This window comes from Hydrogenophaga bisanensis, assembly GCF_042665135.1.
Taxonomy (GTDB): domain Bacteria; phylum Pseudomonadota; class Gammaproteobacteria; order Burkholderiales; family Burkholderiaceae_C; genus Hydrogenophaga; species Hydrogenophaga bisanensis.
The window spans coordinates 132,501-188,850 of sequence record NZ_JBHTBX010000006.1 but is presented as its reverse complement, the minus strand read 5'-3'; the positions used below and the strand labels follow the sequence as shown (position 1 = coordinate 188,850).

Genomic DNA, 56,350 nt, shown 5'->3' with positions numbered 1-56,350 from the left:
ACGGCGCCACACTGGATGCCGAGGGCGCGGTGTGGTTTGCCGACGCGGTGGGCCATCGCGTGGTGCGCATGGCCCCCGGTGGTGAGATCCTGGAGACCATTTCGACCGGAGAGCAAGGGGCCTTTGCCTGCACGCTGGGTGGCCCCGACGGGCACACCCTGTTCATCTGCGTGGCGCCGGACTTCCACGAGCATGCACGCCAGGCAGCTCGCGAGGCCGCCATCTGGACCACCCGGGTGGGCGTCCCGGGCGCCGGCCGTCCCTGAACACAGCCGCCCGTCACGCGGGCGGCCCACTCAGCGCGCCAGCACCGGCGCCAGCACCTGGCCGGTGTGCGTGCCCAGGCGCACCACTTCTTCCGGCGTTGCGGCCGCCACGACGCGGCCACCGCCCGAGCCGCCTTCCGGTCCCAGGTCGATGATCCAGTCGGCCTCGGCCATCACGTCCAGGTCGTGCTCGATGACCACCACGCTGTGGCCGCCATCCACCAGCCGGTGCAGCACTCGGATCAGCTTTTCCACATCGGCCATGTGCAGGCCCACCGTGGGTTCGTCGAGCACATAGAGCGTGTGCGGCGCCTTCTGGCCGCGGCGGCCGACCTCGTCGCGCACCTTGGACAGTTCGGTCACCAGCTTGATGCGCTGCGCCTCGCCGCCGGACAGCGTGGGTGAGGGCTGTCCCAGCGTCAGGTAACCCAGCCCCACGTCCTTGAGCAGTTGCAGCGGGTGGCTGATGGCCGGCATGGACGCGAAGAACTCCACGGCCTCATCCACCGCCATCTGCAGCACCTCACCGATGTTCTTGCCCTTCCAGGTGACCGCCAGGGTCTCGGGGTTGAAACGCGCGCCATGGCAGACCTCGCAAGGCACCTTCACATCGGGCAGGAAGCTCATCTCGATGGTGCGCAGGCCCTGCCCTTCGCAAGCCGGGCAGCGGCCTTCGCCGGTGTTGAAGCTGAAGCGCCCGGGTCCGTAGCCGCGCGCCTTGGCCTCCAGCGTGTCGGCGAACAGCTTGCGCACCGTGTCCCAGAAGCCGATGTAGGTGGCCGGGCAACTGCGTGGCGTCTTGCCAATGGGTGTCTGGTCGACTTCAAGCACCCGGTCGACCACTTCGGAGCCCAGCAGCTTGCTGCAGCCGACCCAGGCCGGGCGCGCGCCCTCGTTGTCCCAGGCCTGGCGGCCGGCGAAGGTGCTGCGCATGGCCACGGCTTCGGCCACATTGGTCAGCAGCACGTCGCGAGCCAGGGTGGACTTGCCCGAACCGCTGACGCCGGTGACCACCACCAGGCGCTTGAGCGGCACGTCCACATCCACCTGTTGCAGGTTGTGCAGGGTGGCGCCGCGCAGTTCGAGTTGGTCGGTCTCGGCGGTCACCGCCCGGCGCGGCTGCAGCGGGTGCTTCATCGCGTGCAGCAGGTAACGCCCGGTCAGCGACTCCTCACTGTTCGACAGGTCGGCCACCGTGCCCTGCGCCACCACGCGGCCGCCGCGTTTGCCGGCGCTGGGGCCGATGTCGATGATGTGGTCGGCGCGGCGGATGGTGTCCTCGTCGTGCTCCACCACCACCAGGGTGTTGCCCATGTCGCCCAGCTTGTGCAGCGCGTCCAGCAGGATCTGGTTGTCGCGCGGGTGCAGGCCGATGGTCGGCTCGTCCAGCACGTAGCACACGCCCTGCAGGTGGCTGCCCAGTTGGGCGGCCAGCCGGATGCGCTGCGCTTCGCCGCCACTGAGCGTGGGCGCGCCACGGTCCAGCGTGAGGTAGCTCAGCCCCACTTCCTCCAGGAAGGCCAGACGGCTTTCGATCTCGGGCAGCAGGTCGCGCGCGATGTCGGCCTCACGTGAGCTCATGCCGCCGTCGGCCATCATGGCCCGGATCTTCTGGCGCACCTCACTCACCGACAGCCGCGCGATGTCGGTGATGCCCACGCCACCGAAGCGCACCGCCCGGGCCTGGGCGTTCAGGCGGGTGCCCTCGCAGCTCGGGCAGACCTCGTCGGCCAGGTCCTCGACCTCGGGCTCGGCAAAGCTCTGCTCGCGCCCGCGCTCCTTGTCGTCCCGCACCGAGTCGTCCAGCACCTTGCGCTGTTCGCGCGAAAGTTTGATGCCTGTGCCCACGCAGTCGGGACACCAGCCGTGCTTGCTGTTGTAGGAGAACAGGCGCGGGTCCAGTTCCGGGTAGCTGGTGCCGCAGGCGGGGCAGGCACGGGTGGTGGAAAACACCTCCAGCCGCCCCAGCCCGGCCGTCGAGCGGCCCTCGGCCATGGCGGAGGCCAGTCCATCCATTTCGGCCAGCAGGTGCACCGTCCCCTTGCCGATCTCCAGGGCCTTGGCCAACTGGGTGCGCAACCAGGCTTCGTTGGCCGGATCGACCACCCCATCGGCCACCGGCAGCTCAATGGTGTGTTCCTTGAAACGGTCGATGCGCGGGAATCCGGTGGTGGGCAGAAACTCGCCGTCCACCCGCAGATGCGTGTAGCCGCGCGGGCGCGCCCAGTCAGCCAGTTCGGTATACACGCCTTTGCGGTTGACCACCAGCGGTGCCAGCAGACCGATGTGCTGTCCGGCGTAACGCCGCAAGATGGCCGCCGCGATGCTGTCCGGGCTTTGCGGCATCACCGCCGCACCGTCGTGCACGCAATGCTGGATGCCCAGCTTGACATACAACAGGCGCAGGAAATGCCAGACCTCGGTGGTGGTGCCGACGGTCGACTTGCGACCGCCACGGCTCAGGCGCTGTTCGATGGCCACCGTGGGGGGAATGCCGTAAACCGCGTCCACCTCTGGGCGCCCCGCGGGCTGCACGATGCTGCGGGCGTAGGCGTTGAGGCTCTCCAGGTAGCGCCGCTGGCCTTCGTTGAACAGGATGTCGAACGCCAGGGTGGACTTGCCCGATCCGCTGACACCGGAAATCACGTTGAACTTGCCGCGCGGAATGTCCACACTCAAGCCCTTGAGGTTGTGTTCGCGGGCGTTGACGATGCGGATGCTGCCTTCCCCTTGGTCGACGGCCACATGCAGGTGGCCAGGCCCGCCCAGGTTCGCCAGCGAGGGAGGCTGGCCGGGTGACGATTTGGCGCGAGCGTATGAGGAGCCCGGCCTGGCCCCCTCGCTGGCAGCGAACGCAGCGCCCGCTTCCGACGCCGACAGCAGCTCTCCCATGGCCTCGGCATAGTCGCGCAGCGCCCTGGCGGTGTGGCTCGACGGATGCTGGCGCACCTCTTCCGGCGGCCCCTCGGCCACCACCAGTCCGCCGCCGCTCCCTCCTTCGGGTCCGAGGTCGATCAGCCAGTCGGCACTGCGGATCACGTCCAGGTTGTGCTCGATGATGATCAGCGAATGACCCGCCTCCAGCAACTTGCGCAAGGACCGCATCAGCTTGGCGATGTCGTCGAAGTGCAGGCCGGTGGTCGGTTCGTCAAACAGGAACAGGGTGCCTTTCCTGGCCAGCGACTGGCGACTGGAGGAGGCGCTCTTGGCGGCCTCGGCCAGGAAACCCGCCAGCTTCAGTCGCTGGGCCTCCCCGCCCGAGAGCGTCGGCACGGGCTGCCCCAGGCGCACGTACTCCAGCCCCACATCCACGATGGGCTGCAGGGCGCGGATCACCTCCCGATCGGCACGGAAGAGCTGCGCGGCTTCGCTCACCGTCAGCTCCAGCACATCGGCCACATTGAGCATGCGCCCGCCACGCTCGATGCGCACCTCCAGCACCTCGGGCCGGTAGCGCTTGCCGTCGCAGTCCGGGCAGCGCAGGTAAACGTCGCTGAGGAACTGCATTTCCACATGCTCGAAGCCCGAACCCCCACAGGTGGGGCAACGGCCATCGCCGCTGTTGAAGCTGAACTTGGCCTGTGTGTAGCTGCGCTGGCGCGACAGCGGTGCGTCGGCGAACAGGGCGCGGATGGCGTCCCAGGCGCCCACATAGCTGACCGGGTTGGAGCGCGCCGTCTTGCCGATGGGTGACTGGTCCACATAGACGACCTCGCTCAGGTGGTCGGCACCCAGCAGGCGGTCGTGCGCACCGGGCGATTCGGTGGCCTTGCCGAAATGGCGCAGCAACGCAGGCGCCAGCACATCCTGGATCAGGGTGGACTTGCCCGAGCCGGACACACCGGTCACCACCACCAGACGCTGCAGCGGAAACTCGACGCTGACGTCCCGCAGGTTGTGCTCGCGCGCGCCTTCCAGAATCAGGCGTGGCGTGCTGTCGGTCACCATGCGCTTGAAGCCCATGCCCACCTGCTTGCGCGCCCCCAGGTAGGCACCGGTCAGGGTGTCGGCACCTCGGATTGCCTCGGGTGTGCCGTCGAACACGATCTGGCCCCCGCGCTCGCCGGGGCCGGGGCCCATGTCGATCAGGCGGTCGGCCGCCAGCATCACGGCCGGGTCGTGCTCGACCACCACCAGGGTGTTGCCGGCGTCCCTCAGGCGCAGCATGGCGTCGTTGATGCGGGCCATGTCGCGCGGGTGCAGGCCGATGCTGGGCTCATCGAGCACGAACAGGGTGTTGACCAGCGAAGTGCCCAGCGCGGTCGTCAGGTTGATGCGCTGGACTTCACCGCCGCTGAGGGTGCGGCTCTGCCGGTCCAGCGTGAGGTAGCCAATGCCAACTTCGCAGAGGTAACGCAGTCTGGTGTTGATTTCCTCGAACAGCAGCTTGAGGGCCTGCTGCTCGCCAGAACCTTTGCTGCTTCCGTTGGGGATCGCAGCCGACGAAACACCCGGTGAGGAAGGGGGTGTACCGGGCAACGATTTCTGCTCGCAGTATGAGGCGCCCGGCGCACCCCCTTCCTCGACCGCGCTGACCAACGACGTCGCGAGCGCATCGAAAAAACGCCGCAAATCAGTCAACGGCATCAGCATCAGGTCGTGCAGGCACAGCCCGGGCAATGCCTGCAACTGTTCGCGCGACCACTTCACACCCTGTGGGAGGTAACGCTGCTCTGGGGGCAGCACCACGTCGGCCTGAGCCTTCGTGCCGATGCGCCAGAGCAGGCTGTCGCCTTTCAGGCGGGCGCCGCCGCAGCTGGGACACTCGGTGTAGCTGCGGTACTTGGACAGCAGCACCCGGATGTGCATCTTGTAGGCCTTGCTCTCCAGGTACTCGAAGAAGCGGGCTATGCCGTACCAGTGCTGGTTCCACTTGCCATTCCAGTTCGGCGACCCGAACTTCACCCAGTGCTGCTGCTCCGGTGTCAGCTTGCTCCAGGGCGTGTCGCGCGGAATGCCGGCCGCCTCGGCGTGCTTCATCAGATCGTCCTGGCATTCTTTCCAGGCCGGTGTCTGAAACACCTTGACGGCGCCGTTGCGCAAGGTGAGCTTGTCGTCCGGAATCACCAGGCCATAGTCGACGCCGATGACCCGGCCAAAGCCGCGACAGCTCTCGCAGGCCCCGACCGGCGAGTTGAAGGAGAACATCGAGGGCGTGGGCTCGGTGTAGCGGATGTCGCTCTCGGGGCAGTGCAATCCGGTGGAGAACTTCCAGATGTCAGCCTCGCCCTCGTCGCGCAACACATACACCATCAGCTTGCCGGATCCGCGCTTGAGCCCGGCCTCGATGGCCTCCATCACCCGCACTGGCTCTGCATTGCTCAGGCGAAACCGATCGGCCACCACATCCAGCAGCTTGACGGCCTCGATCACCGGCTTGGCCTTTTTGCCCTTGGCCGGCGCCTCATCCTTCACTTCCCGCTGCACGATCCGTTCGGCCTGCACACGCGTGTAGCCGCTGGCCGAAAGCCACTGCTCGATTTCCTCCGGCGTGGTCGAGGCCGGCAGCTCGACCGGGAAGGTGACGACCAGACGCGGATCGCCCTGAGCCAATTCGCGCCGCTGGAGCTCCTCGAAGATCGACTCGGGCGAGTCGTGTCGCACGGGCAAGGCGGTGTCGCGATCGAACAGCTGCGCACCCCGCGCAAACAGCAGCTTGAGGTGGTCGTTCAGCTCGGTCATGGTGCCCACCGTCGAACGTGACGAACGCACCGGATTGGTCTGGTCGATGGCAATGGCCGGCGGCACCCCCTCGACCCGGTCGACGGCCGGCTTGTCCATGCGGTCCAGGAACTGGCGCGCGTAGGCACTGAAGGTCTCGACATAGCGCCGCTGCCCTTCAGCGAACAGGGTGTCGAACACCAGGCTGGACTTGCCCGAGCCGCTGGGGCCGGTCACCACCGTCAGTTCCCCGGTGCGGATGTCCAGATCCAGGTTCTTGAGGTTGTGCTGGCGCGCCCCCCGGATCCGGATCACGCCGGTGCCTCCATCAGGGACAGGATCGGTGGACGAGCGGATCGGGGACGTGGTGGACGGATCGTGAGACATGCAGGACTCCAAGCCTGGGGGCCAATCATTCTAGGCAGGCCCGCAAGGCCAGGCACCTGACTACGTCATTCCCACAATGCATCCGCCGCGCTGACGCACTAGAGTGGTGCAATCTGTCCGGAGTCCGTTCATGCCGCACCTTTTCCCTTTGCTGCGCACCAGCCTGACCACCCTGATCCTGTCCTGTGCCGTGGTGCCCGCGTGGTCACAACTGCGCATCGGTCAGCCCTCGGGCTTCACCGGTTCGGTGGCCGCCGGTGTCAAAGAGAACACCGAGGGTGCCCAACTGTATTTCGACGCCGTCAATGCCAAAGGCGGCGTCAACGGCCAGAAGATCGAGCTGATTTCGGTCGACGACCGTTTTGACCCGAAGGTCACGGTGGAGGTCGCGCGCGACCTGATCGTCCAGAAGAAAGTGCTGGCCCTGTTCCTGAACAGGGGCACGCCGCATGCCCAGGCGTTGATGCCGCTGCTGGCCGAATACAAGGTGCCACTGGTCGCACCGTCCACCGGCGCCATGGTCCTGCACGCCCCCGTTCATCCCTGGGTGTTCAACGTCCGGGCCACCTATCAGCGTGAAGCCATCCGGGCGATTGAACACCTGGCGGCCATCGGGATGACCCGACTGGCGGTGCTGGAAACCGACGACTCCTTCGGCGCAGACGCAGCGGCCGGCGCGGCCAAGGGCTTCGCCGAGGCCAAGCTCAGCCCGGTGTTCCAGGCCAAATTCCCGCGAGAGAACCCCGTGTTCACCGATCTGGCGGGTCAGGTCAAAGCCAGTGGCGCCCAGGCCGTCCTGATCTTCGGATCGGCGGGCAACACCGCCAACGCGGTCAAGGCACTGCGCACCAGCGGATCCCGCGCCCAGGTGGTCACCCTGTCGAACAACGCTTCCGACGGCTTCATCAAGCTGCTGGGCGAACACGGCCGTGGCGTGATCGTCACCCAGGTGTTTCCCTACGAGCGGTCGGTGGCTTCGCCCCTGATCAAGGAGGCCATGGATCTGGCCAAGGCCCGTGGGCTCGACACGGTGTCGCCCGCCATGATGGAGGGTTTTGCGGCGGCCAAGGTCATGGTTGAGGGGCTGCGCCGCGCGGGCGGATCGCCCACACCCGAGAAGTTGCGGGATGCCCTGGAGAGCATCCGCAACTACGACATGGGCGGTCTGAAGGTCAGCTACGGGCCTGACAACCACACCGGCCTGGACTTCGCCGATCTGTCGATCGTCGACGCGTCGGGGCGCTTCCGCCGTTGACGGCGGACCGCCAGGCTGATCAGCCCTTGGCCACCAGCACCGGCACCGGTGCGTGGGTCAGCACCTTTTGGGCGACGCTGCCCAGAATCAGGGCCTTGACACCCTGGCGGCCGTGCGAGGCCATGACGATCAGGTCGCAGTCCTCGGCCTTGGCGGTTTCCAGGATGCCTTCATAGACCACATTGCGCTCGATCGTATCCCCGGAAAACTTCACACCTTCAGCGGCACAGGCCTTGCCGATGGCGTCCAGCGCCTGTCCGGCCGCGTTGCGGGCTTCGGACATGTAGGCCTGCAGGCCGGCGGCCGAGGCGTCGCCGATGCCGATGTAGGGGAACGGGTCGATCACGTAAACACCGATGACTTCGGCACCCTGGCTCTTGGCCAGTTGGGCGGCGGTGGTGGCGGCAGAGGTGGCCAACGCGGAACCGTCGGTGGGCACGAGGATCTTCTTGAACATGGGGTCTCCTGTCAGGTCGTTTCGTTGCGGGAAGCGTCAGTGATGGTGTCACTGACGCTTGCGTGCATCCTAACGGAGATCCATGGCCAAGCCCTTGCGGCGGATCAAGAGTGATGCGGGTGACCGGCCCTGACGGGCTCCACCGTCACGGCACAGTACTTGAGCTCCGCAATCTTGCCGAACGGATCGAGCGCCGGATTGGTCAACAGGTTGGCCGCCGCCTCGGCATAGGCAAAGGGAATGAAAGCGGTGTTGGCCGGCGTACCCTCATCCAGACGGACCGTGAGTGCCACCTGCCCACGCCGTGACCGCACGCGTGCCGCATCACCGCCCCCCAGCCCCAGGCGTTCAGCGGTCTGCGGATGCAGGCTGACCACCGGCGCTGGCTCGATGGCCCCCAGGACATCGGACCGTCGGGTCATGCTGCCGGTATGCCAATGCTCCAGTTGGCGACCGGTGATCAGCACCAGCGGGTAATCGGCATCGGGCTCTTCGGCGGGCGGCCGCAAGGCGGCCGGGACCAGCCGTGCGCGACCGGTGGGGGTCGGATAGCCGTCGGTGAACACCACCGGATGCCCCGGATCGGTTTCATCGGCCACCGGGTAGATGACGGCAGCTTCGCGCTGAAGGCGCGCCCAGGACAGACCGGCGATGCTGGGCATGAGCTGTCGCATTTCCTCGAACACCGCGCCAATGCCGCAGGCGGCACCAGCGGTGGCGCTGCCATCGGGGGCCACGTCATAGCGCCAGGGCAAGCCCAGGCGCCGCGCCAGCTGTTCGGTGATCCAGGCATCGGCCCGCGACTCACCGGGCGATGGCACCGCCTTGCGGCCCAGCTGCACGCAGCGATCGGTGTTGGTGACACTGCCGGTTTTCTCGGGCCAGGCGGTGGCGGGCAGGATCACATCCGCCAAGCTGGCCGTCTCGGTCAGGAAGATGTCCTGCACCACCAGATGGTCGAGCCGCGCCAATGCCTCGCGCGCATGGGTGGCGTCGGGGTCGCTCATGGCCGGGTTCTCGCCCTGGATCAGCATGGCGCGGATCTGTCCATCGTGAGCAGCGTTGATGATCTCCACCACCGTCAGCCCCGGCTCCTCACCCAGGCTGCCCGGCGGAAGGCCCCACAAGGCCTCGGCCTTGTGGCGGGCATCGGGCTCGCTGACACGGTGGTAGTCCGGCAGCACCATGGGGATCAGCCCCGCATCGCTGGCGCCCTGCACATTGTTCTGCCCGCGCAGCGGATGCAGCCCGGTGCCAGGCCGACCGATCTGGCCCGTCACCATGGCCAGCGCAATCAGGCTGCGGGCGTTGTCGGTGCCGTGGGTGTGCTGGCTCACGCCCATGCCCCAGAGGATCATGCTGGCACGGGACGTGGCGTAGGCACGCGCCACCTCGCGGATGGTGTCGGCATCGATGCCGCAGACCGGGGCCATCGCTTCCGGGCTGAAGTCCGCGACATGGGCTTTGAGCAACTCGAAGTCCGTCGTGTGGGCATCAATGTAGGCGGTGTTGGCCAGCCCTTCGGCGATGATGGTGTGCAGCATCGCATTGAGCAGCGCCACATCGGTGCCGGAGCGAAAGCCCAGGTAGCGCCAGGCGTGCCGGGCCAGTTCGGTGCGGCGCGGATCGGCCAGCACCAGCTTCGTGCCCTGACGGATGGCGTTCTTGATCCAGCTGGCACCCACCGGGTGGTTCTGCGCCGGGTTGGCCCCGATGACGATGACGATCTCGGCCTTCGCCACATCGCGCAGCGGGTTGCTCACCACCCCGGAACCCAGTCCCTCCATCAGCGCCGCCACGCTGGAGGCGTGGCACAGGCGCGTGCAATGGTCCACGTTGTGGGTGCCGAAGGCGCTGCGGATGAGCTTCTGGAACAGGTAGGCCTCTTCGTTCGTGCCCTTGGCCGAGCCGAAGCCGGCCACCGGGGATTGCTTGCCCCTGGCAGACGTGCTGGCCAGGATACGCCGGAAGCCGGCGGCCGCCGCGTCCAGGGCCTCGTCCCAGCTGGCTTCACGGAACTGCGCGCGCACCTGCTCCGGCGTCAGCCGGTGCACCACCGCCACCGGGTCCTTGGCCACGCCTTCGCGCCGGATCAGTGGCATGGTCAGCCGGTCCGGACTGTGGGCGTAGTCGAAACCGAAGCGCCCCTTGACGCACAGCCGCTCCTCGTTGGCGGGCCCGGCCTTGCCCTCCACATGCTCGATGCGCCCGTCGCTCACGTGGTAGGTCAACTGGCACCCGACGCCGCAGTACGGGCAAACGGAATCGACCTGTTGCTGCGATGGACGGGCATAGGCGCCGTTGGCCGGGGCGATGGCGCCGGTGGGGCAGGCCTGCACGCACTCGCCGCAGGCCACGCACGTGCTCTGACCCATCTGATCGGCCTGGTCGAACACGATCTGCGCATGACCGCCACGGAAGGCCAGACCCAGCACGTCGTTGCCCTGCACGTCGCGGCAGGCGCGTATGCAGCGGGTGCACTGGATGCAGGCGTCCAGGTTCACGGCCATCGCCACATGGGACAGATCCCGTGCCGCTGCGGGCCTGGCCGGGTAACGTCCTGGCTGCGCGCCGGCCTTCGCGGCCCAATGCGCCAGCTCGCTGTCGTACTTGAGAACCGTGGTATCCGACGCATCGCTGAGCAGCAGCTCCAGCACGGTCTTGCGGGCCGAGGTCGCCCGCTGGCTTTCGGTCTTCACCACCATGCCCGCCTGCGGGGCGCGGCAACACGAGGGCGCCAGCACGCGTTCACCCTCGATTTCGACCACACAGGCCCGGCAATTGCCGGGACTGCCCAGGCGGTCGCTGTGGCACAGGTGGGGAAGTTCGATACCCACGCGGCGGGCCACTTGAAGCAGGGTCTCGCCGGGCCGCGCTTCCTGAGGCTGGCCATCCAGAGTGAAGGCAATGGGCGTCATGTCCCGCGGGAGGTCATCGGTCTTCATCGGGCGTCCTCCCCGTTGACTTCGTGGGCAAAGAAACGGAGCACCGAGTCCACCGGGTTGGGCGCCGCCTGGCCCAGGCCGCAGATGGAGGCATCGCGCATCACTTGAGACAACTCGCCCAGCAGGTCCGCGTCCCACACCGGTGCCTGCAGCAGCTGCACCGCCTTGGTGGTGCCGGCTCGGCAGGGTGTGCACTGGCCACAGGACTCGTGCTCAAAAAACCGCATCAGGTTGAGCGCGGCATCGCGCGCGCGGTCGTGCTGGCTGAGCACCACCACCGCCATCGACCCGATGAAGCAGCCGTGTTCGGCCAGGGTGTCGAAATCCAGCGGCACGTCGGCCAGACGCGCGGGCAGGATGCCACCCGACGCACCACCGGGCAAGTAGGCGTACAGCTCATGACCCGGCGGCATGCCACCAGCAAACTCGTCGACCAGCTCGCGCAGCGTGATGCCGGCGGGCGCCAGGCGCACGCCGGGCCGGTTCACACGGCCGGAGACCGAAAAGCGTCGCAGACCGCTGCGACCGCGCCGCCCCTGCGCCGCCAGCCAGGCGCCACCCTTGTCTAGGATGACCGGCACCCACCACAGCGACTCCAGGTTGTGCGCCAGCGTGGGCTGCCCGAAGACCCCGTGCAGCGCCACGATGGGAGGCTTGAGGCGCGGCATGCCACGCTTGCCTTCGAGCGATTCGATCAGGGCCGACTCTTCACCGCAGATGTAGGCGCCCGCGCCGCGTCGCAGTTCGATGGCGGGCGCCTGATAGCCAGGGAAGGCCTGCCCGAACCCGGTCAGCGCGGACTGCAGCAGCTCCAGCGCCAGGGTCAGGTGCACGCGTGCGTCGTGGTACTCGTCGCGCAGATAGAGCCAGATCCGGTCCGCGCCGACCACCTGCGCCGCAATCAGCGCACCTTCCAGCATCTGCATCGCTCCCGCCTGCGGGTCGGTGAGCACGGCCCAGTCCTTGAAGGTGCCGACCTCGCCTTCGTCAATGTTGACCACGAGGTGTCGTGGGCCCGCATGTGCGCGCACGGTTTCCCACTTGCGCCAGGCCGGGAAACCCGCCCCACCCAGCCCCCGCAGCACGGAGGCCTTGAGCTCGGCCAGTACGGCGTCGGCCGTCAGTGCGCCCGACAGCAAGCGCCGCAACTGCGGCAGATCGGACAGCTGAGGCGCCGGCAGTGCACGTGGGCCGGTCTGGCCGCTGTCCACCAGCGCCCGCACCGCGTCCGCCGTGGCTTCAGGCAACTGCCGCTGACCGACACAGGCGGCCGGCGCACCATGGCACAGACCGATGCACGGTGCGGCTTCGACCCGCGCGCTGGTGCCCATCTGGCGCTGCAGGTCCGCCAGCAGCGACTCGGCACCGGCCATGGCGCAGGACAGGCTGGTGCACACGCGCACCACCGTGGCCGGCACCTCGGCCTCGTCTTCGACCACATGAAAGTGGTGATAGAAGCTGGCCACCTCGAAGACCTCGACCTGGCTCAGGCGCAGGTGTTCCGCCAATGCGGCCAGGTGGCCTTTTCGCAGAGCGCCTTCGGCGTCCTGCAAGCGATGCAGATGCTCGATCAGCAGGTCACGGCGGGGGGCAAGGCCCGCACACAGGGCCTGCACGCGCTCGCGTACCGACGGCTGCACCTGCCGCCCCTTGGGCGTGGCGCGCGGACCGCGTCTGGCCGGCTCGGCTCGCAGGGGAATCACCCGGGTCGTCGTGGCGCCCATGTTGTCTCCGGTGTCATGAATCAGCGGAGGAGCGTAGCACCCGCCCCACCGTCAAATATGTGATTGAATGCATATTTGACCCCTTCAACGGCTTTACGTCCATGTGGCACATCGAGCTCTCCGCGCAATGGCGTATCGGTCCGGACCGAGAGCAGTTGCAGGACGCCAGCACACTGCTGGCGCTGCTGGCCGCGGTGCAGGCCGGCGGCAGCCTGGCGCAAGCCGCGCGCGAGCTCGGCCTGTCCTACCGGCATGCCTGGGGGCTGGTCGGACAGGCGGAGGCCTCGCTGGGACAAGCCCTGATGCTGCGCGGCCGGGGCCAAGGTTCCCACCTGACCGAAACCGGAAAGCGGCTGGTCTGGGCCGACGCGCGGGTGACAGCCCGGCTGCAACCGCTGCTGGCATCGCTGGCATCCGAGGTCGAGGGCGATCTGGGACGCAGTCAGCGCAAGGATCGGGCCGTGCCGCGCCTGCATGCCAGCCATGGCTTTGCCGTCGCCCGCCTGCACGAGCACCTGAGCACGCGGCAGGTGGCGGTGGAATTGCGCTACCGCAACAGCCTGGAGGCGGTGGCCGCCCTGGCGCAGGGCGACTGCGAACTGGCCGGCTTTCATGTGCCACTGGGTGAATTCGAGAAAGCGGCCGCGCAGCGGTTCCGACCCTGGCTGCATGAGGGATCGCATCGCCTGGTGCAACTGGCCGTGCGCACCCAGGGCCTGTTTCTGGCACCGGGCAACCCCTTGAAGATGGCCGGCATACACGACCTTCGCCGCCGGGGCATTCGCTTCGTCAATCGCCCCGAAGGTTCAGGCACCCGGGTGCTGACCGATCTGCTGCTGCAGCGCCACGGCATCCATGCGCGGGAGGTGGCTGGCTACGACAACACCGAACTGACCCACGCGGCCGTGGCCGCCTACGTGGCCAGCGGCATGGCCGATGCCGGCATTGGGGTGCAGACAGCGGCCGAGCGTTTCGGACTGGGTTTCATCCCGCTGCTGCGCGAGCGGTACTTCTTTGCGATCCCGTCCGACGGCGAGCACAGGCGCATGCTGCAACCCATCCTGACGGCCCTGCAATCGGCGAGCTTCCGGTCGCAGGTGGCATCGCTGCCAGGCTACGAGGCCGCAGACACGGGCCGGGTGCTGAGCATTGCCGAGGCTTTCGGGGACTGAATCGGGTCAGCGACGCGCGACCGCCGCCGGCAAAGCCGCCGGCGCGTGCCAGCCGTCGCCGTCGAACCAGGCTTCTCCGTCCAGAAACGCACGGAGCATCGGCAAGGCGTCCTGGCCCCAGAAGTGGCGCCCACTGACGGTGCAGGTGGGCACACCGAAGACCCCTTGCGCCAGGGCCTCGTCGGTGTTGCGGCGCAGTTGCTGCTTGACCATCTCGGCGTCGGCTCCCGGCCAGTCGCTCCCGCGCTCGGCCATCTGAGCTTGCAGCAAGCGCTCCAGTTCAGCCAGCCGCCCGGGGGCCACCGGGTCACCGCCGCCCTGCCAGACATGACGGAACACCAGGCCCGTGACATGGCGGTTGGTTTCGCCAGCCGACAGGTCGGCGGCCGCGGCCAGCGCCAGACGCAGCAGTGGCAGCGGATTGAAGGGATGCGCCGCGGGCAGATCGAGCGCCACACCCTGCCGGTGCGCCAGCCACGCGACCTGACGGTAGGTCCATTCACGCTTGCCGGGAATCTCAGCGGGACCGAGTTGCCCGTGGGCCTTGAGCAATGCGGCAAACAGCACGGGCCGGTAACGCACCCGCACGCTCAGGCCCATCAGCGCGGTGGGCAATGCCTCGAACGCCAGGTAGGCGTACGGCGAAATCGGGTCGTACCAGAAGGTGATGTCGTGGACGACCGGCGGCGTCACCATGGCCCGCTCCCCTGGCGTTGCTCGATGCGCGACCAGGCTGCCTTACGAGCCGCACTGTCCATCGCTCCCCATCGGGCGATCTCGTCGATGGTGCGGAAGCACCCTTCGCAGAGCCCGGTGGCGGCATTCATGCGGCAGACCGACACACACGGCGAGGGATAGTCCTGGCCGCGATGGCGCTGCCGCGCGTCATGCAGGTTGATTGGCGGACGAGGGTGCGCAGGTTCGGGCGAGCGGAACAGCGAGAAGGCCATGGTGATGTCCGATCAGGTGGCGGCGGGCACCGTCACGTCGCACACCGGTGCGCCGGTGAGCTCGCGCAGTTCGGCGGGCGACAGGCGGAACACCGCGTGCGGATGACCGGCGGCGGCCCAGACGACGTCGAACCGGAAGAGTTGCTCGTCGATGAGCGTGACCGGCGGCTGGATATGCCCCACTGGCGAGACGCCACCAATGGAGAAACCGGTGGCCGACTTGACGAAGTCGGCATCGGCACGGCCCAGCTTGCCGCCGTCGGCGCACACCAGCGCCTGGACCTTCTTCTCGTCGACCCGCAGGTCGCCGGACGTGACCACCAGCACCGCGGCGTTGTCGCTCTTGCGGCGGAAAATGATGCTCTTGGCAATCTGCCCCAGGGCCACACCCAGCACATCGGCCGCCTGCTGGGCGGTGCGTGCCGCGTCATCGAGCATGACCGGGTCGTGGGGATGCCCCATGGCCTCCAGGGTTTCGACGACGCGGCGGACAGCGGCCGGCACGTCCTGGACAGTGAGATCGATCGGATTCATGACCAGAATCTTAGTGCCGGGAATGCAGCCCCGGCCCCTTGGGGGTCAAGTGGCGGCGCGCTTGACCATGAAGAGGCTGGCCCCCATGGCCATCAGTACCCCGCCAAAGACCCGGTTCTGCGCGCGGCGCGCCCTGGCCGTGGCCAGCCAGCGCTGGGCCCGCGAGGCAAGAAAGGCATAGCCGTGCATGACCACCAGATCCACCCCGATGGAGGTGGCCAGCAGGATCAGCAACTGTAGCCACAAGGGACGGTTCGGGTCGATGAACTGGGGCAGCACCGCCACCATGAACACGATCCCCTTGGGGTTGGTGACGTTGGTGAAGAAGCCCAGCGTCACCCGCTGACGAACCGAAGGCAGACCGGGCACACCCGAGGCCTGCGCATGCTGGCCTCCGGCCGCCTGCACCGGAGCGCGCCATTGCTGGAAACCCAGCCAGATCAGGTAGGCCGCGCCGAGCACCTTGACCACGGTGAAGGCCGTGGCCGATGCGAGCAGCAATGCCCCCACGCCCACGCCCGCCACCAGCAGCACCACCGACAGGCCCAGTTGCAGGCCGACAATGGTGGCGCTGGCGTTGCGCACACCATAGGCCAGGCCGTGGCTCATCGACAGCACGGCGCCGGAGCCGGGCGAAATGGCGATCACCCAGGACGCGGCAAAAAACGCCAGCCAGACGTTGAGATCCATCTCAGCCCACCCGCTTGGCCATCAATGCCCGCGCCACACGCGAGCCGCTGGGCCGCCCCAGCTGCTCACTGATGTACGCACCAGCGTCCACCAGCTTGTCCAGATCGATGCCGGTGGCGATGCCCAGCCCGTGCATCAGGTAGACCACATCCTCGGTGGCCACGTTGCCCGTCGCGCCTTTGGCATATGGGCAGCCGCCGAGGCCGGCGACCGACGACTGGAAGTTCCATACGCCCATTTGCAGCGCGGCATAGGTGTTGGACAGCGCCTGGCCATAGGTGTCGTGGAAATGGCCGCTGATGTGATCGATGTCGAAGTGCGCCAGCGTGGCCTCGATGGCGGCCTGTACCTTCTTCGGCGTGCCGACGCCGATGGTGTCGGCCACGTCGACACGCTGCACACCGATGCCTTTCATCAGGCCCGCGAGGTAGCCCACGCGCTCGGGCGCAATCTCGCCTTCATAAGGGCAGCCCACGGTGCAGCTCATGGCACCGCGCACCGCGATGCCGGCCGCCAGCGCCGCCTGCACCACCGGCGCAAAGCGCTCGATGCTCTCGGCGATCGAGCAGTTGATGTTCTTCTGGCTGAAGGCCTCGCTGGCCGCGCCAAACACCACGATCTCGTCGGGCCGGTCGGCCACCGCCGCTTCATAGCCCTTGAGGTTGGGCGTGAGCACCGAATAGCGCACGCCCGGCGCACGCGTGACACCCTGCATCACCTCGTGGTTGTCCGCCATCTGCGGCACCCACTTGGGACTGACGTAGCTGGTGACCTCGATTTCCTTGAGGCCGGCCGCCTGCAGGCGGTGCACCAGCTCGATCTTGACGGTGGCGGGCACCGGCTGCTTTTCGTTCTGCAGGCCGTCACGGGGGCCGACGTCGATGAGGCGGACTTTCGATGGCATGTTCATGGCTGACTTTCAATAGCCCCGAAAGCGGTCGACCAGGCCGGCGATGGGCTGGCCGGCTTCGAGCGCGCGGATCTTGCCCGCGATCTGGGCAATGCTTTCGTCGCGCAGGGTGCGCGCCGAGGTGTGGGGGGTCAATGTGAGTTTCGGGTGGCGCCAGAAGGGATGTTCCGGTGGCAGGGGCTCGGTGCGGAAGACGTCCAGCGTGGCACCGGCCAGATGGCCACTGTCGAGCAAGGCCAGCAGGTCCTCTTCAACCAGGTGCGCGCCGCGCGCGACGTTGACCAGATAGCCCCCGGGCAGGAGCCGGCCCAGCGTCTCGCGGTTGAGGATGTCGCGGGTGTCGGGCGTGAGCGGCAGCAGGTTCACCAGCACCCGGCAGGATGACAGAAAGGTCTGCAGGCCGACATCGCCATGATGCGTGCGCACCCCTTCCAGCACCTTGGGGGTGCGGCTCCAACCGTGCACCGGAAATTCGAACACCGACAGCGCCTGCGCCACCCGCGCGCCCAGCACACCCAGGCCCATGACGCCGACTGGAAAATCGGCCCGGCTGCGCGGCTTGCGGAAGGACCAACGGCCTTCGCGCATGTCGGCCTCGTAGGCATCGAACTCTCGGAAATGGCGGATGACTGCGTGGCTCACGTATTCGGCCATCTGCACCGACATGCCCGCATCGTCCAGGCGCACCACCTGGGCACCGGCCGGCAGCCGCAGCTTGAGCAGGGCATCGACGCCCGCGCCGATGTTGAACAGCGCCTTCAGGCCAGGCTGTTCGTCCAGAAATTGCTGAGGCGGGGCCCAGACCACGGCATAGTCCGCCGGCGCCGCGCCCGGCTGCCAGACCTCGATGGTGGCCCTGGGCAGGGCCTGGCCGAGCCCCTGGAGCCAGGGTTCGGCCTTGGTGTCGGTGCAACAGAAAGCGATTCGCATGACCCGAGCTTACCCGGCAGCGGAAAAACCTGCTGTCAAGCGCTTTGCAGCTTCAGCAGTTCCGCACCCTCGGTCACCTGGTCGCCCGGCGCGAAGAGCAGTTCCGCCACGGTCCCGTCGGCCGGAGCAGCGATGGTGTGCTCCATCTTCATGGCTTCCATCACCGCCAGCGGCTGGCCTTTCTTGACCGCATCGCCGGCCTTGACCGCGAAACTCACCACCTTGCCGGGCATGGGGGCGGTCAAACGACCACCTTCGGCCGCGGTCTCTCCCGCGTGGGCCAGGGCATCGAGCTCGGTGATCACGGCTGCCCCCAGGTCGCAGAACAGGTGCACTGTCTCGCCAAACTGCCAGGTCTGCACCGTCTGACGACGCCCGTGGAACTGCAGGTCGATGCGCGTACCACTCTCGGCCGGCAGCGCGGTGAAGGACAGAGGGCCCGCCACCTCGCCGACGGACAGATGCAGTGCGCCGTCATGCAGGTAGGCCAGTTGCGCGGTCAGGGCCTCCCCCTGGTACTCGAAGTCGAATCGGCGCTTGGTCAGTCCAAACGGGCGCCAACCGTCCGTGCGCGAGAACGGGTCGGGGGTTTCGCCCGCCTTCTCGTGAACCAGGGTCTGCGCCACGGCGGCAGCAACCGCCAGCTCGCGGCCGACACGGTCCTGCTGGAACAGCACGGCCGCTTCACGTGGGATCAGCGCCGTGTCCAGCCTGGCCTGGGCAAAAGATTCGCTGACCACCACATGGCGCAGGAACTGCACGTTGGTGGCCAGGCCCACGATGTGTGTCTGGGTCAGCGCGGCGTCCAGGCGGGCCAGCGCCTCGGCACGTGTTGCCCCGTGCACGATCAACTTGGCCACCATCGAGTCGTAGAAGGGGCTGATGGCATCGCCCTCCCGAACGCCATCGTCAAAGCGCACGGTACTGCGCTCAAAGCTGGCGTGCCCGGGCTTGCGGTAGACCGCCAGACGACCGGTGGCCGGCAGGAACTGGTTGTCCGGGTTCTCGGCACAGATGCGGGCCTCGATGGCATGACCGTGGAACTTCAGTTCATCCTGCTTCAGGGGCAGCGGCTCGCCGGAAGCGACGCGCAATTGCCACTCCACCAGGTCCAGCCCCGTGATGGCCTCCGTCACCGGATGCTCTACCTGCAGGCGGGTGTTCATCTCCATGAAATAGAAGCGCATCTGCTCCGGATGGTCGTAACCACCCGGCTGCTCGACGATGAACTCCACCGTGCCGGCACCCACATAGTTCACCGCCTTGGCCGCGGCCACCGCCGCCAGGCCCATCTGCTGGCGCAGCTCGGGCGTCATGCCTGGCGCGGGCGCCTCCTCGAGCACCTTCTGGTGGCGCCGCTGCACCGAGCAGTCGCGCTCGAACAGGTAGACGCAGTTGCCGTGGGTGTCGCCGAAGACCTGGATCTCGATGTGGCGCGGGCGCTGCACGTACTTTTCGATCAGTACCGCATCGCTGCCGAAGCTGTTGCGCGCCTCGCGCTGGCAGCTGGCCAGGGCCGCAGCGAAGTCTTCGGCCTTCTCGACCGCGCGCATGCCCTTGCCGCCGCCGCCAGCGCTGGCCTTGATCAGCACCGGGTAACCGATGCGGTCGGCCTCGTGCTTGAGCATGGCCGGATCCTGGTCTTCACCGTGGTAACCGGGGACGAGCGGCACACCGGCCTGCTCCATCAGGCGCTTGGACTCTGCCTTCAGCCCCATGGCCTGGATGCTGGCGGCCGAGGGGCCGATGAACACCAGACCGTTGGCGGCGCAGGCGTCGGCAAACGCCTCGTTCTCGCTGAGGAAGCCGTAGCCGGGGTGAATCGCCTGCGCGCCGGTGGCCTTGGCCGCGGCAATGATGCGCTCCCACTGCAGGTAGCTGTCCTTGGGCGCGCTGCCACCGATGTGAACCGACTCGTCGCAGGCGGCCACGTGCTTGGCGCTGGCGTCGGCATCGGAGTACACGGCCACGGTGCGCACACCGAGGCGGCGGGCGGTGGCCGCGACACGGCAGGCAATTTCACCGCGGTTGGCGATCAAAATCTTATTGAACATACAGCAGTCCTATACAGAGGCAGCACCGGGAGACAACAGGGCACGCAGGCGACGCAGCGCCGCGCGCAGGAACTTGAACAGCAGCCAGGTGACGATCCACATCAACACCACGGCGATGATCAGCAGGACACCAAAGATCAGCGGGTGATTCGTCGCCAGCCACAGGGCACCGACCACCAGGCCATCTTCCAGCAGGCTGGCTGCCACGTTGGACAGTGGCTCGGGTGAGGTGTTGATGGCGGCGCGGGTGGTGGTCTTGGCGGCCTGGCTGCTGGCTGCCAAGGTCCCGCCCATCAGCGCCGCCACCAGCGCCAGGGTGGCGTGGTCGGCCCCGAACACGCCGGCCGCCAGTGCGGCACCAGCCGGCACCCGGATCACGCTGTTGACGATGTCCCAGAGCGAGTCCAGACCCGGAATTTTGTCGGCAAAGAACTCGATGAACAGCAACGCGCCGCTGGCGGCCAGCACCATGGGATGCTGCAGCACCTGCAGACCGGCTGGCAGCACCATCCACCCGGCAGCCCCCATAGCGCCCACCAGAAACACCACGGCATACAGGCGAAAGCCGCTGACCCAGCCCAAAGCCGCCGCCAGCGCCAGCAGACTGGGCATGTCGAGCAACTGCAAGGCCTGGTCCACAGCGTCTTTCCAGATCAGGCCAGCCAGGACGGCTTGCGCTTCTGCAGGAAGGAGGCCACGCCTTCACGGCCCTCATCACTGGCGCGGATGTCGGCGATGCCTTCGACCGTGGCCTCGATCAAGGCGGCATCGATCTCCCGCTGGGCCACGTCCTGAACCAGCTTCTTGCAGGCGCGCACGGCAGCAGGGCTGGCGCTCACCAGCGCCTGGGCAAGCTCGTTCACCTTGGCCTCCAGCGCATCGGCGTCCACCAGCTCGTGCACGAAACCGATGCGGTGCGCCTCCTGGGCCGAGAAGCGCTCGGCGGTCAGGAAATATCGGTGCGCGGCGCGCGCGCCCATGGCGCGGATCACGTAGGGGCTGATGGTGGCCGGAATCAGGCCCAGCTTCACCTCGCTCAGGCAGTAGGTGGCGGTGCGCACGCTCACGGCCATATCGCAGGCCGCGACCAGGCCCATGCCGCCCGCGAACACGTCGCCCTGCACGGCGGCGATGGTGGGCTTGGGGCATTCGTAGATGGCCTTGAGCATGGCCGCGAGCTGACCAGCGTCGGCGATGTTCTCTTCGCGCGTGTAGTCGGCCATGCGACGCATCCAGTTCAGGTCGGCGCCGGCGCAGAAGGCGGGGCCTTCGGCGGCCAGCACCACGGCGCGCACATCGCTGTTCGCGCCGACCGACTCGAACGCGGTCTTGAGCTGCTGGATCACCTCGTCGTTGAAGGCATTGCGCACCTCTGGACGGGTGAGCTTGATGCGGGCAATGCGGTCGTTGACCGCCAAGGTCAGGGCTTGGGTCATGCCTTGGATTCCTCTTGCAGCAGATAGACCAGATCCAGCTCCGGGCAGGGCTGGCCAAGCGCGGTGAGCGCGGCCGTGACTTGGCCGCGGTGGTGCGTGCCATGGTTGAACACATGCGCCAGCGTGGCCGCGAAAGGGAGCGACATCGCCTGCCCGCGCATGTTGGTGTAGTTCAGTGCGCCGTTGAAACGCTCGGCCGGCCAGGACTCGATCAGCGGCAGCCAGTTGGCCGCACCGCCCTTGAGGGCCTGGCCCAGCCGGTCGCGGTCGGGCTCGACCTCAGCGTTCAGCTCCACCTTGGGCGACACGCCCCGGGCAAAGCGCGGGTACCAGAGCATGTGTTCGCCCACCAGCAGGTGGTTGAGCGTGCCGTGGATGCTCTTGAAGAACAGGCCCAGGTCCTTGCGGTAGTCGGACTCGGACACTTCAGCCAGCGCCTCGACCAGGCGGCGCGTAGCCCAGACGTTGTAGCGGGCCAGCTGAAGGAAATGGGCGCGGGCGTCCATGGCGCTCACATGCGGAACAGGCCGAACTTGGTCTCGGGGATCGGCGCGTTCAGCGAAGCCGACAGGCCGAGCGCCAACACCCGGCGCGTGTCGGCGGGGTCGATCACACCGTCGTCCCACAGGCGCGCGGTGGCGAAGTAGGGGTGGCCTTGAACTTCGTACTGCTCCTTGATCGGCGCCTTGAAGGCAGCCTCTTCCTCGGCACTCCAGCTGCCACCCTTGGCCTCGATGCCGTCGCGCTTGACGGTGGCCAGCACGCTGGCGGCCTGCTCGCCGCCCATGACCGAGATGCGCGCGTTCGGCCACATCCACAGGAAGCGCGGGCTGTAGGCGCGGCCGCACATGCCGTAGTTGCCGGCGCCGAAGCTGCCGCCGATGATGACCGTGAACTTCGGCACCTGGGCAGTGGCCACGGCCGTCACCATCTTGGCGCCGTTGCGGGCAATGCCCTCGTTCTCGTACTTGCGACCGACCATGAAGCCGGTGATGTTCTGCAGGAAAACCAGCGGCGTCTTGCGCTGGCAGCACAGCTCGATGAAGTGCGCGCCTTTGAGCGCCGATTCGCTGAACAAAATGCCGTTGTTGGCGATGATGCCCACCGGCATGCCCTCGATGCGCGCGAATCCGCAGACCAGGGTGGTGCCGAAGCGCGACTTGAACTCGTCGAACTCGGAGCCGTCGACGATGCGGGCAATGATCTCGCGCACGTCGAAGGGCTTGCGCGTGTCCGTCGGGATCACACCGTACAGCTCCTCGGCCGGGTACAGCGGCGCCACGGGATCAATCGTCGCAATCGGCGGCATCTTGCGGGCATTCAGGTTCTTCACCGCCTGGCGCGCCAGCGCGATGGCATGCAGGTCGTTCTGCGCCAGGTGATCGGCCACGCCAGACAGGCGCGTGTGCACGTCGCCACCACCCAGGTCTTCGGCACTCACCACCTCCCCGGTGGCGGCCTTCACCAGTGGCGGGCCGCCCAGGAAAATGGTGCCCTGGTTCTTGACGATGATGGTCTCGTCGCTCATGGCCGGCACGTAGGCGCCGCCGGCCGTGCAAGAGCCCATGACCACCGCGATCTGCGCGATGCCCTGCGCGCTCATGTTGGCCTGGTTGAAGAAGATGCGGCCGAAGTGGTCGCGGTCGGGGAAGACCTCGTCCTGGTTCGGCAGGTTGGCGCCGCCCGAGTCCACCAGGTAGATGCAGGGCAGGTGGTTCTGCTGCGCCACTTCCTGCGCGCGCAGGTGCTTCTTGACGGTCAGCGGGTAATAGGTGCCGCCCTTCACCGTGGCGTCGTTGCAGACGATCATGCAGTCCACGCCACTGACGCGACCGATACCGGCGATCACGCCAGCGCAGGGTGCATCGCCGTTGTACATGGCGTGCGCCGCCATGGGGCTGAGCTCCAGGAAGGGCGTGCCCGGGTCCAGCAGCATCTGCACGCGGTCGCGCGGCAGCAGCTTGCCGCGAGCCGTGTGTTTGGCACGGGCGGCTTCGCCGCCACCCTGGGCAGCCTTGTCGATCTGGGCTTTCAGATCCTCCACCAGTGCCCGCATGGCAGCGGCATTGGCCTGAAAGTCGGCGGAGCGGGCGTTGAGCTTGGTTTCCAGCGTCGGCATGGGTCTTGTCCCTCAGGATGATCGGTCCATTGTGGAGGATAGGTCAGCCAGAAGGTAGCGGGATGCCACCATGGTTGCAAATTACGCCATCATTGGCGACACTTGGCTCATGCCCGCCCGCGCTGACCATCGCTCGACCACGCCACCAGCAGGTTCACTCCTGCACGGGGTCGCGCTCACGCCCGTTGCTTTCGTACAGGCCGTGATGCGGGCGTTCGAGCACCGAGGCCTGGCCGGGGACGATGCGCTGAAGGCGGCACAAATTGCGCCATCGGACTTGAACAATCCCGCTCACCGCGTCACCGCGGCCCAGTTCGAAGCCCTCTCGGCCGCGGCCATGCAGCAACTGGACGACGAAGCCCTGGGCTGGTTCTCCAGACCCTTGCCCTGGGGCAGCTATGGCATGCTGGCCCGCGCCTCCCTGTCGGCACCGACGCTGGGCGTGGCGCTCAAACGCTGGTGCCGGCACCACGGGCTGTTGACCCGCGACATCAGTCTGTCTCTCCAGACCGCCGGCGACGACGCGCGCATCATCCTGACCGAGCATCGCCCGCCTGGTGGCGACGGCACCCTGCGCGAGTTCTGTCACGTGTCCGTGCTGCGCAACGTCCATGGTCTGGCCTGCTGGCTGGTGGATTCACGCATCCCCTTGCGGGGGGCCAGTTTCACGTTCGATGCACCCGCCCACACCGATGCCTATGCGGTGCTGTTCGACGGACCGGCCCGCTTCGGCGCCGAGCAGACCGGCATCCACTTCGATGCCCGCTACCTGGGACTGCCCATCAAGCGCGATGAGGCCGCCATGACCCAGATGCTGCAACGCGCCCTGCCCATCCAGGTGCGACCCTACCGCCGCGACCGCCTGCTGGTGCAACGGGTGCGTCAGTTGCTATCCACCCGACCGCAGGACACCCGCAACGCCGACGACGTGGCGGCCCTGCTCAACACCTCCGCCCGCAGCCTGCACCGTCAGCTCCGGGATGAAGGTGCCAGCCTGCAAGCGCTCAAGGACGAGGTGCGCCGCGAGCGCGCCATGAACCTGCTTCAGCGAAGCGGCAAGCCGGTCAAGCAGGTGGCCGAAGCCGCGGGCTTCCAGAACGAGAAAAGCTTCATCCGGGCCTTCAAAGGCTGGACAGGCATGACGCCAGGGGAGTGGCGCGGGCAGGCCTGAGGCCACCCGCCGGCCACCATCAAGGCATTCCGAGCGCCGCCGCCAGCTCATCCATGTGCTGGAACACCCGCTCCACCGCCAATCCTTCGAACGCGCGCCCATGGCCCGCCGGGCAGTAGCCCCAGACCGTGGCGCCGGCCGCCAGGCCGGCCTGAACGCCGGTGGCGGTGTCCTCGATGACCAGGCAGCGCCCGGGATGAATGCCCACGTGCGCGGCGGCCGCCAGGTACACATCGGGGTGTGGCTTGGACCGCGGCAGGTCGTGGCCGCTGAAGATACGGTCCTCGAAATACGGTCGCATGCCCGCCATCTCGATCTGCATCACCACCTTGGCCTTGTCGGCCCCCGACGCGCAGGCAATCCGGCCCGACGTGTGGTGATGGGCCGCCCTCACCGCCCCCAGCGCGCCGTCCATGGCACGCAACTCGGCGCGCAGGCGCTCGTCGCGACGGGCGTAGAAAGCCCGCATCCAGTCTTCCGTGAGCGGGCGACCGGTCTCGGCCTCGATCCGCGCACGTTCATCGCGCACAGCCTTGCCAATGAAGATGCGCTCGCATTCGGCCTGATCCAGCGCCCAACCCGCCTCGTTGAGCATCTGTCGCAGCACCCCGTTGGTGATGGGTTCGCTGTCGACCAGCACGCCGTCGCAATCGAACAGCACCGCATCGAAACGCAAGCTCATCGGATGTCTCCGTCCACATAAAACCATCGCCCGTCTTCGCGAACAAACCGGCTTCGCTCATGCAGGCGCTGCCCGCGACCGGCCACGCGCGAGCGCGCCACGAACTCCACCTCGGCGTGATTGGCATCGACCGGACGGTGATCCCGCACCTCCAGACCCAGCCACTTGATGTCCGGCTCCAGGGTCAGGTCGGCGGGTCGGGTGGATGGGTGCCAACTGGACCGCAGGTATTCCAGCCGGCCCAGGACAAAAGCGCTGTAGCGCGAGCGCATGAGTTGCTCGGCATCAGGGGCGGGCACGTCGTGGTCCAGGTAGCGGCCACAGCACTGGTCAAAGGCCACCGGGCGCCCACGGGGGTCGGTTCGGCCACAGGGGCAGTCAGAAGGCATGGTGTCAGGTCTCGTCGGCGCGTACGGCGGTGCGTCAAGGAAAGGCGTATCGTACCGGGGTCATCCCTTTCCGGAGCGCTCCATGACCGACCTGTCCGCCTACCCCATCACCCGAAAGTGGCCCGCGCAGCATCCCGATCGCCTGCAGCTCTACAGCCTGCCGACACCCAACGGGGTCAAGGTGTCGATCATGCTGGAAGAGTGCGGACTGCCCTACGAGGTGCACCGGGTGAGCTTCGAGACCAACGACCAGTTCACGCCCGAGTTCCTGTCACTGAATCCCAACAACAAGATCCCTGCCATCCTGGACCCGAACGGCCCGGACGGGCAGCCGCTGGCGCTGTGGGAGTCGGGCGCCATCCTGATCTACCTGGCCGAAAAGACCGGGCAGTTCCTGCCGGCCGAGCCGTCTCGCCGCTACGAGACCCTGCAATGGCTGATGTTCCAGATGGGTGGCATCGGCCCCATGTTCGGCCAGGTGGGCTTCTTCACCATCTTCGCGGGCAAGGACTTCGAGGACAAGCGTCCGCGCGACCGATACACCGCGGAAGCCCGGCGCCTGCTGGGCGTGCTGAACCAGCGCCTGCAGGGCCGTCAGTGGATCATGGGCGACGACTACACCATCGCCGACATCGCCATCTGGCCCTGGGTGCGCAACCTGGTCGAACGCTACAAGGCGGGCGATCTGGTCGGTTACGCCGAGTTCACCCAAGTGCACCGCGCGCTGGCCAACTTCGTCGCCCGCCCCGCCGTGCAAAAAGGCCTGACCATCCCGGCCGCGCCGAACTGAGCAAGCCCAACGCGCGAAGTACCATCAGCCCAGGGCACCCGTGGAACCGGCTCCGCCGGGCCACAGGGTGCGTCCCCCCTCGCAGCGCCGCAGGCGCGCCACGGAGGGGGGAAGCCGCGCCAGCGGCGCAGGGGGGTGTCAGTCACTTCCTCCAGAAGTGCCCCGTGAACAGCACCAGGAAGGACAGCAGCTCCAGCCGCCCGAGCACCATCGCAAAGCTCAGAATATTCAGTTGCAGGTCACCCAGCACACCGAAGTTGCTGGCAGGCCCCACCATACCCAGGCCCGGGCCGATGTTGTTGAGCGTGGCCACCACGGCCGAGAACGAGGTCACCAGGTCCACGCCAGTGAACAGCATGAGCATGGTCAGGCCCATGGTGGCGGCCCCGTAGATCAGCATGAAGCCCAGCACCGCGGTCATCACCTGCATCGGCACCACCTGCCCGCCCAGGGTCACCGGGTTGACCACCCGGGGGTGAATGATGCGTACCAGCTCACGCCGCGCCTGCTTGATCAGCAGGATCATGCGGACCATCTTGATGCCACCACCGGTGGATCCGGCGCAGGAGGCAAAGGTGCCCAGGAAAATCAGCAGCACCGGCGCAAACACCGGCCACAAGGCGTAGTCGGTGGTCGCGTAGCCGGTCGTGGTGGCCAGCGAGATGACATGGAAGGCGCTCACGCGCAAGGCTTCCGGGAACTGTTCGTACACGCCGTGCACCGCCAGCAGTGCAGCCACCAGCAGGATCGACATGGCCAGCACCGTGATGTAAGTGCGGATCTCCCGGTCATGGGTCAGCGGCACCAGGGTCCGGCTGCGCAGCACGATGAAATAGCGCACGAAACTGATCCCGGACAGCGCCATGAAGACCATGGCCACGTACTCGACCCGCACCGAATCGAAATGCCCCAGACTGGCGTCGTAGGAAGAAAAGCCCCCCAGCCCCATGGTCGTGCACATGTGCATGAAGGCATCGGCCCAGCTCATCCCCGCCCACCGGTAGGCCAGCAGGCACAGGCCCGAGAACAGGAAGTACACTCCCCACAGTCCCCGAGCCGTCTCGGCGATGCGGGGCGTGAACTTGGTGTCCTTCATGGGCCCGGGTGTCTCGGCCTTGTACAGCTGCATGCCACCCAGGCCCAGCAGCGGCAGCACCGCCACCACCAGCAGCATGATGCCAAGCCCCCCGATCAGCTGCAGGAAGCAGCGCCAGACGTTGACCGAAACCGGCAGATGATCCAGCCCCGACAGCGCCGTGGCCCCGGTGGCGGTCAGGGCGCTCATGGCCTCGAAGTAGGCCTTGCTCCAGCTGATGTCGGGCACCGTGAACATCAGGGGCACGGCGGAATACGCCGGCAGCAGCATCCACACCATGTTGACCAGCAGGAAACCGTCCTTGGCCTGCAGTTCGCGCCGGTAGCGGCGCGTGGCCATCGCAATCAGCCAGCCGCTGCCAGCCGCCAGGGCAAAGGCGCCTTCCCAGACGTAGCGGTACTCTTCATGGTCTTCGCTCCAGGCCCAGGCCAGGGGCACCAGAAAGGCAAAGGCAAACGCGAACAGCACGCGTGAAAACACGTTGAGGGCCGGCAGGACGCTGGTCATGAATGTTCAGCCGAAGAAGGTGGCACTGACCTGGAACAGGCGCTCGACTTCACGCACCGACCGTTTGTTGGGAATGAAGATGATGATGTGGTCGTCGGCCTTGATGACCGTGTCGTGGTGCGGCATGAGCACCTCGGAATCCCGTCCCTCTCCGCGCACGATAGCGCCGATGCGGGCCCCCTTGGGCAGCTTGACCTGTTCGACCGTGCGCCCCACCAGGCGGGAAGTTTTCTCGTCGCCACGGGCCACGCCCTCCAGCGCCTCGGCCGCACCCCGGCGCAGGCTGTGCACCGCCACCACATCGCCGCGACGCAGGTGCGCCAGCAGTTCGCCGATCACCGTCTGCGCGGGCGAGATGGCAATGTCGATGGTGCTGCCCTGCATCATGTCGGCATAGGCACGCCGGTTGATGAGCGACATCACCCGCTTGGCGCCCAGCCGCTTGGCCAGCATGGACGACATGATGTTGTCCTCGTCGTCGCTGGTCAGCGCAAGGAACAGGTCCATTTCACCGACGTTCTCTTCTTCCAGCAGGTCCTCGTCGGCCGCATCGCCCTGCAACACCAGAATGTGCGACGGCAGCTGGCTGGCCAGGTACTCGCATCGCTTGGGATGGCTTTCGATGATCTTGACGTCGCACTGTCCGATCAGGCTGCGCGCCAGGCGCAACCCGACCTTGCCGCCACCGGCAATCATCAGGCGCTGCACCGGCTGATCGGTGTTGTGGATGGCACCCAGCACATGCCGGATCATGCGCGTATCGGCCAGCACGAACACCTCGTCGCCCGGCAGGATGCGGGTCGACGGGGTGGCCTCCATCTCGGTATCCAGCCGGTACAGCGCCACCACCCGCATCTCCGCATGGGGAAAGCGCTCGCGCAACTCGCCGATCGTGTGACCGACCACCAGGCCGCCCGCGGCCGCCCGCACGGCAATCAGCGACACCCGGCCATCGGCAAACTCCAGCACCTGCAAGGCCTCGGGGTAACTGATGAGCTGATGGATGTGCCGCATCACCGACTCTTCCGGACAGATCACATGATCCACCGCGAAGCCGCTCTTGCCCAGCAGTTCATCACCCTCCTGGAACTCGGGCGAGCGAAGCCGGGCAATGGTGGTGGGCACATTGAACACATCGTGCGCCACCTTGCAGACCACCAGGTTGGACTCGTCGGCGGCGGCACAGGCGATCACCATGTCGGCATCGCGCGCGCCGGCCTCCTGGAGCACCGAAGGCTGGATGCCATTGCCCACCACGCCGCGCAGGTCGAGCTTTTCTTCCAGCAGGCGCAGGCGGGCCGGGTCCTGGTCGATGACCGTGATGTCGTTCTGCTCCGAGACGAGGCTTTCGGCCACGCTCTCACCGACCCGGCCGGCCCCGAGGATGATGACTTTCATGACCGAATGTTACCGCTCGGCGCCGCTGGCGCGGCGCCCAAACCCTGCGGCACAGGGAACGGGTATTCAGAGCGCCCGCTGAATGATGATTTTCTGCACGTCGCTCGTGCCTTCGTAGATCTGGCAGACGCGCACATCGCGCCAGATCCGCTCCAGCGGGAAATCGCTGACATAGCCATAGCCGCCCAGGGTCTGGATGGCAGCAGAACAGACCTGTTCGGCCACCTCGCTGGCAAACAGCTTGGCCATGGCGGCTTCCTTCAGACAGGGCTGACCAGCGTCGCGCAGCGCTGCAGCGTGCCAGATCAGCTGGCGGGCGGCTTCGAGCTTCGTCGCGCAGTCCGCCAGGCGAAAGCCCACGGCCTGGTGGTTGAAGATGGCAGTGCCGAAGCTCTGGCGATCCTTGGCGTAGGCAATCGCCACGTCCAGCGCGCTGCGCGCCATGCCCACACTCTGCGCCGCGATGCCGATGCGCCCGCCTTCCAGGGCCGACAAGGCAATCTTGTAGCCCTCGCCTTCCTGGCCGATCAGGTTCTCGGCCGGGATGCGGCAGTTGTCGAAGTTGATCTGCGCGGTGTCGCTGCTGTGCTGGCCGACCTTGTCCTCCAGCCGCGCGACCACATAACCCGGGTTGTCGGTGGGCACCAGAAAGGCGCTCATGCCCTTCTTGCCGGCGCCCTTGTCGGTCACGGCAATCACCACCGCCGCCTGCCCGTTTTTTCCGCTGGTGATGAACTGCTTGACGCCATTGATGACGTACTCGTCCCCCTCGCGCACCGCCGTGGTCCGCAGGCCGGACGCGTCCGAGCCCACATGCGGCTCGGTCAGGCAGAAGGCGCCCAGGATGTCGCCGCGCGCCGCCGGCACCAGCCATTGCTGCTGCTGCGCCGGCGTTCCGTACTTCATCAGGATGGCGTTGTAGGGGCAGTTGGTCACGCTGATGGCGGTGCTGGTGCCGCCGTCACCGGCCGCGATCTCTTCGAGCACCAGGGCCAGCGTCACATAGTCCAGCCCCGCACCGCCCAGTTCCTCGGGCACACAGATGCCATAGGCACCCAGCTCGGCCAGCCCGCGGTGGGCCTCCTTCGGGAAGCTGTGCTCCTTGTCCCAGCGGGCCGCATGCGGCCACAGCTGTTCCTGGGCAAAGGCGCGCACGGCGTCACGGATCATCACTTGGTCTTCGGTCAGCAACATATCTGGTCTCTTTGAATGAAATCGATCGGGATCACCACGACGCGGCGCGCCGGCCGTCGTGGTGAATCAGGCAGCCGTTGTCGTCGGCCCCCAGGCTGGCGAGCACACGCCGTAGTCCGTACACGCTGTCTTCGACAGTGACAGGTGCCGACTCACCCCCCATGTCGGTCTGGACCCAGCCCGGGTCCAGCACCACCAGCCTGGCCTTGGGGTAGTCAAAGCGGGCGCTGCGCACCGCCATGTTCAGCGCCGCCTTGCTCACGCGGTAGAGCCAGCTGTTGCTTCCCGGCACCGGGCCGATCTGGCTCATGGACGAGGACAGCGCGCCGAACACGCCGCCGGTCGCTTCCACCATGGGCATGACCTGGGGCAGCACCTGCATCAGGCCCAGCACATTGGTGTGCATCACATGGTCAAAGGCGGACTGGGTCGGCGGTGTGGTCGCATGACCGCGGTCGATGACGCCGGCCACGTAGAGCGCGACGTCGATCTCCTCGCCATCGAGCTGCCAAGCCAGTCCGCTCACGCTCGCCGGCTGCGCCACATCGATGCGCAGCGGCTCGGCGCCCAGTTCGCGCAGGCGTGTCATGCCCTCATCATCGCGCGCCGTGGCGATCACCCGATCGCCCGCGGCGCGGTACTGGCGCACCAGCTCCAGGCCGATGCCGCGCGAGGCGCCGATGACAAGGACCGTGGCCATCAGAGCAGCTCGATGGCCATGGCGGTGGCTTCTCCGCCACCAATGCACAGCGTGGCGACACCCTTCTTGCCACCACGGGTCTGCAGGGCATGCAGCAGGGTGACCAGAATGCGCGCACCCGACGCACCGATCGGGTGGCCCAGCGCACAGGCGCCACCGTTGACGTTGACCTTCTCGTGCGGCACCTTCAGGTCGGCCATCAGCGCCATGGGCACCACGGCAAAGGCTTCGTTGACCTCCCACAGATCCACATCACCGACCGACCAGCCGGTCTTCTGCAGCAGCTTCTGGGTGGCGAACACGGGCGCGGTGGTGAACCAGTTCGGCTCTTGCGCATGGGTGGCATGGCCGACAATGCGCGCCAGCGGCTTCAGGCCCTGGGCCTGCGCGACCGACTGGCGCATCAGGACCAGCGCAGCAGCACCGTCGTTGATCGACGAGGAGGAGGCGGCGGTGATGGTGCCGTCCTTCTTGAAGGCCGGCTTGAGGGCCGGAATCTTGTCCAGCTTGACCTTGCCCGGGCCTTCGTCCACCGACACCAGGCGCTCGCCGCTGCGGTCCTTGACGGTCACGGGCACGATTTCCTTCGCGAAGGCACCGCTCTCGGTGGCGGCCTTGGCACGGTTGACCGACGCGATGGCGAATGCGTCCTGCTGTTCGCGGGTGAAGGCGTACTTGGCGGCGCAATCCTCGCCAAAGGTACCCATGCTGCGGCCCGGCTCATAAGCGTCTTCCAGACCGTCGAGCATCATGTGGTCGTAGACCTTGTCGTGGCCCATGCGATAGCCACCACGGCCCTTGAGCAGCAGGTAGGGCGCATTGGTCATGCTCTCCATGCCGCCAGCCACCATCACGCTGGCGCTGCCGGCCAGCAGCATGTCGTGGGCCAGCATGGTGGCCTTCATGCCCGATCCGCACATCTTGGACATCGTCACCGCACCGGCCGACAGCGGCAGACCCGCCTTCAGCGCCGCCTGACGGGCGGGTGCCTGACCCTGGCCGGCCATCAGGCAGTTGCCGAACAGCACTTCGTCCACCTGCTCGGGCTTGACGCCTGCGCGCTCGATGGCGGCCTTGATGGCCACGCCACCGAGGTCGTGCGCGGACAGACTGGCAAAGTCGCTCTGGAAGGCGCCCATGGGGGTGCGTGCAGCGCCCACGATGACAACGGGATCATTGGTCTGGCTCATGTCAGGTCTCCTGTGGATGAGGTTGGAAAGGGTCTGGGGAAAGTGGTTCAGTAGTCCAGCAAGGCCTTGTCGGCCTGAGCCTGGAAGCGGCGGTCACGCTCGTAGGGAAAGACGTCGTACACATGGCCGGCGGCGATGCGCTGTTGGTGCGCCTGCCAGAAAACCGGATCCAGCAGGTCGGCGTGGTGCGCCATGAAATCCTCGCGCACCATCGGGTTGCCGAGCAGGAAAGGGGCAAAAGTTTCGGGGAACACATCCCTCGGGCCCACCGCATACCAGATCTCGCCCGACATCTCGTCCTCCTCGCAACGAGGCGCCGGCACCCGGCGAAACTGGCAGTCGGTCACGTACTCGATCTCGTCGTAGTCATAGAACACCACCTTGCCGTGGCGGGTGATGCCGAAGTTCTTCCACAGCATGTCACCGGGGAAGATGTTGGCCGCCACCAGGTCCTTGATCGCGTTGCCGTATTCGATGACCGCCTTGGTGATCTGCTCTCGCGCGCGCGTGCGCACGGCGTCATCGGCACCCGGCATCTGCAGGGTGTCAAAGGCCTCCTGCAGGTAGATGTTCAGCGGGATCATGCGCCGCTCGATGTAGCAGTGCTTGAGGATCACCTCTGTGGTGCCGTCACCGTCGCGGTCGCTGATCTCCAGCTGGCTGGGGGCGTATTTCTGGATCTCGGCGATCAGCTCGTCGGTGAAGCGGTCGCGCGGAAAGCCCACCTCCGAGAACTCCAGCGTGTCGGCCATGCGGCCCACCCGGTCATGCTGCTTGACCAGCAGGTACTTGCCGCGAATCTGCTCGCGCGTGGTGTCCTTGGGCGCCGGGTAGAAGTCCTTGATGACCTTGAACACGAAGGGAAAGCTCGGCAGGTCGAACACCAGCATCACCATGCCCTTGATGCCGGGCGCGATCCGGAACTTGTCGGTGCTGTGGCGCATGTGCGCCAGAAAATCCCGATAAAAGAGCGTCTTGCCCTGTTTGGCCAGCCCCAGCGCGTTGTAGAACTCGGCACGCGGCTTGCGCGGCATCAGGCTGCGCAGAAACTGCACGTACGCACTGGGCACCTCCATGTCGACCATGAAGTAGGCCCGCGCAAAGCTGAACAGCATCAGCAGATCGTCTTCGCCGAACAGGGCAGCGTCGATGACCAGACGACCTTTTTCATTGTGCAGGATGGGCAACGCAAACGGCACTTCCTGAAAGCCGTTGATGATCTTGCCTACCACATAGGCACCCTTGTTGCGGTAGAACAGCCCCGAGAGCGCCTGGATCTGGAAGTTGGCGCGCAGGCGGTGGTGATCGAAGTGCCGCTTCATGGCCTCCTGCACCAGTCCGGCGTCGCGGCCGAGGTCCTCGTACGGCACACGCAGGTCAAAGTCCTCGATCATGCGCCGGACCTCGGCCTGGAAGGTCTGCGGGTTCGGGTAGTAGCAGCGGTAGGTGGGCAGCGCACCGGGCTCATCGTTCTCGATGTACTCGGTCGACACCGCCGGGCGCACAAAGATAAAGTCGTTCTGGAAGTAGGCGCGCTTGAGGATCTTGGTGGTGACCGAGTTGAAGAAGGTCTCGGCCAGTTCGGGCTGGTGGTGGTTCACCAGCAGCCCGATGTAATGCAGCTTGACCTGTTCCCACACGTCCATGGGCTGACGGTCGGCGGCAAATTCCTTGACCAGCCGGCGCACGCACTCCTGCACCCGCAGGTCATAGAACTCGATGCGCTCACGCTGCGCCCTTTGCTGAGCCGACCAGTCCCGCGTCTCGAACCGGTGCTTGGCCCGGGCCGACTCGGCCCGGAACAGTCGGTAGTGCCGGTTGAATCCGTCCATCATCGCCTTGGCGATGTCATAGGCCACAGAAGAGTCCAGGCGCGCGGGAAACATGGGCTCAAGCGGCGATCACTCGCCCCTGGGATAGCGTTTGAGGGCGGAGCGGAACACCGGCATGACCTCTTCCGGTCGGCTCATGCTCACGCCCAGGTCCTTGACCAGACCGTCCTTGAGGCCGTAGCACCAGCCGTGCACCGACACGTTCTGCCCTCGCGCCCAGGCGTCCTGCAGCACATTGGTCAGCGCGACATTGCCCACCTGCTCGATGACGTTCATCTCGCAGAGCACATCCTCCTGCACCGCGGCGGGCAGGTGGTCCAGGCGCTTGCGGTGGCGCATCTTGACGTCGTGCACGTGGCGCAGCCAGTTGTCCGCCAGGCCCACACGCATGCCCTTGAGCGTGGCCAGCACGCCGCCGCAGCCATAGTGGCCGACCACCAGGATGTGCTCCACCTTGAGGTATTCGACCGCAAACTGGATCACCGACAGCGCGTTCAGATCCGAATGCACCACCACGTTGGCCACGTTGCGATGAACAAAGACCTCGCCTGGCTCCAGGCCGGTGATCTGGTTGGCCGGCACCCGGCTGTCAGAGCAGCCGATCCACAGGTATTTGGGGCTCTGCTGCTGGGCCAGTTCGCTGAAATAGCCCGGGCGCAGCCGCTCGGTCTCGGTGGCCCAGCGGCGGTTGTTGTCGATGAGGGTTTGAATGGAAGAACTCATGGGGTGATGGTACCCATGCGCCAGACAGACCCTCGAATCATGGCCGGGCTCAGCAGGTCTCTGCAAACAACTCGCGACCGATCAGCATGCGGCGGATTTCGCTGGTGCCAGCGCCGATCTCGTACAGCTTGGCGTCGCGCCAGAGGCGGCCCAGCGGGTACTCGTTGATATAGCCATTGCCGCCGTAGATCTGCACGCCCTCACCGGCCATCCAGGTCGCCTTCTCGGCGGTCCAGAGGATGACCGAGGCGCAGTCCTTGCGCACCTGGCGCACGTGCTCGGTACCCAGCAGGTCCAGGTTCTTGGCCACGGTGTAGGCGAAGCTGCGCGCGGCCTGCAGCACGGTGTACATGTCGGCGACCTTGCCCTGGATCAGCTGGAACTCGCCGATGCTCTGGCCGAACTGCTTGCGGTCGTGGATGTAGGGGATCACGTTGTCCATGACCGCCTGCATGATGCCCAGCGGCCCGCCGGTCAGCACCGCGCGCTCGTAGTCCAGGCCCGACATCAGCACCTTGGCGCCGTTGTTGAGGCCGCCCAGGATGTTCTCGGCCGGCACCTCGACGTCCTGGAACACCAGTTCGCCGGTGTGACTGCCACGCATGCCCAGCTTGTCGAGCTTCTGCGCGATGGAGAAGCCCTTCATGCCCTTCTCGATCAGGAAAGCGGTCACGCCACGCGCGCCCATCTCGGGTTCGGTCTTGGCGTAGACCACCAGGGTGTCGGCGTCGGGGCCGTTGGTGATCCACATTTTGCTACCGTTGAGCAGGTAGTAGCCACCCTTGTCCTCAGCCTTGAGTTTCATGCTGATGACGTCCGAACCTGCGCCAGGCTCGCTCATGGCCAGCGCGCCCACATGCTCGCCGCTGATCAGCTTGGGCAAGTACTTCTGTTTCTGCGCCTCGGTGCCGTTGCGGTTGATCTGGTTCACGCACAGGTTGGAGTGCGCGCCGTAGGACAGGCCCACCGAGGCGCTGGCGCGGCTGATCTCCTCCATGGCCACCATGTGGGCCAGGTAGCCCATGTTGGCGCCGCCGTATTGTTCGGGCACGGTGATGCCCAGCACGCCCAGCTCACCCATCTTGCGCCAGCAGTCCATCGGGAACTGGTCGGTTCGGTCGATCTCGGCGGCCCGCGGGGCGATCTCGGCCTGCGCAAATTCGCGCACCGCGTCACGCAGGGCGTCGATGTCTTCACCAAGCTGGAAATTGAGGCCGGGCAGGTTGGTCATGAAAGTGTCTCCGTCGATGGAAAGGGTTGGGATTCGGTCAATGGCTCAGTAGGTCTTGGGCACGGGCACGATGGTCTGCTGCATCACCGCACAGTCGGACCGCTTGCCATCTGGCGCCACATGCACCACCTGGGCGGTGGTGACGATGATCCGCCTGCCGGCCTTGATCACCTGGCCGGTGGCCTGCAGCTCGCCGTTCTGGAACGCGGCCAGGAAGTTGATCTTGTACTCCACGGTCGTGACCTCCATGCCTTCCGGGGCCACGGTCAGTGCCGCATAGCCCCCGGCAATGTCGGCGAGGGCGCCCATGGCGCCGCCATGAAAGCCCCCCTGCTGCTGCGTGACGCGGTCGGAGTACGGCAAGGCCAGGGTCACCTGACCCGGGGCCACGGCCAGCAACCGCACACCCAGGGCCTGCATCATGCCCTGACGATCGAGGCTGGTCTGCACCCGCTCGCGCAGGCTGTCGTGGTCGGCTGAGGTGCTCATGTTTTGATTTACGTTTACGTAAACGTCAATTATGAACGATCCTGCCCGACTCCCACAAGCCGGGGAGAACCCGCAAGCCGCGCGCTATGCTTGGCAGGTCATGCCCTACGCCCTGCAAGCCCCGGTTCACAGCGAACTGGTCATCAAGAAAAGCCGCTTCATCGGCTGCGTCGAATCCGTGCCCGACCGGGTGGCGGCCCTGGCCCGCGTGGCTCAGTTGCGCGCCGGGCATCCGACCGCCACGCACGTCTGCTGGGCGCTGATGGCTGGCGGCCAGTCGGCGGCCAACGACGACGGCGAACCCGGCGGCACCGCTGGCCGTCCCATGCTGGAAGTGCTTCGCCACCAGGACCTGGAGGGTGTGCTGGCCACGGTGGTGCGCTACTACGGCGGCACACCGCTGGGTGCGGGCGGTCTGGTGCGCGCGTACACCGATGCGGTGGCACAGGCCCTGCTGCAGGCCGAAAAGGTGCCGGTCATCCGGACCACCACCCTGCGCTGTGTCATTCCCTATGCGCTGGAAGGCTGGCTGCGGCGGGAACTGGAAGCCCACGGTGCCCAGCTGCTTGAGGCTACCCACGGCGAAGGCGTGGATATCCGCCTGCAACTGCCCCAGTCACAGGCCGCCGACTTGACCGCTCGACTGAACGACGCAGGTCAGGGCAAGGTGCAGTGGATCCGGCAGGATCCGGGCGCCGACTGATGGACGCAAAGGCCCTCAGGCCTTGACCGGCTTCTCGCCGGCCGGGGTCGTCTTTTCCACCTTGGCCAGCAGCGCCTTGGCCTCGCGCTCGTGCACCTTGACCTCGTCCAGGTTGGCCATCAGATCGGCCAGCTGGTCCTCCAGCTGCTGCTTGTGCTGCGCCAGCACCGCCAGAAACTTGCGCAGCTGAGGCCCGGTGTCGCGCGGGCTGTCGTACATGTCGATGATGTCCTTGGCCTCGGTGAGTGACAGCCCCAGGCGCTTGGCGCGCAGCGTCAGCTTCAGGCGGGTGCGGTCCCGCGCGCTGTAGACCCGGTTGCGTCCGCCCGGCCCGCTGCGAGTGGGCTGCAGCAGACCCATGTCTTCGTAGAAGCGGATGGCGCGGGTGGTCAGGTCGAACTCGCGCGCCAGATCGCTGATCGTGTAGGTCGGGTTGGTGGCCATGGGGTGTCGGCTGGCGGACAGCAAGGACAGGAAGCGCTCCGTAGAATGCCCTGGATATGACGTTTACGTCAACGTCAGTTTACCGGAAACACCCCGCATGACCCCACCCACCCGCGACGAGCTCGAAGCCCGCCTGTTCTACCCCTTGGGCGACCGCCTGCCCGAGCCTGGCCGCTGCGTCGAGGTCGCGCCCGGTGTGAAGTGGATCCGCATGGCCCTGCCCTTTGCGCTGGACCACATCAACCTCTGGCTGTTGCGCGACCAGCTGGACGGGCGTGAAGGCTGGACAGTGGTCGACACCTGCATCGCCCACGACCAGTCCCGCGCCCAGTGGGAACAGATCTTCGGGCAGGAACTGCAGGGCCTGCCCATCCTGCGCGTGCTGGTCACGCACATGCACCCGGACCACATCGGCCTGGCGAAATGGCTGTGCGAGCGGTGGAGCACCCCCGATCAGCCCTGCCACCTCTGGTGCAGCGCCACCGACTACAACTCGGCCCGCATCGGCTCGCAAAGCACCACCGGTTTCGGCGGCGAGGGCGCCGCCGCATTCTTCCGCTCGCACGGACTGACCGATCCGGACGCGCTCGAAAAGATCCGCGGCCGCGCCAGCTACTACCCCAGCCTGGTGCCTGGTGTGCCACGCCAGTTCCGCCGCCTGATGGACCATCAGACGCTGGCGATCGGGGGCCACCTCTGGCGCTGCATCGCCGGCTACGGCCACGCACCGGAGCACATGGCCTTCTGGTGCGAGTCACTGGGTGTGCTCATCAGCGGCGACATGGTGCTGCCCCGCATCTCCACCAACGTCAGCGTGTACGACGTCGAGCCCGAAAGCGATCCGCTGGACCTGTTCCTGCAGTCGCTGCGCCGCTATGAGCCCCTGCCCGCGGACACCCTGGTGCTGCCCTCGCACGGCAAGCCCTTCCGGGGACTGCATGAACGGCTGGCGCAGCTGCACGACCACCACGCCGATCGCCTGGCCGAGGTACTGCAGGCCTGCACCGACAAGGCGTGCAGCGCCACCGACGTCATCCCGGTGCTCTTTCAGCGTCCGCTGGACCTTCACCAGAGCACTTTCGCCATGGGCGAGGCGGTGGCCCACCTCCATCGGCTGTGGTTCGGCGGGGAGTTGCGTCGCGAGCGGGATGCCGATGGCATCTGGCGCTTCCGGGCCACCTGAGCCGGACCTCGGCTTTCAGTCCCCCAGCGGTACCGCCGCTCGCTTGAGCGCCCGCCGGCGCTCGGCGTGGTCCGGCATCACACCCGCCACCACGGCCCAGAAACGCGGGCTGTGATCCATGTGCAGCAAATGACTGAGTTCATGGACCACCACGTAGTCGATGAGGTCGATCGGCAGATGGATCAGCCGCCAGTTCAACCGGATGCTGCCGTCGGCACTGGCACTGCCCCAGCGGGTACCGGCGCTCGACAGGCGCAGACGGGTGTACCGCACGCCCAGTTGCGGCGCAAAGTGGTCCAGCCGTTGCACAAACAGGGTCTGAGCCTGCCGCATCAGCCAGGCCTGCGCCGCGTCCCGGATGCGCGGCTCCCCGGCACCGTGAGCCAGTCCCAACCGCAGCACCGCCATGTCCTCACCGGGCAATCGCTCCAGCGCACCGCCGGCCGCCGCAAACGCGTGTGTCGGATCCAGCCGCACGCAAACCCTGTCCCCAAGAAAATCGAACAAGGCTCCGTCCTGCCAGACGATGCGTGCCTGATCCAGCGCCTGGCTGCGTTGGCGGGTCTCGCGCAGCTTCTCCAGCACCCAGGCCGACTTGTCCCTGAGCAGGGCCTCTACCTCGCCGACCGGTGTCCATCGCGGGGCACTCACCGTCAGGCCTTCAGCGCGCACCGACAGTCCGATGGTGCGGCGCTTGCCGCGCTTGAACTCGTAGGCCACCTCGCAGGCACCCAGCCGCAGTTGCCGGTTGGCGCGGGGATGGTGCCAGACGGCTGGCTCCAGCACATCGGCCAGCGGAACGGCGGGCACAGCCTCAGACGGCGGCTCGACAGGCCGCACCGTCGCGGCCGGCGGCATCGGAACCGGATCCGGTCCCGCCAGAAAATCAAGCGCAAGCTGGACGAAGCGCTGCACGGACGCCTCCTGCCAAACGTCAGCGATAGGCTTGGGGATCCAGGCGACGCATCTCGGCCTCGATCCAGGCCTCCACTTCCCGCATGAGCTCATCCGGGTCGCGACCCTGGCTGGGAATGGGCTTGCCGATGGAAAACTCCACCGTGCCTGGCCGCTTGATCAGGGCCTTGCGGGGCCAGCACTTGGCCGAGGTCACCGCAATCGGAATGACCGGCGCTCCCGTGGCCACCGCCAGTCGCGTGCCTCCCACCTTGTAGGTGCCTTGCTGGCCGCGGGCGATGCGCGTGCCCTCCGGAAACATGATGACCCAGGTGCCCTGGTCCAGCAGACGCTGCCCCTGACTGACCACTTTGTTGAAGGCTTCCTTGCGCTTGCTGCGGTCGATGTGGATCATGTCCATCCGGCTCATCGCCCAACCGAAGAATGGCACGTACAGCAGCTCCTTCTTGAACACGTAGGCCAACGGATGCGGCATCAGTGTCGGCATGCAGAAGGTTTCCCAGGTCGACTGGTGCTTGACCAGCAGGATCGCCGGGTCCTTGCTGCCCACCGGGAGGTTCTCATAGCCGATGATCTGGTTGCGGATGCCCAGCATGATCTCGCCGCTGCGCACCGCCAGCCGCAGCCAGCCCACGCACATCCAGTAGATCTGCGTACTGCTCAGAAAGGGTGAGGCAATCACCACGGCCAACCCCCAGGGGATGACCGTGACCGCCATGAACATCAGGTGAAGAATCGAGCGCAGAGCATTCATGCGTGGGTTCCCTGGGGGCCTGGCGCCGCGGCAGGGCGCTCCTGGTGGGTCAGCAGCCAGTCGGCGAAAGCCGCCAGGTCCGTGTGAAGACGGGTGCCTGCCGGCAACTCGGGCAGCAGGGCCGCCAGGTCGGCATCGGCCCCCAGACCCACGCGATCGCGCAGGTGCTCGGACTTGCCGGTCAGCAGCAGGTGGGGCTGACAGCCCGCAGAGGCCGCCGCCTGCACGTGACGGACGGCATTGCCCGCCGCCTGCACCCCCGACAGGACCACGCCAAAGCGCTCGCCGATCTGCTCGAACAACCCCGGCGCCGGCTTTCGGCAGTGGCAACCATCCTCGGGCGAGTGCGGGCAGAAAAACACCGCCTCGATTCGCCCGCCCACTGCCGCCAGCGCCCGGTTCATCTTGGCGTGGATGGCATTGAGGGCCGCCATGTCGAACAAGCCCCGGCCGATGCCCGACTGGTTGGTGGCCAGCACCACGCGCCAGCCTTCCTGGTTCAGGCGGGCCACGGCCTCCAGGGCCCCGGGCAAAGGCTCCCATTCCTCGGGCGAGGCCACGTAATCGTCGCGGCTGCGGTTGAGCGTGCCGTCGCGGTCAAGGATGAGCAGCTTCATGGACTTACTGGGCCAGACGGGACAGGTCGGCCACGCGGTTCATCGCCTCGTGCAGCCGGCGCAAGAGGCCGATGCGGTTGGCCTTGAGGGCCGGGTCTTCGGCGTTGACCATCACACCATCAAAGAAAGCGTCCACCGGCGCGCGCAGCGCCGCGAGGGTCATCAGTGAGGCGGTGTAGTCTCCGTTGGCGAACTCCGCATCGGCGGCGGGCACCGTCTGTTGCATCGCCGCGAACAGCGCTTGCTCGGCCGCCTCGACCAGGCGGCTCTCCTGGGGCTCTGCAGCGTTCTCGCCCTCGGCCTTCTTCAGAATGTTGCCGATGCGCTTGTTGGCCGCGGCCAGTGAGGCGGCCGCCGGCAGGGCGGCGAAGGCACGCACCGCCTGCAGGCGCTGGGCCACGTCGGCCAGGCGCTGCGGGCGCAGGGCCAGCACGGCGTCCACTTCCTGGGCACTGTAGCCCTGCTCACGCAGGCTGCCGGCCAGGCGGTCGTAGATGAAGTCGGCCAGCGCAGCGCTGGCGTCGGTGATCTTGTCGCCGAAGGCGGGCACGGCGCCGGCCAGCAGGGCGGACAGGTCCAGCGACAACTGCTTTTCCACCAGCATGCGCACCACGCCCAGCGCATGGCGGCGCAGCGCGAACGGGTCCTTGTCGCCGGTCGGCAGGTTGCCGATGCCGAACATGCCCACCAGCGTTTCCAGCTTGTCGGCCAGCGCCACCACCACACCAGTCTGGGTGCGCGGCAGTTCGTCGCCGGCAAAGCGCGGCTTGTAGTGGTCTTCGATGGCGAAGGCGATGTCCTCGCTCAGGCCATCGTGGCGGGCGTAGTAGCCGCCCATGATGCCCTGCAACTCGGGGAACTCGCCCACCATGTCGGTCAGCAGGTCGGTCTTGGCCAGACGGGCCGCGGTATCGGCGCTCTGCGCCAGCACATCGCCACCCAGTTGCTGGCCGATGGCGCGGGCAATCGTCCGCACCCGCTCCATGCGCTCGCCCTGCGTGCCCAGCTTGTTGTGGTACACGACCTTGCCCAGACCTTCAACGCGGCTCTCCAGCGTCTTCTTGCGGTCCTGGTCGAAGAAGAACTTGGCATCGGCCAGGCGCGGGCGCACCACGCGCTCGTTGCCGCCGATCACCGCGCTCGGGTCGGCCGGGCTGATGTTGCTGACCACCAGAAAGCGGTTGGTCAGCTTGCCCTGACGGTCCAGCAGCGGGAAGTACTTCTGGTTGGCCTTCATGGTCAGGATCAGGCATTCCTGCGGCACCGCCAGGAACTCTTCCTCAAAGGCACAGGTCAGCACGTTCGGCCGCTCGACCAGCGCGGTCACCTCATCCAGAAGGGCCTCGTCCATCAGCACCTGGTAGCCGGGGCCCAGCTTCTCGGCCGCCTGGGCCAGTTGCTGCACGATGGCAAAGCGCCGGTCGTTGAAACCGGCGATCACCGCGCCGTCCACCGCCAGGGTTTCGGCATAGGCATCGGCATGGGCGATCACCACTGGCGACTTCGCCGCCTCGAAGCGGTGACCCTGCGTCTGCTGACCCGCCCGCAGCCCCAGCGCGCGCACCGGCACCACGGTGTCGCCGTGCAGAGCCACCAGGCCATGCGCCGGGCGCACGAAATGCACACTGCTCCAGCCGGGCAGCTCGCAGTCGGTCTCGAGCTGGTAACTCATCACCTTGGGAATGGGCAGCTGACGGATGGCTTCGTCCAGCGCCTTCTGCAGCCCCAGATCCAGCGTGGCGCCAGTCACCAGGCTGTCGTAGAACAGGGCTTCGTTCTTGCCCTCGCCTTCGCGCTGCAGGCGCGCCACGGCGGCCGACGGGTCGCTCACGTCAGCACCCAGCGCCGACAGCTTTTTGAGCAGCGCGGGCGTGGCCTGGCCCTCAGCGGTCAGCGCCACCGACACCGGCATGAGCTTCTGGCGCACGGCCTTGTCCTCGGCCTTGAGGTAGACGTGGCTGATGTGTGCGGCCAGGCGGCGTGGCGACGCAAACGGCGTGACGACCGAGTCGGCCGCGCGCAGGCCCTGGGCCTGCAGCTGCTCGGCCAGCACACCGGCAAAGGCTTCGCCCAGCTTCTTGAGCGCCTTGGGCGGCAGCTCTTCGACAAACAGTTCAACGAGAAGGTTTTTGGCGGTCATGGATGGGTTCTCCGGCTCAGGCGGCCTTCTTCTCGATCTGCGACACCCACTCGCGCGGCGCCATGGGGAAACCGAGCCGCTCGCGGCTCTCGTAATAGGCCTGGGCCACGCTGCGCGCCAGGTTGCGGATGCGGCCGATGTAGGCGGCGCGCTCGGTCACGCTGATCGCGCCGCGGGCATCGAGCAGGTTGAAGGTGTGCGCGGCCTTGAGCACCTGCTCGTAGGCCGGCAGCGCCAGTTGCTGCTCCATCAGGTACTTGGCCTGCTTTTCGTGCGCACCGAAGGCGGTGAACAGGAAGTCGGCGTCCGAATGCTCGAAGTTGTAGGTCGACTGCTCGACCTCGTTCTGGTGGAACACGTCACCGTACTTCAGGCCGGGCGCATAGACCAGGTCGTACACGTTCTCCACGCCCTGCAGGTACATGGCCAGGCGCTCCAGGCCGTAGGTGATCTCGCCGGTGATGGGTTTGCAGTCGATGCCGCCGACCTGCTGGAAATAGGTGAACTGCGTCACCTCCATGCCGTTGAGCCAGACCTCCCAGCCCAGCCCCCAAGCGCCCAGCGTCGGGTTTTCCCAGTCGTCCTCGACGAAGCGGATGTCGTTCTTCTTCAGGTCGAAGCCCAGGGCTTCGAGCGAGCCCAGGTACAGCTCCAGGATGTTGCTGGGCGCGGGCTTGAGTACCACCTGGTACTGGTAGTAGTGCTGCAGCCGGTTGGGGTTCTCGCCGTAGCGGCCGTCCTTGGGGCGGCGGCTGGGCTGCACGTAGGCGGCCTTCCAGGGTTCCGGGCCGATGGCGCGCAGGAAGGTGGCGGTGTGGCTGGTGCCGGCGCCGACCTCCATGTCGTAAGGCTGGAGCAGCGCGCACCCCTGCTTGTCCCAATAGGACTGCAGGGTCAGGATGATTTGCTGGAAGGTCAACATGGGCAGGCGAACCGGCGACAAGGCCGGCCCGTGTGAATGGGGGGAGCACAACCGGACAAGCCGGCGCAAACCATTGATTTTACGGGTGCGGACGACCCTGTGAGACACGCCGCGCGAGCGCAGCCGCGAAGATCACCAGCAGGCACAAACCCCAGACGGGGGCCAACCCCCAGCGGGAGGCCCATCGTGCATAGGGGGTGAGCCCGTCCCGGCCTTCGACATCGGCCTCCAGACGGTCACGCACGAGCCTGGGCAGGGCAGCAGTCACCTCACCACGGTGGTTGATCACCGCCGTCGCACCGGTGTTGGTGGCGCGCACCATGGGCCGACCCAGTTCCAGGGAGCGCAGGCGCGAGATCTGCAGGTGTTGGTCGATGGCCACGCTGTCGCCGAACCAGCCGATGTTGCTCAGATTGACCAGCACCGTAGGCGAAGTCGCCACGTCGGCGAATCCTCCAGCCAGCTCCTCGCCAAACAAATCCTCGTAGCAGATGTTGGGGGCAATCCGCTGTCCTGCCCAGTGCCAGGGCCGCTGCACGACAGCACCCCGGCTGAAGTCGCCCAGCGGAATGTGCATCAGATCGGTGAACCAGCGAAGAAACGGGGGGATGAATTCGCCGAACGGCACCAGATGGTGCTTGTCGTAGCGGAAAAAGCGGTCACCCGGAAAGCCCTCGCGTCCGCGCACCATGGCCGGCGCAATGCCCCAGGCCGAGTTGGTGTAACCCTGCTCAAAAGAGCCCAGGGGAAGGCCGAGCAACGCGGCCGTCTTGCGCTGTCCGTTGCCGTCGATGACCGACAGCAGGGGCTCCCAGAAATCGGCCCCGAGTTGCTGCGGCAACAAGGGCAGCGCCGTCTCGGGCGCGACGACCAGATCAGGCCCCGTACCGTCCTGTCGCACAGCCTGGGCCACCTGCCGCGGGTACCAGTCCAGCGCGAGCGCCACGCCTTTGCCTGGCACGAACTTTTCGTCCTGGGGAATGTTGCCTTGCAACAGCCACACACGCAGGCTGCCGGTGCTGCGGGTGTCCTGCTCGGAAGCCAGGGGGCCTCTCGCCACAATCACGACCAGCGCCAGCAAGGCCACCCAGCCAGCGAGGTTCACCCACCTGCCAGCTGACCAAACCGGCTTTGCCGACCGGCGAAGCCGCTCCCGAACTGCCTCCACCAGGAGCGCCAGACCATAGGCGCACAGGGCAGCGATCGCCCCCATGCCGTACACCCCGACCCAAGGTGCCCAGGCCGACAGCAGATCGACGTGCGCATAGCCACCAGCCCCCCAGGGAAAGCCGGTCAGCCAGCGCCCGCGCATCAGTTCCGCCAGCGTCCAGACCGCCGCGAACACCAGCGCCTGCACCAAGGGGCTGCGGGGCGCCACCTTGCACATCAGCAAGGCAGCCACCGCGTAATACAGCGCGAGGAACCCTGCCAGCGCCAGCACACCCAGCACCGCCAGCGGGGCCGCCAGCCCGCCATAGACATGCATGGAGATAAACAGCCACCAGAAGGTGCCCGACAGCCATGCCGTGGCAAACACCCAGCCACGCCAGGCCGCCTGTCCCGCTCCACGGCTGTGCCGCCAGGCTAGGGCCAGCGCGGCCAGGGACAGCACCTGCAGCCAGCCCACCGGCTCACCCGCCGAAAACCCGGGAGGTACCCATTGGCGAAAGGGCCAGGCCAGAGACACCGCCTGCATCCAGCCCGCCACCACACACAGCACGAACCAGACCCAGCCCCGCGCAGGCCCATGGGCTTGTGTGGTCCGACCGCTCAGCGGACCGAAGCTGGACGCTGGGTGCAAGTTGCCGAACAGGCTGCGCATGTCAGCCGGCGTCGGTCGCGACAGGCATCACCTTGAACCATTTCACGGCACCGCCCTTGGTGTGCAGCACGACAAAGCGCAGGCTGTCCATGTCGTGCTGCTCGCCGCGCTTGGGCACATGGCCCATGTTGTGGGCAATCAGGCCGCCGATGGTGTCGAAGTCCTCTTCGGGCAAACGCACGCCGAAAGATTCGTTGATGCGTTCCACAGGCGTGTCGCCGCTCACCCGCCACGTGCTGTCGGCCAGGGCGAAGATATCGCCCTCGTCCTCGGCCACGTCGAACTCGTCCTCGATCTCGCCGACGATCTCCTCCAGCACATCCTCGATGGTGATCAGCCCCGCCACTCGGCCGAACTCGTCGATGACGATCGCCAGGTGGTTGCGGTTGCCGCGGAACTCCCGCAGCAGATCGTTCAGGCCTTTGCTCTCGGGCACAAAGGTGGCGGGTCGCAGCAAGGCGCGGATATTGAGTTCCGGCGCCCGCTGCAGCTTGAGCAGATCCTTGGCCATCAGGATGCCGATGATGTTCTCCCGCTCACCCTCGTACACCGGGAAGCGGGAGTGCGCGGTGTCGATGACGATGTGCAGCAGCTCATCGTACGGGGCGTCAATGTTCAGGACGTCCATGCGGGGAGCCGCCACCATGACATCACCCGCCGTCATCTCGGCGATGCGAATCACGCCTTCAAGCATGACGCGCGACTCGGCATCGATGATGTTGTTGTCTTCCGCGTCGGCGAGCGTTTCGATCAGCTCGTCCTTGGAATCCGGACCCGGGTGGATGAACTCCGCCAGCTTTTGCAGGAATCCACGCTTGTCTTCATGCCGCAGGCTACGCTGCGGCCCCGTACTGGGAGGGTTGTCGGCCACTGAGGGAAAAGGTTGGTTGTGACAGCATCAAAGGATACCTCATCAACGTGACCGTATCAAAACCGGTCCACGGATGCCCGCCCGTCGGCAGGACTCAACCCCGCACGCGATCCCGGGAGTCGCGCACCCCCTGGCGGATTTCCTGGAGCAGGGCCAATGCTCCCCAGAACTGCCGCGCCTGCGCTTTCAGGTGGTAGTCGGTCACCGCCACCTGCTCCCGGATCAGCTCGGTCACGCGCGAGTCGAAGTCGGCGGGTGGCAGGCGCAGGTGGGCCTCGCTCTCGGGTCCGTCACGCTCAACGATGGCGCCCGCATTTCGCGCAATCTTGAGCATGGCCGTGTTTTCGCTGAGCGCGTGGATGAACAGCAGCTTGACGCCCTCATTGCGCGCATGCATCACGGCCCGCTCGAACAGACGGCTGCCATAGCCACGCCCCCGGGCCGATTTCGCCACGGACACACCAAACTCGGCGCAACTGCTGCACGTGGCGTCCATGGCGAAGGCCAGGTGAGCCATGGCGATCAGCTCCAGCCGCCGGTTGAAGATACCGAACAACTCGTCTCGGTCGAAGTTCAGGCTGGCCACATAGCGGCGGATTTGCTCATCGGTGGCCGGGTACCCGAAGCGCAGGTAACGGTCGCGCGGGTCGAGCGCCAACAGGTGGGCCTCGATCCGCCGCAAATGCCCGGGCCCCATCGAACGGATGGGCACCACCGCACCGGCAGCGGAGGACGCTGGCGGCTGGGTAGAGGCCACATCGACCGCCTCGGGACGCGCACGTGCACCCGCCACCAAGGACCTGAGCCATTGCAAAGGATCAAACATGGCGTAAATGTACGGGTTTTCCCTAGGAACACAAGTCACACCCGCCCAGGAATCCGGACATTTCCGAGACTTTTCCGACAGAAGGAGCCTCGGTGACATGTCCCGAACAAGCCGGCCGGCCTGGCGTGACCGCCGGTCAGACCGGCAATGCCGTGGTGCTTTTGACCCGATCCATGACGAAACTGGTCTTGCAGTCCTGCACACTGGGATGCCGCAGCAGGGTATCCATCATGAAGCGCGAATAGGCGGCCATGTCGGCCACCACCAGGCGCAACAGGTAATCCATTTCCCCCGTGAGCGCCACGCATTCCACCACCTCGGGCCAGGCCGCCACGCTGGCCCGGAACTCGTCCATCGGGTTGCGTTTGGCCGTCCCGCTGTGTTTTTCAAGGCGTACGTTCACATAGGCCGTCAGCCCCAGTCCCACCGACTCCGGTCGCACCAGCGCCACATAGCGGTCGACCACGCCCACCTCTTCCAGGCGCCGCACCCGTCGCAGCACAGCGCTGGGCGACAGGCCGACCTGTTCGGCAATCTGGTCGTAGGTAGCCCGGCCGTCGGCCTGAAGGCTGCGCAGAATGTGTCGATCCAGCTTGTCCAGTGCTTGCATGCCTGACATTCTGCAGGAAATTTGCATTTCGGACAAACGGCGCGCCCCAAAACGCAGCATTCGTGACATGCTGCGCCGATACAGTGGCGCTTCGACCATCCCACACATTCAGGAGACCGCCATGAACGCAGCTTTGCCCGAGACCGCCGCCCGCGCCTTCCAGGGCTGGGAGAACCCCATGGGCACCGACGGCTTCGAGTTCATCGAGTACGCCGCCCCCGACCCCGTGGCCATGGGCCAGCTGTTCGAGCGCATGGGTTTCCGTGCGATTGCCCGCCACCGGCACAAGAACGTGACGCTGTACCGCCAAGGCGAGATCAACTTCATCATCAACGCCGAGCCCGACAGCTTCGCCCAGCGCTTCGCGCGCCTGCACGGCCCCAGCGTCTGCGCCATCGCCTTCCGTGTCCAGGATGCCAAGGCCGCCTACGAGCGGGCCATCTCGATGGGCGCCTGGGGCTACGCCCACGCCGCCGGACCAGGTGAACTGAACATCCCCGCCATCAAGGGCATTGGCGATTCGATCATCTACTTCATCGACAAGTGGCGCGGCAAGAACGGCGCCAAAGAAGGCGACATCGGCAACATCGGCTTCTACGACGTCGATTTCTATCCGCTGCCCGGGGCCGAACTTTACCCAGCCGGTCACGGACTGACCTACATCGACCACCTCACGCACAACGTGCACCGGGGGCGCATGGCCGAATGGGCCGACTTCTACCAGCGCATCTTCAACTTCCGCGAGATCCGCTACTTCGATCTGGAAGGCCAGCAGACGGGCATCAAGAGCAAGGCCATGACCAGCCCCTGCGGCAAGATCCGCATCCCGATCAACGAGGAAGGCAACGACAAGGCCGGCCAGATCCAGGAGTACCTCGACCGCTACCACGGCGAAGGCATCCAGCACATTGCGCTGGGCTCCACGAATCTCTACGAGACCGTCGACGCCCTGGAGCTCAACGGCATCAAGCTGCTCAACACCAGCGAGACCTACTACGAGCTGCTGCCCAAGCGCATTCCCAACCATGGGGAGGACCTGGAGGCGCTCAAGCAGCGCAACATCCTCGTCGACGGACAGCCTGGCGAACTGCTGCTTCAGATCTTCAGCGAGAACCAGCTCGGACCGATCTTCTTCGAGTTCATCCAGCGCAAGGGCAACGACGGCTTTGGCGAAGGCAACTTCAAGGCACTGTTCGAAAGCATGGAGCTTGACCAGGTCCGCCGCGGCGTTTTGCAGGGCAAGAGCTGAGCGTCAGCGGTCTGGCCCATGACCCAGCTGCTCGATGACGTCGGACAGAATCCGGGGTTCATAGGCCAGGCCGACGTGCGGAGCGCCGCGCACCAGACGGTTGTCGGCCCCTGGTAACGTGGCGGTCGCCACCGGGAACACGATGTTGTCGGTGTTGGCGTACCAGCAGGTGAAGCCAGAATAGGCCGCGGCTCCGCGCAGGGCATGTTCACGATGGGTCAGCTCGGCCAGCCAGCGGCCATGACGTCGCATCTGCATGCCATTGGGCACACGGCTCCAGCGAGCCAGCCAGGTCCCCGCATGGGGACTCCCGATGGTCACCACCCGCCGAACCCGCGACGCGTGGTCCGACGCCGACGCCAGCCAGGCACGGATGGCCAGTCCACCCATGCTGTGCCCGACGATCACGGGCGCTTGCCCGGTCAGCGCCCATGCCTTCCTGACAGCGGCATCGAGGAGCGGGATGTAGTCGTCAATGGAACCGAACACCGGTTCCAGGTTGACGGTGACGTACGGTATCCGTCGGCGTCTCAGTTCCGTCAACCAGGGCAACCAGAAACCCCGGTTGCAGACGAAGCCATGCACCATCACCACAGCGGGTCCTCCCTCATGGTTCTGCTCGGTGGTGTCCGGACAGCACTTCCAGCGAAACGGTTGCTGCCATGCAAACACCCTCACCGCCAGCCAACTCTCATGGCACCAGGCCCGCCAGAGCTCGCCCGCCCGAGGCTGCGTTCCGGCTTCATCGCCGCCGACCTTGACTCTGCACGCCAGCTCCATGGCGAGAATCAGGGCGTGTCCCCCAAGCAACAGCGACCCGCCTGCCACACACAGCCCAAACGACCGTGGCGCACTCCAGGTCACCCAGGCCAGAAGGACTAGGCCCCAGGTGATCACCAGTGTCTGCTGCAAGCGGGCCAGGCGGGAGAAAGCGGTACCGGGGAATGCATCGTCCTTCATGGCGCCACTATCGCACAGCGCCCACTCCCAAAGCATTGCTCGGCTAGAGGGCTTCGCCAAGACGCAGTCCCTCAGCATTTTTTACACTGGTGTCATGAAGTTTTCCCTGCCGGCGGGCACCGCGCAACAAATCCGTGATTGCCTCGCAGAGGTCGATCACCTGCGCCACGGGCTGACAGACCCTGTCGTCGAACAGGCTGTTTTGGCCATCAAGCAGCTTCAGGCCCGCCGGTTCAGACACACCTACGCCGACCACCTGTCCGATCCGGGACATGCACCAGCCGCCTCGTTCTTTCTCGACGAGTTGTACGGAGCCCATGACTTTGCCGAACGGGATGCCCAGTTCGGGCGCATTGCCGGCGCCATCGAACGCCTGTTCCCCGAGGCGGTCGGCGCTCTGGCCGTCGATCTGGCACAGACCCATGCCCTGACCGAGCACCTGGATCACGCCATGGCGCTGCACTGGCTGCAACTGCCCGAGGCCACTCATGCCGCCCTGCGCTACGTCCAGGCTTGGCGACGTACCGCGCAGGTGCCAGCCAGGGAGCGTCAACTGGCGGTGGTGATGCACATGGGCCGGGAACTGCAAAGACTCACGCGCCTGCGCTCCTTGCGGATGGCCTTGCGCATGATGCGAAAGCCGGCCGCCGCTGCAGGCATGGGCGATTTGCAGGGTTTCCTGGAGAGAGGGTTCGATGCCTTTGCAGGCATGGCCGATACCGACGGCTTCCTCGCGTCCATTCAGTCACGCGAGTCCGCATGGATCCGCCGCTTGTTTGACGACTCTGAGGCGCGTGCGGCGGATGCCCTGTCATCTGCCCTGGCCTGACTGCCCGCTTTGTCTGTGCCCTGAGTGACACCTCTTAGGGCTGTCCCGCTGTTCAGGCCGGGCGCGCTGTGTCCAGAATCGGTGTCGAGTCCACTCCATCGAATCGCCATGAACCGTCCCTGGTTGTCTCAGTACCCCGCAGGCGTCGCCCACGACGTTGATCCCGACACCTACCCCAGCCTCAGTGCCCTGCTGGAGGAGTCGTTTCGCAAGAACGCGCGGGAACCGGTGTCTGTCTGCATGGACTGCTGGATGAGCTACGGTGAACTCGATCGACACAGTGCCGCTCTCGGGGCATGGTTGCAAGCCCGGGGCTTGGAGCCCGGCGCGCGGGTCGCCGTCATGCTGCCCAATGTGCCTCAGTTTCTGGTGGCCATGGCGGCGATCCTGCGCGCCGGCTATACCGTGGTCAATGTCAACCCGCTCTATACCGAGCGGGAGCTTGAGCATCAGCTGCGTGATTCGGGAGCCGACGCGATCATCGTGCTGGAGAACTTCGTCGCCACACTGTCCGAAGTGATTGATCACACAGCGCTCAGGCACGTCGTGGTGGCCAGCATGGGGGATCTGCTCGGTTTCTGGTACGGACGCTGGATCTCCTTTGCCGTCCGACACCTCGCGAAGATGGTTCCTTCCTACCGGCTCCCCTACAGGGGCCCACTGGGTGATCGCACCATCGTGGATTTCCGCACGGCTCTCACCGAAGGCGACCGTCTCTCACTCAAGCCTGGCCAGGCCGTCGGCTCCAGCATTGCATTCCTTCAATACACGGGCGGCACAACCGGCTTGTCCAAAGGTGCCGTCCTCACACACCGCAACGTGATTGCGGCCATCCTGCAGGCGGAGGCGTGGTTTTCTCCTGCTCTGGCCAAGCTGGGGGACATGCGCAAGACCAACTCGATTGCGGCACTTCCGCTGTATCACATCTTCGCCCTGACGCTGGGTCTGCTGACCATCCGGTGGGGTGCCCACATGACCCTGGTACCCAATCCCCGGGATCTCGACCGCTTTGTCGACACGCTCAAGGCGCGCCCCTTCCATCTCCTTCCCGGCGTCAACACGCTTTTCAACGCCTTGTTGCAACACCCCCGTTTCCGTCAGGTGGACTTCTCTTCTCTGGTGCTGAGCCAGGCGGGTGGCATGGCCGCCTCGGAGGGCACCGCGAAGCAGTGGCTGGCAGTCACCGGTTGTGCCATGGTGGAGGGCTGGGGCATGAGCGAAACCTGTGCGATCGGCACCAACAACCCCGTCACCGCCCGTGAGTTCAGCGGCACCATCGGTGTTCCCCTGCCTGGGATCGACGTTGCCATCAAGGATGAGGACGGTCGATCCCTCCCCTTGGGTGAGTCCGGCGAGATCTGCATCAAAGGCCCCAATGTGATGCAAGGCTACTATCTGCAGCCTGAGGAAACTGCGCGCGCTTTTACTGCCGATGGGTACATGCGAACGGGTGACATTGGCATCATGGATGGAAACGGATTCACCAGGATCGTCGATCGGAAGAAAGACATGATTCTGGTCTCCGGATTCAATGTGTTTCCCACCGAACTGGAGAACGTGGTGTCTCTGTGCCCGGGCGTGCTCGAATGCGCAGCGGTGGGCATTCCGGACGAACGGCAGGGTGAAGCTGTCAAACTGTTCGTGGTTCGCAACGACCCGACTCTCCGGGAAGAAGATGTCTCCCGCTTCTGCCACGACAACCTCACTGGCTACAAACGCCCGAAGTACATCGAGTTTCGCGATGAGCTTCCGAAGACGAACGTGGGCAAGATCCTGCGACGCGCGCTGCGCCCGGCCACCACCCAATGAGCGCTGCAACCATAGCGGCCACCCTGTCCGCCCTGGGCATCCAGTTCCTGGAGAGGGGTTGGCTGTCGGCCAACAACACGGTCTTCGTGGGGAAAAAAGGCCCGACCGCTGTTGTCGACACCGGCTACGGGGCTCACGCATCACAAACCTTGTCGCTGGTCCGTCATGCGCTTAATGGGCGGCCCCTCAATCACATCGTCAATACCCACCTCCACAGCGACCACTGCGGCGGCAATGCCCTTCTTGCGGAACACTACCCTGACGCAAGGATCTGGATTCCACCCGGACAATGGGAGGCCGTACAGCAATGGGACCCGGTAGCGCTGACCTATCAGCCCACCGGACAGGAGTGTCCCCCGTTCGCTGCCCATCAACAGCTGTTACAGGGTGCCACCATCGAACTGGGTGAGTGGGTTTGGGAAATACATGCAGCTCCTGGCCATGACCCCCATTCAGTCGTCCTTTTTCAGCCCGATCACCGCTGTCTCATTTCCGCCGATGCACTTTGGGAAAATGGCTTTGGCGTTGTTTTCCCTGAACTGGAAGGTGAACAGGCCTTTGACGATGTGTCTGCGACACTGGAGCTGATCCGGACACTTAGACCCATCGTAGTAATCCCGGGTCACGGAAGCGTGTTCACCGATGTATCCGCGGCACTGGATCGAGCAGCCAGCCGATTGGCGCAGTTCCAGAGCAATCCGGATGCCCACCTGCGCTACGCCCTGAAGGTATTGATCAAATACCGGCTTCTGGAGTGGCAACAGATCGAATTTCAGGATCTCCACCGGTGGGCGGAAGTGACGCCTTATCTCGCTGCCCATATGCCGTCGGACAACACGCAGAGCTGGCTGAAGAACCTGTTGAACGACCTGCAGCGCTCTGGCGCACTCCGTCAGGAGGGCTCGCTCATTCTGAACACCTGAGATCTGCGTCGTAAATTTCACCCGGCCTTACAAAGCCAAAACCCCCACTCACGAGGTGTGAGGTGGGGGTTGAGGGGGTTGTAAGAGCCTGACGATGACCTACTTTCACACGGGCATCCGCACTATCATCGGCGCAAAGTCGTTTCACTGTCCTGTTCGGGATGGGAAGGAGTGGGACCAACTTGCTATGGTCGTCAGGCATAACGGGGTGCCGACCTGGTGGTTGACCAGGACAGCGAATTCATAGAGTTGCGAATCAGCGCATTTTGATTGCAGCCAACGTCATGGCTGGGCCATGAGGGCATAGGACATTCATCTTGAGTCTGTTGACATCAAGGTTATAGGGTCAAGCCGCACGGGCAATTAGTATCGGTTAGCTTAACGCATTGCTGCGCTTCCACACCCGACCTATCAACGTCGTGGTCTTCGACGACCCTTCAGGGGGCTCAAGGCCCCGGCAGATCTCATCTTGGAACGAGTTTCCCGCTTAGATGCTTTCAGCGGTTATCTCTTCCGCACTTAGCTACCCGGCAATGCCACTGGCGTGACAACCGGTACACCAGAGGTGCGTCCACTCCGGTCCTCTCGTACTAGGAGCAGGCTTCCTCAAATCTGCAGCGCCCACGGAAGATAGGGACCAAACTGTCTCACGACGTTTTAAACCCAGCTCACGTACCTCTTTAAATGGCGAACAGCCATACCCTTGGGACCGGCTACAGCCCCAGGATGAGATGAGCCGACATCGAGGTGCCAAACACCGCCGTCGATATGAACTCTTGGGCGGTATCAGCCTGTTATCCCCAGAGTACCTTTTATCCGTTGAGCGATGGCCCTTCCATACAGAACCACCGGATCACTATGTCCTGCTTTCGCATCTGCTCGACTTGTCAGTCTCGCAGTTAAGCACGCTTATGCCATTGCACTATTAGCACGATGTCCGACCGTACCTAGCGTACCTTCGAACTCCTCCGTTACACTTTGGGAGGAGACCGCCCCAGTCAAACTGCCTACCATGCACTGTCCCCGATCCAGATAATGGACCTAGGTTAGAACCTCAAACACACCAGGGTGGTATTTCAACGTCGGCTCCACCGGAACTAGCGTCCCGGCTTCAAAGCCTCCCACCTATCCTACACAGATCTGTTCAAAGTCCAATACAAAGCTACAGTAAAGGTTCATGGGGTCTTTCCGTCTTTCCGCGGGGAGATTGCATCATCACAAACATTTCAACTTCGCTGAGTCTCGGGAGGAGACAGTGTGGCCATCGTTACGCCATTCGTGCAGGTCGGAACTTACCCGACAAGGAATTTCGCTACCTTAGGACCGTTATAGTTACGGCCGCCGTTTACTGGGACTTCGATCAAGAGCTTGCACCCCATCAATTAATCTTCCAGCACCGGGCAGGCGTCACACCCTATACGTCCACTTTCGTGTTTGCAGAGTGCTGTGTTTTTAATAAACAGTCGCAGCCACCTATTTTTTGCAACCCATTCGTGCTTCGATGTTCTCTACACACTACTAGGGCACACCTTCTTCCGAAGTTACGGTGTCAATTTGCCGAGTTCCTTCTCCCGAGTTCTCTCAAGCGCCTTAGAATACTCATCTCGCGCACCAGTGTCGGTTTGCGGTACGGTCGACTGCAAGCTGAAGCTTAGTGGCTTTTCCTGGGACCTCGTTCAGTTACTTCGCGAGCAAGCTCGCTCGATCGACAGCCTCGGTATATGAGCGCCGGATTTGCCTGACGCTCGCCTACTTCTGCCTAAACCGGGACATCCAACACCCGGATAACCTATTAAGATCCGTCCCCACATCGCACTTGCAGTCGGTGCAGGAATATTGACCTGCTTCCCATCAGCTACGCATCTCTGCCTCGCCTTAGGGGCCGACTCAC

The 56,350-nt window shown here is 65.8% G+C and carries 47 protein-coding genes, 2 rRNA genes and 1 pseudogene (2 of these 50 only partly in view); 11 read left to right on the top strand and 39 right to left on the bottom strand.

Translation table 11 applies throughout. The annotated features are described in order from the left end of the window. Positions 1-266, top strand: the final stretch of a protein-coding gene (locus ACFQNJ_RS10835; RefSeq protein ID WP_382257027.1) for an SMP-30/gluconolactonase/LRE family protein. It extends 637 nt beyond the left edge of the window; the window shows 266 of its 903 coding nt (coding positions 638-903); its start codon lies off the left edge, out of view; its stop codon occupies positions 264-266. Between the two features lie 30 nt (positions 267-296). Here the strand turns inward: ACFQNJ_RS10835 and uvrA are convergent, their stop codons facing one another. After that, the gene (uvrA, locus tag ACFQNJ_RS10830; RefSeq protein WP_382257024.1) at positions 297-6,314 is read right to left on the bottom strand and encodes an excinuclease ABC subunit UvrA; all 6,018 of its coding nucleotides are present in this window, start codon (positions 6,312-6,314) and stop codon (positions 297-299) included. Positions 6,315-6,444: 130 nt separating this feature from the next. Here uvrA and ACFQNJ_RS10825 point away from each other — a divergent pair, with 130 nt between their 5' ends. After that, the gene (locus tag ACFQNJ_RS10825; protein ID WP_382257021.1) at positions 6,445-7,569 is read left to right on the top strand and encodes an ABC transporter substrate-binding protein; all 1,125 of its coding nucleotides are present in this window, start codon (positions 6,445-6,447) and stop codon (positions 7,567-7,569) included. Positions 7,570-7,588: 19 nt separating this feature from the next. Here the strand turns inward: ACFQNJ_RS10825 and ACFQNJ_RS10820 are convergent, their stop codons facing one another. The 3 genes from ACFQNJ_RS10820 to ACFQNJ_RS10810 form a co-directional block, all read right to left on the bottom strand. Beyond that, positions 7,589-8,026: a universal stress protein gene (locus ACFQNJ_RS10820; RefSeq protein WP_382257018.1), complete on the bottom strand. Its 438-nt coding sequence runs from the start codon at positions 8,024-8,026 to the stop codon at positions 7,589-7,591. A 104-nt stretch (positions 8,027-8,130) separates the two neighbouring features. Beyond that, the gene (fdhF, locus tag ACFQNJ_RS10815) at positions 8,131-10,971 is read right to left on the bottom strand and encodes a formate dehydrogenase subunit alpha (protein ID WP_382257015.1); all 2,841 of its coding nucleotides are present in this window, start codon (positions 10,969-10,971) and stop codon (positions 8,131-8,133) included. Beyond that, a complete protein-coding gene (locus tag ACFQNJ_RS10810; protein ID WP_382257013.1) occupies positions 10,968-12,695 on the bottom strand; it encodes an NADH-ubiquinone oxidoreductase-F iron-sulfur binding region domain-containing protein in 1,728 nt (575 codons plus the stop codon). The genes fdhF and ACFQNJ_RS10810 overlap by 4 nt, the downstream gene beginning before the upstream one ends. Before the next feature lie 101 nt (positions 12,696-12,796). Here ACFQNJ_RS10810 and ACFQNJ_RS10805 point away from each other — a divergent pair, with 101 nt between their 5' ends. Next, on the top strand, positions 12,797-13,867 hold the full coding sequence (locus ACFQNJ_RS10805) for a substrate-binding domain-containing protein (RefSeq protein WP_382257010.1): 1,071 nt from the start codon (positions 12,797-12,799) through the stop codon (positions 13,865-13,867). Positions 13,868-13,873: 6 nt separating this feature from the next. Here ACFQNJ_RS10805 and ACFQNJ_RS10800 read toward each other — a convergent pair whose 3' ends face one another. From ACFQNJ_RS10800 to ACFQNJ_RS10750, 11 genes and pseudogenes are all read right to left on the bottom strand, one after another. After that, complete coding sequence (locus ACFQNJ_RS10800; protein WP_382257008.1) at positions 13,874-14,563, bottom strand: 2-hydroxychromene-2-carboxylate isomerase; 690 nt, start codon at positions 14,561-14,563, stop codon at positions 13,874-13,876. Then, positions 14,557-14,817: a DUF1289 domain-containing protein gene (locus tag ACFQNJ_RS10795; RefSeq protein WP_382257005.1), complete on the bottom strand. Its 261-nt coding sequence runs from the start codon at positions 14,815-14,817 to the stop codon at positions 14,557-14,559. The genes ACFQNJ_RS10800 and ACFQNJ_RS10795 overlap by 7 nt, the downstream gene beginning before the upstream one ends. 12 nt (positions 14,818-14,829) lie before the next feature. Beyond that, the gene (locus ACFQNJ_RS10790) at positions 14,830-15,351 is read right to left on the bottom strand and encodes a YbaK/EbsC family protein (protein WP_382257002.1); all 522 of its coding nucleotides are present in this window, start codon (positions 15,349-15,351) and stop codon (positions 14,830-14,832) included. A 45-nt stretch (positions 15,352-15,396) separates the two neighbouring features. Beyond that, positions 15,397-16,041, bottom strand: coding sequence for a LysE family transporter (locus ACFQNJ_RS10785; RefSeq protein ID WP_382257000.1), 645 nt, complete (start codon positions 16,039-16,041; stop codon positions 15,397-15,399). A gap of 1 nt (position 16,042) precedes the next feature. After that, positions 16,043-16,951, bottom strand: a complete 909-nt coding sequence (locus ACFQNJ_RS10780) for a hydroxymethylglutaryl-CoA lyase (protein WP_382256997.1) — start codon at positions 16,949-16,951, stop codon at positions 16,043-16,045. A 9-nt stretch (positions 16,952-16,960) separates the two neighbouring features. Beyond that, a complete protein-coding gene (locus ACFQNJ_RS10775; RefSeq protein WP_382256994.1) occupies positions 16,961-17,881 on the bottom strand; it encodes a 2-hydroxyacid dehydrogenase in 921 nt (306 codons plus the stop codon). A 35-nt stretch (positions 17,882-17,916) separates the two neighbouring features. Then, on the bottom strand, positions 17,917-19,935 hold the full coding sequence (locus tag ACFQNJ_RS10770; protein WP_382256992.1) for an acetyl/propionyl/methylcrotonyl-CoA carboxylase subunit alpha: 2,019 nt from the start codon (positions 19,933-19,935) through the stop codon (positions 17,917-17,919). A 9-nt stretch (positions 19,936-19,944) separates the two neighbouring features. Continuing rightward, positions 19,945-20,580: pseudogene (locus ACFQNJ_RS10765) on the bottom strand (DUF4126 domain-containing protein); the annotation flags it as partial. An 8-nt stretch (positions 20,581-20,588) separates the two neighbouring features. Beyond that, positions 20,589-21,371 carry an enoyl-CoA hydratase/isomerase family protein gene (locus tag ACFQNJ_RS10760; protein ID WP_382256989.1) on the bottom strand — a complete coding sequence of 261 codons (783 nt, stop codon included), beginning with the start codon at positions 21,369-21,371 and terminating at the stop codon, positions 20,589-20,591. Next, the gene (locus ACFQNJ_RS10755; RefSeq protein ID WP_382256986.1) at positions 21,368-21,877 is read right to left on the bottom strand and encodes a DinB family protein; all 510 of its coding nucleotides are present in this window, start codon (positions 21,875-21,877) and stop codon (positions 21,368-21,370) included. The genes ACFQNJ_RS10760 and ACFQNJ_RS10755 overlap by 4 nt, the downstream gene beginning before the upstream one ends. A 5-nt stretch (positions 21,878-21,882) precedes the next feature. Beyond that, on the bottom strand, positions 21,883-23,490 hold the full coding sequence (locus ACFQNJ_RS10750; RefSeq protein WP_382256983.1) for a carboxyl transferase domain-containing protein: 1,608 nt from the start codon (positions 23,488-23,490) through the stop codon (positions 21,883-21,885). A 109-nt stretch (positions 23,491-23,599) separates the two neighbouring features. On the opposite strand from ACFQNJ_RS10750, the gene ACFQNJ_RS10745 reads away from it, so the two are divergent. After that, positions 23,600-24,661, top strand: coding sequence for an AraC family transcriptional regulator (locus ACFQNJ_RS10745; RefSeq protein ID WP_382256981.1), 1,062 nt, complete (start codon positions 23,600-23,602; stop codon positions 24,659-24,661). Positions 24,662-24,680: 19 nt separating this feature from the next. Here ACFQNJ_RS10745 and ACFQNJ_RS10740 read toward each other — a convergent pair whose 3' ends face one another. Both ACFQNJ_RS10740 and ACFQNJ_RS10735 read right to left on the bottom strand, forming a co-directional pair. Next, positions 24,681-25,343, bottom strand: a complete 663-nt coding sequence (locus ACFQNJ_RS10740; protein ID WP_382256978.1) for an HAD family hydrolase — start codon at positions 25,341-25,343, stop codon at positions 24,681-24,683. Further along, on the bottom strand, positions 25,340-25,732 hold the full coding sequence (locus ACFQNJ_RS10735) for a YchJ family protein (RefSeq protein WP_382256975.1): 393 nt from the start codon (positions 25,730-25,732) through the stop codon (positions 25,340-25,342). Before ACFQNJ_RS10735 ends, ACFQNJ_RS10740 begins: the two co-directional genes overlap by 4 nt. 82 nt (positions 25,733-25,814) lie before the next feature. On the opposite strand from ACFQNJ_RS10735, the gene ACFQNJ_RS10730 reads away from it, so the two are divergent. Next, positions 25,815-26,522, top strand: coding sequence for a glutathione S-transferase N-terminal domain-containing protein (locus ACFQNJ_RS10730; RefSeq protein WP_382256972.1), 708 nt, complete (start codon positions 25,815-25,817; stop codon positions 26,520-26,522). A gap of 142 nt (positions 26,523-26,664) precedes the next feature. Here the strand turns inward: ACFQNJ_RS10730 and ACFQNJ_RS10725 are convergent, their stop codons facing one another. The 9 genes from ACFQNJ_RS10725 to ACFQNJ_RS10685 all read right to left on the bottom strand — a co-directional run bounded on the left by ACFQNJ_RS10725 (position 26,665) and on the right by ACFQNJ_RS10685 (position 36,882). Further along, on the bottom strand, positions 26,665-28,125 hold the full coding sequence (locus ACFQNJ_RS10725) for a TrkH family potassium uptake protein (protein ID WP_382256970.1): 1,461 nt from the start codon (positions 28,123-28,125) through the stop codon (positions 26,665-26,667). Positions 28,126-28,131: 6 nt separating this feature from the next. After that, positions 28,132-29,523 carry a Trk system potassium transporter TrkA gene (gene trkA / locus ACFQNJ_RS10720; RefSeq protein ID WP_382256967.1) on the bottom strand — a complete coding sequence of 464 codons (1,392 nt, stop codon included), beginning with the start codon at positions 29,521-29,523 and terminating at the stop codon, positions 28,132-28,134. Positions 29,524-29,589: 66 nt separating this feature from the next. Continuing rightward, positions 29,590-30,717 (bottom strand): acyl-CoA dehydrogenase family protein, encoded by a 1,128-nt coding sequence (locus ACFQNJ_RS10715; protein WP_382256965.1) that lies wholly within the window; start codon positions 30,715-30,717, stop codon positions 29,590-29,592. Between the two features lie 31 nt (positions 30,718-30,748). Next, complete coding sequence (locus ACFQNJ_RS10710; protein WP_382256962.1) at positions 30,749-31,417, bottom strand: SDR family oxidoreductase; 669 nt, start codon at positions 31,415-31,417, stop codon at positions 30,749-30,751. Further along, complete coding sequence (locus ACFQNJ_RS10705; RefSeq protein WP_382256959.1) at positions 31,417-32,607, bottom strand: acetyl-CoA C-acyltransferase; 1,191 nt, start codon at positions 32,605-32,607, stop codon at positions 31,417-31,419. Before ACFQNJ_RS10705 ends, ACFQNJ_RS10710 begins: the two co-directional genes overlap by 1 nt. A gap of 47 nt (positions 32,608-32,654) precedes the next feature. Then, positions 32,655-34,493 (bottom strand): bifunctional isocitrate dehydrogenase kinase/phosphatase, encoded by a 1,839-nt coding sequence (gene aceK / locus ACFQNJ_RS10700; protein WP_382256957.1) that lies wholly within the window; start codon positions 34,491-34,493, stop codon positions 32,655-32,657. Positions 34,494-34,508: 15 nt separating this feature from the next. Further along, the gene (gene can, locus ACFQNJ_RS10695; RefSeq protein WP_382256955.1) at positions 34,509-35,162 is read right to left on the bottom strand and encodes a carbonate dehydratase; all 654 of its coding nucleotides are present in this window, start codon (positions 35,160-35,162) and stop codon (positions 34,509-34,511) included. A gap of 49 nt (positions 35,163-35,211) precedes the next feature. Further along, positions 35,212-36,393 carry an isovaleryl-CoA dehydrogenase gene (locus ACFQNJ_RS10690; RefSeq protein ID WP_382256952.1) on the bottom strand — a complete coding sequence of 394 codons (1,182 nt, stop codon included), beginning with the start codon at positions 36,391-36,393 and terminating at the stop codon, positions 35,212-35,214. 45 nt (positions 36,394-36,438) lie between these two features. Then, the gene (locus ACFQNJ_RS10685) at positions 36,439-36,882 is read right to left on the bottom strand and encodes a PaaI family thioesterase (protein WP_382256949.1); all 444 of its coding nucleotides are present in this window, start codon (positions 36,880-36,882) and stop codon (positions 36,439-36,441) included. Between the two features lie 100 nt (positions 36,883-36,982). Here ACFQNJ_RS10685 and ACFQNJ_RS10680 point away from each other — a divergent pair, with 100 nt between their 5' ends. Beyond that, the gene (locus tag ACFQNJ_RS10680; protein WP_382257223.1) at positions 36,983-37,585 is read left to right on the top strand and encodes an IMPACT family protein; all 603 of its coding nucleotides are present in this window, start codon (positions 36,983-36,985) and stop codon (positions 37,583-37,585) included. Positions 37,586-37,600: 15 nt separating this feature from the next. Here the strand turns inward: ACFQNJ_RS10680 and ACFQNJ_RS10675 are convergent, their stop codons facing one another. Then, the gene (locus tag ACFQNJ_RS10675; RefSeq protein WP_382256946.1) at positions 37,601-38,029 is read right to left on the bottom strand and encodes a MerR family transcriptional regulator; all 429 of its coding nucleotides are present in this window, start codon (positions 38,027-38,029) and stop codon (positions 37,601-37,603) included. Between the two features lie 97 nt (positions 38,030-38,126). Between ACFQNJ_RS10675 and ACFQNJ_RS10670 the strand changes: the two genes are divergently transcribed. Then, complete coding sequence (locus ACFQNJ_RS10670; RefSeq protein WP_382256944.1) at positions 38,127-39,212, top strand: MBL fold metallo-hydrolase; 1,086 nt, start codon at positions 38,127-38,129, stop codon at positions 39,210-39,212. Between the two features lie 15 nt (positions 39,213-39,227). On the opposite strand, the gene ACFQNJ_RS10665 is transcribed toward ACFQNJ_RS10670, so the two are convergent. The 9 genes from ACFQNJ_RS10665 to ACFQNJ_RS10625 all read right to left on the bottom strand — a co-directional run bounded on the left by ACFQNJ_RS10665 (position 39,228) and on the right by ACFQNJ_RS10625 (position 48,689). Beyond that, positions 39,228-40,127: a M48 family metallopeptidase gene (locus tag ACFQNJ_RS10665; RefSeq protein WP_382256942.1), complete on the bottom strand. Its 900-nt coding sequence runs from the start codon at positions 40,125-40,127 to the stop codon at positions 39,228-39,230. 19 nt (positions 40,128-40,146) lie between these two features. Continuing rightward, positions 40,147-40,881, bottom strand: coding sequence for a lysophospholipid acyltransferase family protein (locus ACFQNJ_RS10660; protein WP_382256939.1), 735 nt, complete (start codon positions 40,879-40,881; stop codon positions 40,147-40,149). Next, entirely contained in the window at positions 40,878-41,498 is a 621-nt protein-coding gene (gene gmhB / locus ACFQNJ_RS10655; protein WP_382256936.1) for a D-glycero-beta-D-manno-heptose 1,7-bisphosphate 7-phosphatase, read from the bottom strand. The genes ACFQNJ_RS10660 and gmhB overlap by 4 nt, the downstream gene beginning before the upstream one ends. 4 nt (positions 41,499-41,502) lie before the next feature. Further along, positions 41,503-43,638, bottom strand: coding sequence for a glycine--tRNA ligase subunit beta (gene glyS, locus ACFQNJ_RS10650; RefSeq protein WP_382256933.1), 2,136 nt, complete (start codon positions 43,636-43,638; stop codon positions 41,503-41,505). 16 nt (positions 43,639-43,654) lie between these two features. Next, entirely contained in the window at positions 43,655-44,560 is a 906-nt protein-coding gene (gene glyQ / locus ACFQNJ_RS10645) for a glycine--tRNA ligase subunit alpha (RefSeq protein ID WP_374640303.1), read from the bottom strand. 79 nt (positions 44,561-44,639) lie between these two features. Then, positions 44,640-46,382, bottom strand: coding sequence for an apolipoprotein N-acyltransferase (gene lnt / locus ACFQNJ_RS10640; RefSeq protein ID WP_382256929.1), 1,743 nt, complete (start codon positions 46,380-46,382; stop codon positions 44,640-44,642). A gap of 1 nt (position 46,383) precedes the next feature. After that, positions 46,384-47,253, bottom strand: a complete 870-nt coding sequence (locus tag ACFQNJ_RS10635) for an HlyC/CorC family transporter (protein ID WP_374640305.1) — start codon at positions 47,251-47,253, stop codon at positions 46,384-46,386. 94 nt (positions 47,254-47,347) lie between these two features. Then, on the bottom strand, positions 47,348-48,079 hold the full coding sequence (locus tag ACFQNJ_RS10630; RefSeq protein ID WP_374640306.1) for a GNAT family N-acetyltransferase: 732 nt from the start codon (positions 48,077-48,079) through the stop codon (positions 47,348-47,350). A gap of 136 nt (positions 48,080-48,215) precedes the next feature. Continuing rightward, positions 48,216-48,689: an Lrp/AsnC family transcriptional regulator gene (locus tag ACFQNJ_RS10625; protein ID WP_382256925.1), complete on the bottom strand. Its 474-nt coding sequence runs from the start codon at positions 48,687-48,689 to the stop codon at positions 48,216-48,218. Between the two features lie 121 nt (positions 48,690-48,810). Between ACFQNJ_RS10625 and hppD the strand changes: the two genes are divergently transcribed. Then, the gene (gene hppD, locus ACFQNJ_RS10620; protein ID WP_382256922.1) at positions 48,811-49,938 is read left to right on the top strand and encodes a 4-hydroxyphenylpyruvate dioxygenase; all 1,128 of its coding nucleotides are present in this window, start codon (positions 48,811-48,813) and stop codon (positions 49,936-49,938) included. Between the two features lie 3 nt (positions 49,939-49,941). On the opposite strand, the gene ACFQNJ_RS10615 is transcribed toward hppD, so the two are convergent. Then, positions 49,942-50,898 (bottom strand): esterase/lipase family protein, encoded by a 957-nt coding sequence (locus ACFQNJ_RS10615; protein ID WP_382256919.1) that lies wholly within the window; start codon positions 50,896-50,898, stop codon positions 49,942-49,944. Positions 50,899-50,992: 94 nt separating this feature from the next. Between ACFQNJ_RS10615 and ACFQNJ_RS10610 the strand changes: the two genes are divergently transcribed. The 3 genes from ACFQNJ_RS10610 (at position 50,993) to ACFQNJ_RS10600 (ending at position 54,459) form a co-directional block, all read left to right on the top strand. Beyond that, positions 50,993-51,727, top strand: a complete 735-nt coding sequence (locus ACFQNJ_RS10610; RefSeq protein ID WP_382256916.1) for an FFLEELY motif protein — start codon at positions 50,993-50,995, stop codon at positions 51,725-51,727. A gap of 108 nt (positions 51,728-51,835) precedes the next feature. Continuing rightward, positions 51,836-53,536, top strand: a complete 1,701-nt coding sequence (locus ACFQNJ_RS10605) for an AMP-binding protein (protein ID WP_374640312.1) — start codon at positions 51,836-51,838, stop codon at positions 53,534-53,536. Next, positions 53,533-54,459: an MBL fold metallo-hydrolase gene (locus tag ACFQNJ_RS10600; RefSeq protein ID WP_382256913.1), complete on the top strand. Its 927-nt coding sequence runs from the start codon at positions 53,533-53,535 to the stop codon at positions 54,457-54,459. The genes ACFQNJ_RS10605 and ACFQNJ_RS10600 overlap by 4 nt, the downstream gene beginning before the upstream one ends. Positions 54,460-54,545: 86 nt before the next feature. Here ACFQNJ_RS10600 and rrf read toward each other — a convergent pair. Further along, positions 54,546-54,658, bottom strand: a 5S ribosomal RNA gene (gene rrf / locus ACFQNJ_RS10595). A 143-nt stretch (positions 54,659-54,801) separates the two neighbouring features. Continuing rightward, positions 54,802-56,350 (bottom strand): 23S ribosomal RNA (locus ACFQNJ_RS10590); it runs 1,325 nt beyond the window's last position.

Excerpts from the sequence above, each read along its gene's own strand:
- uvrA (WP_382257024.1), bottom strand. The coding sequence starts at position 6,314 with ATGTCTCACGATCCGTCCACCACGTCCCCGATCCGCTCGTCCACCGAT.
- ACFQNJ_RS10825 (WP_382257021.1), top strand. The coding sequence starts at position 6,445 with ATGCCGCACCTTTTCCCTTTGCTGCGCACCAGCCTGACCACCCTGATC.
- ACFQNJ_RS10820 (WP_382257018.1), bottom strand. The coding sequence starts at position 8,026 with ATGTTCAAGAAGATCCTCGTGCCCACCGACGGTTCCGCGTTGGCCACC.
- fdhF (WP_382257015.1), bottom strand. The coding sequence starts at position 10,971 with ATGAAGACCGATGACCTCCCGCGGGACATGACGCCCATTGCCTTCACT.
- ACFQNJ_RS10810 (WP_382257013.1), bottom strand. The coding sequence starts at position 12,695 with ATGGGCGCCACGACGACCCGGGTGATTCCCCTGCGAGCCGAGCCGGCC.
- ACFQNJ_RS10805 (WP_382257010.1), top strand. The coding sequence starts at position 12,797 with ATGTGGCACATCGAGCTCTCCGCGCAATGGCGTATCGGTCCGGACCGA.
- ACFQNJ_RS10800 (WP_382257008.1), bottom strand. The coding sequence starts at position 14,563 with ATGGTGACGCCGCCGGTCGTCCACGACATCACCTTCTGGTACGACCCG.
- ACFQNJ_RS10795 (WP_382257005.1), bottom strand. The coding sequence starts at position 14,817 with ATGGCCTTCTCGCTGTTCCGCTCGCCCGAACCTGCGCACCCTCGTCCG.
- ACFQNJ_RS10790 (WP_382257002.1), bottom strand. The coding sequence starts at position 15,351 with ATGAATCCGATCGATCTCACTGTCCAGGACGTGCCGGCCGCTGTCCGC.
- ACFQNJ_RS10785 (WP_382257000.1), bottom strand. The coding sequence starts at position 16,041 with ATGGATCTCAACGTCTGGCTGGCGTTTTTTGCCGCGTCCTGGGTGATC.
- ACFQNJ_RS10780 (WP_382256997.1), bottom strand. The coding sequence starts at position 16,951 with ATGAACATGCCATCGAAAGTCCGCCTCATCGACGTCGGCCCCCGTGAC.
- ACFQNJ_RS10775 (WP_382256994.1), bottom strand. The coding sequence starts at position 17,881 with ATGCGAATCGCTTTCTGTTGCACCGACACCAAGGCCGAACCCTGGCTC.
- ACFQNJ_RS10770 (WP_382256992.1), bottom strand. The coding sequence starts at position 19,935 with ATGTTCAATAAGATTTTGATCGCCAACCGCGGTGAAATTGCCTGCCGT.
- ACFQNJ_RS10760 (WP_382256989.1), bottom strand. The coding sequence starts at position 21,371 with ATGACCCAAGCCCTGACCTTGGCGGTCAACGACCGCATTGCCCGCATC.
- ACFQNJ_RS10755 (WP_382256986.1), bottom strand. The coding sequence starts at position 21,877 with ATGGACGCCCGCGCCCATTTCCTTCAGCTGGCCCGCTACAACGTCTGG.
- ACFQNJ_RS10750 (WP_382256983.1), bottom strand. The coding sequence starts at position 23,490 with ATGCCGACGCTGGAAACCAAGCTCAACGCCCGCTCCGCCGACTTTCAG.
- ACFQNJ_RS10745 (WP_382256981.1), top strand. The coding sequence starts at position 23,600 with ATGCCCGCCCGCGCTGACCATCGCTCGACCACGCCACCAGCAGGTTCA.
- ACFQNJ_RS10740 (WP_382256978.1), bottom strand. The coding sequence starts at position 25,343 with ATGAGCTTGCGTTTCGATGCGGTGCTGTTCGATTGCGACGGCGTGCTG.
- ACFQNJ_RS10735 (WP_382256975.1), bottom strand. The coding sequence starts at position 25,732 with ATGCCTTCTGACTGCCCCTGTGGCCGAACCGACCCCCGTGGGCGCCCG.
- ACFQNJ_RS10730 (WP_382256972.1), top strand. The coding sequence starts at position 25,815 with ATGACCGACCTGTCCGCCTACCCCATCACCCGAAAGTGGCCCGCGCAG.
- ACFQNJ_RS10725 (WP_382256970.1), bottom strand. The coding sequence starts at position 28,125 with ATGACCAGCGTCCTGCCGGCCCTCAACGTGTTTTCACGCGTGCTGTTC.
- trkA (WP_382256967.1), bottom strand. The coding sequence starts at position 29,523 with ATGAAAGTCATCATCCTCGGGGCCGGCCGGGTCGGTGAGAGCGTGGCC.
- ACFQNJ_RS10715 (WP_382256965.1), bottom strand. The coding sequence starts at position 30,717 with ATGTTGCTGACCGAAGACCAAGTGATGATCCGTGACGCCGTGCGCGCC.
- ACFQNJ_RS10710 (WP_382256962.1), bottom strand. The coding sequence starts at position 31,417 with ATGGCCACGGTCCTTGTCATCGGCGCCTCGCGCGGCATCGGCCTGGAG.
- ACFQNJ_RS10705 (WP_382256959.1), bottom strand. The coding sequence starts at position 32,607 with ATGAGCCAGACCAATGATCCCGTTGTCATCGTGGGCGCTGCACGCACC.
- aceK (WP_382256957.1), bottom strand. The coding sequence starts at position 34,493 with ATGTTTCCCGCGCGCCTGGACTCTTCTGTGGCCTATGACATCGCCAAG.
- can (WP_382256955.1), bottom strand. The coding sequence starts at position 35,162 with ATGAGTTCTTCCATTCAAACCCTCATCGACAACAACCGCCGCTGGGCC.
- ACFQNJ_RS10690 (WP_382256952.1), bottom strand. The coding sequence starts at position 36,393 with ATGACCAACCTGCCCGGCCTCAATTTCCAGCTTGGTGAAGACATCGAC.
- ACFQNJ_RS10685 (WP_382256949.1), bottom strand. The coding sequence starts at position 36,882 with ATGAGCACCTCAGCCGACCACGACAGCCTGCGCGAGCGGGTGCAGACC.
- ACFQNJ_RS10680 (WP_382257223.1), top strand. The coding sequence starts at position 36,983 with ATGCCCTACGCCCTGCAAGCCCCGGTTCACAGCGAACTGGTCATCAAG.
- ACFQNJ_RS10675 (WP_382256946.1), bottom strand. The coding sequence starts at position 38,029 with ATGGCCACCAACCCGACCTACACGATCAGCGATCTGGCGCGCGAGTTC.
- ACFQNJ_RS10670 (WP_382256944.1), top strand. The coding sequence starts at position 38,127 with ATGACCCCACCCACCCGCGACGAGCTCGAAGCCCGCCTGTTCTACCCC.
- ACFQNJ_RS10660 (WP_382256939.1), bottom strand. The coding sequence starts at position 40,881 with ATGAATGCTCTGCGCTCGATTCTTCACCTGATGTTCATGGCGGTCACG.
- gmhB (WP_382256936.1), bottom strand. The coding sequence starts at position 41,498 with ATGAAGCTGCTCATCCTTGACCGCGACGGCACGCTCAACCGCAGCCGC.
- glyS (WP_382256933.1), bottom strand. The coding sequence starts at position 43,638 with ATGACCGCCAAAAACCTTCTCGTTGAACTGTTTGTCGAAGAGCTGCCG.
- glyQ (WP_374640303.1), bottom strand. The coding sequence starts at position 44,560 with ATGTTGACCTTCCAGCAAATCATCCTGACCCTGCAGTCCTATTGGGAC.
- lnt (WP_382256929.1), bottom strand. The coding sequence starts at position 46,382 with ATGCGCAGCCTGTTCGGCAACTTGCACCCAGCGTCCAGCTTCGGTCCG.
- ACFQNJ_RS10630 (WP_374640306.1), bottom strand. The coding sequence starts at position 48,079 with ATGTTTGATCCTTTGCAATGGCTCAGGTCCTTGGTGGCGGGTGCACGT.
- ACFQNJ_RS10625 (WP_382256925.1), bottom strand. The coding sequence starts at position 48,689 with ATGCAAGCACTGGACAAGCTGGATCGACACATTCTGCGCAGCCTTCAG.
- hppD (WP_382256922.1), top strand. The coding sequence starts at position 48,811 with ATGAACGCAGCTTTGCCCGAGACCGCCGCCCGCGCCTTCCAGGGCTGG.
- ACFQNJ_RS10615 (WP_382256919.1), bottom strand. The coding sequence starts at position 50,898 with ATGAAGGACGATGCATTCCCCGGTACCGCTTTCTCCCGCCTGGCCCGC.
- ACFQNJ_RS10610 (WP_382256916.1), top strand. The coding sequence starts at position 50,993 with ATGAAGTTTTCCCTGCCGGCGGGCACCGCGCAACAAATCCGTGATTGC.
- ACFQNJ_RS10605 (WP_374640312.1), top strand. The coding sequence starts at position 51,836 with ATGAACCGTCCCTGGTTGTCTCAGTACCCCGCAGGCGTCGCCCACGAC.
- ACFQNJ_RS10600 (WP_382256913.1), top strand. The coding sequence starts at position 53,533 with ATGAGCGCTGCAACCATAGCGGCCACCCTGTCCGCCCTGGGCATCCAG.